The 56,687-nt window shown below is 37.1% G+C and carries 66 protein-coding genes (1 of these 66 running past the window's edge); 29 read left to right on the top strand and 37 right to left on the bottom strand.

The features are described from left to right. Positions 1-232: 232 nt before the first annotated feature. On the bottom strand, positions 233-1,132 hold the full coding sequence (locus ACIP9C_RS17340; RefSeq protein WP_401012580.1) for a DMT family transporter: 900 nt from the start codon (positions 1,130-1,132) through the stop codon (positions 233-235). 132 nt (positions 1,133-1,264) lie between these two features. On the opposite strand from ACIP9C_RS17340, the gene ACIP9C_RS17345 reads away from it, so the two are divergent. Both ACIP9C_RS17345 and ACIP9C_RS17350 read left to right on the top strand, forming a co-directional pair. Then, a complete protein-coding gene (locus ACIP9C_RS17345; protein WP_401012582.1) occupies positions 1,265-1,987 on the top strand; it encodes an MgtC/SapB family protein in 723 nt (240 codons plus the stop codon). 15 nt (positions 1,988-2,002) lie between these two features. Further along, on the top strand, positions 2,003-2,995 hold the full coding sequence (locus ACIP9C_RS17350) for a cation diffusion facilitator family transporter (RefSeq protein WP_401012584.1): 993 nt from the start codon (positions 2,003-2,005) through the stop codon (positions 2,993-2,995). A 51-nt stretch (positions 2,996-3,046) separates the two neighbouring features. Here the strand turns inward: ACIP9C_RS17350 and ACIP9C_RS17355 are convergent, their stop codons facing one another. From ACIP9C_RS17355 to pruA, 4 genes are all read right to left on the bottom strand, one after another. Beyond that, a complete protein-coding gene (locus ACIP9C_RS17355) occupies positions 3,047-4,210 on the bottom strand; it encodes an iron-containing alcohol dehydrogenase (protein WP_401012586.1) in 1,164 nt (387 codons plus the stop codon). A 497-nt stretch (positions 4,211-4,707) separates the two neighbouring features. Further along, positions 4,708-5,952, bottom strand: a complete 1,245-nt coding sequence (locus ACIP9C_RS17360) for a Glu/Leu/Phe/Val family dehydrogenase (protein WP_069509732.1) — start codon at positions 5,950-5,952, stop codon at positions 4,708-4,710. An 83-nt stretch (positions 5,953-6,035) separates the two neighbouring features. Then, on the bottom strand, positions 6,036-7,229 hold the full coding sequence (locus ACIP9C_RS17365; protein WP_401012588.1) for an ornithine--oxo-acid transaminase: 1,194 nt from the start codon (positions 7,227-7,229) through the stop codon (positions 6,036-6,038). 224 nt (positions 7,230-7,453) lie between these two features. After that, positions 7,454-8,998 carry an L-glutamate gamma-semialdehyde dehydrogenase gene (gene pruA, locus ACIP9C_RS17370; RefSeq protein WP_401012590.1) on the bottom strand — a complete coding sequence of 515 codons (1,545 nt, stop codon included), beginning with the start codon at positions 8,996-8,998 and terminating at the stop codon, positions 7,454-7,456. Between the two features lie 148 nt (positions 8,999-9,146). Between pruA and ACIP9C_RS17375 the strand changes: the two genes are divergently transcribed. Next, positions 9,147-10,454 (top strand): AAA-type ATPase lid domain-containing protein, encoded by a 1,308-nt coding sequence (locus tag ACIP9C_RS17375; protein ID WP_401012591.1) that lies wholly within the window; start codon positions 9,147-9,149, stop codon positions 10,452-10,454. Between the two features lie 65 nt (positions 10,455-10,519). On the opposite strand, the gene yugI is transcribed toward ACIP9C_RS17375, so the two are convergent. The 3 genes from yugI to ACIP9C_RS17390 form a co-directional block, all read right to left on the bottom strand. Beyond that, a complete protein-coding gene (yugI, locus tag ACIP9C_RS17380; protein WP_340822872.1) occupies positions 10,520-10,897 on the bottom strand; it encodes a S1 domain-containing post-transcriptional regulator GSP13 in 378 nt (125 codons plus the stop codon). Between the two features lie 88 nt (positions 10,898-10,985). Continuing rightward, entirely contained in the window at positions 10,986-12,635 is a 1,650-nt protein-coding gene (locus ACIP9C_RS17385; protein ID WP_401012594.1) for a hypothetical protein, read from the bottom strand. After that, positions 12,628-13,176, bottom strand: a complete 549-nt coding sequence (locus ACIP9C_RS17390; protein WP_401012595.1) for an RNA polymerase sigma factor — start codon at positions 13,174-13,176, stop codon at positions 12,628-12,630. The genes ACIP9C_RS17385 and ACIP9C_RS17390 overlap by 8 nt, the downstream gene beginning before the upstream one ends. A gap of 486 nt (positions 13,177-13,662) precedes the next feature. Between ACIP9C_RS17390 and ACIP9C_RS17395 the strand changes: the two genes are divergently transcribed. The 3 genes from ACIP9C_RS17395 to ACIP9C_RS17405 are packed head-to-tail and all read left to right on the top strand — an operon-like array spanning position 13,663 to position 14,487. After that, positions 13,663-13,920 (top strand): hypothetical protein, encoded by a 258-nt coding sequence (locus tag ACIP9C_RS17395; protein ID WP_401012596.1) that lies wholly within the window; start codon positions 13,663-13,665, stop codon positions 13,918-13,920. A gap of 7 nt (positions 13,921-13,927) precedes the next feature. After that, positions 13,928-14,248, top strand: coding sequence for a hypothetical protein (locus ACIP9C_RS17400; RefSeq protein ID WP_401012598.1), 321 nt, complete (start codon positions 13,928-13,930; stop codon positions 14,246-14,248). Positions 14,249-14,307: 59 nt separating this feature from the next. Beyond that, positions 14,308-14,487 carry a hypothetical protein gene (locus ACIP9C_RS17405; RefSeq protein ID WP_401012600.1) on the top strand — a complete coding sequence of 60 codons (180 nt, stop codon included), beginning with the start codon at positions 14,308-14,310 and terminating at the stop codon, positions 14,485-14,487. Positions 14,488-14,603: 116 nt separating this feature from the next. Here the strand turns inward: ACIP9C_RS17405 and ACIP9C_RS17410 are convergent, their stop codons facing one another. Further along, positions 14,604-14,864, bottom strand: coding sequence for a DUF1871 family protein (locus ACIP9C_RS17410; RefSeq protein ID WP_401012602.1), 261 nt, complete (start codon positions 14,862-14,864; stop codon positions 14,604-14,606). A 73-nt stretch (positions 14,865-14,937) separates the two neighbouring features. Here ACIP9C_RS17410 and ACIP9C_RS17415 point away from each other — a divergent pair, with 73 nt between their 5' ends. After that, complete coding sequence (locus ACIP9C_RS17415; protein ID WP_401012603.1) at positions 14,938-16,110, top strand: MalY/PatB family protein; 1,173 nt, start codon at positions 14,938-14,940, stop codon at positions 16,108-16,110. 324 nt (positions 16,111-16,434) lie between these two features. Here the strand turns inward: ACIP9C_RS17415 and ACIP9C_RS17420 are convergent, their stop codons facing one another. Further along, a complete protein-coding gene (locus ACIP9C_RS17420) occupies positions 16,435-16,647 on the bottom strand; it encodes a hypothetical protein (protein WP_173479753.1) in 213 nt (70 codons plus the stop codon). A gap of 24 nt (positions 16,648-16,671) precedes the next feature. Continuing rightward, positions 16,672-17,259 carry a peptidylprolyl isomerase gene (locus tag ACIP9C_RS17425; protein WP_340822860.1) on the bottom strand — a complete coding sequence of 196 codons (588 nt, stop codon included), beginning with the start codon at positions 17,257-17,259 and terminating at the stop codon, positions 16,672-16,674. Between the two features lie 347 nt (positions 17,260-17,606). Here ACIP9C_RS17425 and ACIP9C_RS17430 point away from each other — a divergent pair, with 347 nt between their 5' ends. Continuing rightward, positions 17,607-19,457, top strand: a complete 1,851-nt coding sequence (locus ACIP9C_RS17430) for a transglycosylase domain-containing protein (protein ID WP_401012605.1) — start codon at positions 17,607-17,609, stop codon at positions 19,455-19,457. Positions 19,458-19,663: 206 nt separating this feature from the next. Here ACIP9C_RS17430 and ACIP9C_RS17435 read toward each other — a convergent pair whose 3' ends face one another. Beyond that, positions 19,664-20,227 carry a DUF5366 family protein gene (locus tag ACIP9C_RS17435; protein WP_401012607.1) on the bottom strand — a complete coding sequence of 188 codons (564 nt, stop codon included), beginning with the start codon at positions 20,225-20,227 and terminating at the stop codon, positions 19,664-19,666. Positions 20,228-20,381: 154 nt separating this feature from the next. On the opposite strand from ACIP9C_RS17435, the gene ACIP9C_RS17440 reads away from it, so the two are divergent. Genes ACIP9C_RS17440 through mnhG form a run of 7 tightly spaced genes read left to right on the top strand, consistent with a single transcriptional unit; the run spans position 20,382 to position 26,143 of the window. Then, a complete protein-coding gene (locus ACIP9C_RS17440; protein ID WP_401012609.1) occupies positions 20,382-22,799 on the top strand; it encodes a Na+/H+ antiporter subunit A in 2,418 nt (805 codons plus the stop codon). Then, entirely contained in the window at positions 22,786-23,208 is a 423-nt protein-coding gene (locus ACIP9C_RS17445) for a Na(+)/H(+) antiporter subunit B (RefSeq protein WP_340822856.1), read from the top strand. Before ACIP9C_RS17440 ends, ACIP9C_RS17445 begins: the two co-directional genes overlap by 14 nt. After that, positions 23,208-23,549: a Na(+)/H(+) antiporter subunit C gene (locus ACIP9C_RS17450; RefSeq protein ID WP_024364871.1), complete on the top strand. Its 342-nt coding sequence runs from the start codon at positions 23,208-23,210 to the stop codon at positions 23,547-23,549. The genes ACIP9C_RS17445 and ACIP9C_RS17450 overlap by 1 nt, the downstream gene beginning before the upstream one ends. Further along, positions 23,542-25,029 (top strand): Na+/H+ antiporter subunit D, encoded by a 1,488-nt coding sequence (locus tag ACIP9C_RS17455; protein WP_401012612.1) that lies wholly within the window; start codon positions 23,542-23,544, stop codon positions 25,027-25,029. The genes ACIP9C_RS17450 and ACIP9C_RS17455 overlap by 8 nt, the downstream gene beginning before the upstream one ends. A 4-nt stretch (positions 25,030-25,033) precedes the next feature. Further along, positions 25,034-25,513, top strand: coding sequence for a Na+/H+ antiporter subunit E (locus ACIP9C_RS17460; protein ID WP_401012614.1), 480 nt, complete (start codon positions 25,034-25,036; stop codon positions 25,511-25,513). Continuing rightward, entirely contained in the window at positions 25,510-25,791 is a 282-nt protein-coding gene (locus tag ACIP9C_RS17465; protein WP_401012616.1) for a Na(+)/H(+) antiporter subunit F1, read from the top strand. Before ACIP9C_RS17460 ends, ACIP9C_RS17465 begins: the two co-directional genes overlap by 4 nt. Beyond that, positions 25,775-26,143, top strand: a complete 369-nt coding sequence (gene mnhG, locus ACIP9C_RS17470) for a monovalent cation/H(+) antiporter subunit G (protein ID WP_340822851.1) — start codon at positions 25,775-25,777, stop codon at positions 26,141-26,143. The genes ACIP9C_RS17465 and mnhG overlap by 17 nt, the downstream gene beginning before the upstream one ends. A gap of 136 nt (positions 26,144-26,279) precedes the next feature. On the opposite strand, the gene cysC is transcribed toward mnhG, so the two are convergent. From cysC to ACIP9C_RS17490, 4 genes are read right to left on the bottom strand one after another with little or no spacing between them, the layout of a single operon-like run. Continuing rightward, a complete protein-coding gene (gene cysC, locus ACIP9C_RS17475; protein WP_401012618.1) occupies positions 26,280-26,873 on the bottom strand; it encodes an adenylyl-sulfate kinase in 594 nt (197 codons plus the stop codon). Continuing rightward, positions 26,870-28,009, bottom strand: a complete 1,140-nt coding sequence (gene sat, locus ACIP9C_RS17480) for a sulfate adenylyltransferase (RefSeq protein ID WP_401012620.1) — start codon at positions 28,007-28,009, stop codon at positions 26,870-26,872. The genes cysC and sat overlap by 4 nt, the downstream gene beginning before the upstream one ends. 41 nt (positions 28,010-28,050) lie before the next feature. Beyond that, a complete protein-coding gene (locus ACIP9C_RS17485) occupies positions 28,051-29,112 on the bottom strand; it encodes a sulfate permease (RefSeq protein ID WP_401012933.1) in 1,062 nt (353 codons plus the stop codon). A 16-nt stretch (positions 29,113-29,128) separates the two neighbouring features. Further along, positions 29,129-29,830, bottom strand: coding sequence for a phosphoadenylyl-sulfate reductase (locus ACIP9C_RS17490; RefSeq protein ID WP_401012622.1), 702 nt, complete (start codon positions 29,828-29,830; stop codon positions 29,129-29,131). Between the two features lie 527 nt (positions 29,831-30,357). Here ACIP9C_RS17490 and ACIP9C_RS17495 point away from each other — a divergent pair. Genes ACIP9C_RS17495 through ACIP9C_RS17510 form a run of 4 tightly spaced genes read left to right on the top strand, consistent with a single transcriptional unit; the run spans position 30,358 to position 34,226 of the window. Beyond that, positions 30,358-31,410: a sulfate ABC transporter substrate-binding protein gene (locus ACIP9C_RS17495; protein ID WP_401012624.1), complete on the top strand. Its 1,053-nt coding sequence runs from the start codon at positions 30,358-30,360 to the stop codon at positions 31,408-31,410. A gap of 11 nt (positions 31,411-31,421) precedes the next feature. After that, the gene (gene cysT, locus ACIP9C_RS17500) at positions 31,422-32,255 is read left to right on the top strand and encodes a sulfate ABC transporter permease subunit CysT (RefSeq protein ID WP_401012626.1); all 834 of its coding nucleotides are present in this window, start codon (positions 31,422-31,424) and stop codon (positions 32,253-32,255) included. 9 nt (positions 32,256-32,264) lie between these two features. Then, entirely contained in the window at positions 32,265-33,140 is an 876-nt protein-coding gene (cysW, locus tag ACIP9C_RS17505; protein WP_401012628.1) for a sulfate ABC transporter permease subunit CysW, read from the top strand. A gap of 15 nt (positions 33,141-33,155) precedes the next feature. Beyond that, the gene (locus ACIP9C_RS17510; protein WP_401012630.1) at positions 33,156-34,226 is read left to right on the top strand and encodes a sulfate/molybdate ABC transporter ATP-binding protein; all 1,071 of its coding nucleotides are present in this window, start codon (positions 33,156-33,158) and stop codon (positions 34,224-34,226) included. 524 nt (positions 34,227-34,750) lie between these two features. Here the strand turns inward: ACIP9C_RS17510 and cysI are convergent. From cysI to ACIP9C_RS17545, 7 genes are all read right to left on the bottom strand, one after another. Then, positions 34,751-36,469 carry an assimilatory sulfite reductase (NADPH) hemoprotein subunit gene (gene cysI / locus ACIP9C_RS17515; RefSeq protein ID WP_401012632.1) on the bottom strand — a complete coding sequence of 573 codons (1,719 nt, stop codon included), beginning with the start codon at positions 36,467-36,469 and terminating at the stop codon, positions 34,751-34,753. Positions 36,470-36,485: 16 nt separating this feature from the next. Beyond that, a complete protein-coding gene (locus tag ACIP9C_RS17520; protein ID WP_401012634.1) occupies positions 36,486-38,273 on the bottom strand; it encodes an assimilatory sulfite reductase (NADPH) flavoprotein subunit in 1,788 nt (595 codons plus the stop codon). 28 nt (positions 38,274-38,301) lie between these two features. Beyond that, positions 38,302-38,451, bottom strand: coding sequence for a DUF2292 domain-containing protein (locus ACIP9C_RS17525; protein ID WP_401012636.1), 150 nt, complete (start codon positions 38,449-38,451; stop codon positions 38,302-38,304). Continuing rightward, positions 38,451-39,200 (bottom strand): sirohydrochlorin chelatase, encoded by a 750-nt coding sequence (locus ACIP9C_RS17530; protein WP_401012638.1) that lies wholly within the window; start codon positions 39,198-39,200, stop codon positions 38,451-38,453. The genes ACIP9C_RS17525 and ACIP9C_RS17530 overlap by 1 nt, the downstream gene beginning before the upstream one ends. Before the next feature lie 12 nt (positions 39,201-39,212). Next, positions 39,213-39,989 (bottom strand): uroporphyrinogen-III C-methyltransferase, encoded by a 777-nt coding sequence (gene cobA / locus ACIP9C_RS17535; RefSeq protein WP_401012639.1) that lies wholly within the window; start codon positions 39,987-39,989, stop codon positions 39,213-39,215. 317 nt (positions 39,990-40,306) lie between these two features. After that, entirely contained in the window at positions 40,307-40,522 is a 216-nt protein-coding gene (locus tag ACIP9C_RS17540; protein WP_401012641.1) for a uroporphyrin-III methyltransferase, read from the bottom strand. Between the two features lie 65 nt (positions 40,523-40,587). Further along, positions 40,588-42,096 carry a leucyl aminopeptidase gene (locus tag ACIP9C_RS17545; RefSeq protein WP_401012643.1) on the bottom strand — a complete coding sequence of 503 codons (1,509 nt, stop codon included), beginning with the start codon at positions 42,094-42,096 and terminating at the stop codon, positions 40,588-40,590. 84 nt (positions 42,097-42,180) lie between these two features. On the opposite strand from ACIP9C_RS17545, the gene ACIP9C_RS17550 reads away from it, so the two are divergent. Then, entirely contained in the window at positions 42,181-42,702 is a 522-nt protein-coding gene (locus ACIP9C_RS17550) for a divergent PAP2 family protein (protein ID WP_401012645.1), read from the top strand. A gap of 63 nt (positions 42,703-42,765) precedes the next feature. Here ACIP9C_RS17550 and ACIP9C_RS17555 read toward each other — a convergent pair whose 3' ends face one another. The 3 genes from ACIP9C_RS17555 to ACIP9C_RS17565 all read right to left on the bottom strand — a co-directional run bounded on the left by ACIP9C_RS17555 (position 42,766) and on the right by ACIP9C_RS17565 (position 44,751). After that, positions 42,766-43,095, bottom strand: a complete 330-nt coding sequence (locus ACIP9C_RS17555) for a YuiB family protein (RefSeq protein WP_340822828.1) — start codon at positions 43,093-43,095, stop codon at positions 42,766-42,768. A 143-nt stretch (positions 43,096-43,238) separates the two neighbouring features. Beyond that, a complete protein-coding gene (locus ACIP9C_RS17560; RefSeq protein ID WP_340822827.1) occupies positions 43,239-43,736 on the bottom strand; it encodes an NUDIX hydrolase in 498 nt (165 codons plus the stop codon). Between the two features lie 562 nt (positions 43,737-44,298). Continuing rightward, the gene (locus tag ACIP9C_RS17565; protein ID WP_401012935.1) at positions 44,299-44,751 is read right to left on the bottom strand and encodes a MarR family winged helix-turn-helix transcriptional regulator; all 453 of its coding nucleotides are present in this window, start codon (positions 44,749-44,751) and stop codon (positions 44,299-44,301) included. 134 nt (positions 44,752-44,885) lie between these two features. Here ACIP9C_RS17565 and ACIP9C_RS17570 point away from each other — a divergent pair, with 134 nt between their 5' ends. The 5 genes from ACIP9C_RS17570 to ACIP9C_RS17590 all read left to right on the top strand — a co-directional run bounded on the left by ACIP9C_RS17570 (position 44,886) and on the right by ACIP9C_RS17590 (position 47,673). Beyond that, positions 44,886-45,377 (top strand): CarD family transcriptional regulator, encoded by a 492-nt coding sequence (locus ACIP9C_RS17570; protein WP_401012646.1) that lies wholly within the window; start codon positions 44,886-44,888, stop codon positions 45,375-45,377. Positions 45,378-46,031: 654 nt separating this feature from the next. Next, the gene (locus ACIP9C_RS17575; protein WP_401012647.1) at positions 46,032-46,394 is read left to right on the top strand and encodes a histidine phosphatase family protein; all 363 of its coding nucleotides are present in this window, start codon (positions 46,032-46,034) and stop codon (positions 46,392-46,394) included. Beyond that, a complete protein-coding gene (locus tag ACIP9C_RS17580; RefSeq protein ID WP_401012649.1) occupies positions 46,385-46,579 on the top strand; it encodes a hypothetical protein in 195 nt (64 codons plus the stop codon). Before ACIP9C_RS17575 ends, ACIP9C_RS17580 begins: the two co-directional genes overlap by 10 nt. 76 nt (positions 46,580-46,655) lie before the next feature. Then, positions 46,656-47,153 (top strand): GNAT family N-acetyltransferase, encoded by a 498-nt coding sequence (locus ACIP9C_RS17585; protein ID WP_401012651.1) that lies wholly within the window; start codon positions 46,656-46,658, stop codon positions 47,151-47,153. Positions 47,154-47,271: 118 nt separating this feature from the next. After that, a complete protein-coding gene (locus tag ACIP9C_RS17590) occupies positions 47,272-47,673 on the top strand; it encodes an NUDIX hydrolase (RefSeq protein ID WP_401012653.1) in 402 nt (133 codons plus the stop codon). Between the two features lie 360 nt (positions 47,674-48,033). On the opposite strand, the gene ACIP9C_RS17595 is transcribed toward ACIP9C_RS17590, so the two are convergent. Beyond that, complete coding sequence (locus ACIP9C_RS17595) at positions 48,034-48,408, bottom strand: HesB/IscA family protein (RefSeq protein WP_401012655.1); 375 nt, start codon at positions 48,406-48,408, stop codon at positions 48,034-48,036. Between the two features lie 183 nt (positions 48,409-48,591). On the opposite strand from ACIP9C_RS17595, the gene ACIP9C_RS17600 reads away from it, so the two are divergent. Then, the gene (locus ACIP9C_RS17600; protein ID WP_401012656.1) at positions 48,592-49,284 is read left to right on the top strand and encodes a DUF2225 domain-containing protein; all 693 of its coding nucleotides are present in this window, start codon (positions 48,592-48,594) and stop codon (positions 49,282-49,284) included. A 50-nt stretch (positions 49,285-49,334) separates the two neighbouring features. Here ACIP9C_RS17600 and ACIP9C_RS17605 read toward each other — a convergent pair whose 3' ends face one another. Next, entirely contained in the window at positions 49,335-49,571 is a 237-nt protein-coding gene (locus ACIP9C_RS17605; protein ID WP_024364841.1) for a NifU family protein, read from the bottom strand. An 84-nt stretch (positions 49,572-49,655) separates the two neighbouring features. On the opposite strand from ACIP9C_RS17605, the gene ACIP9C_RS17610 reads away from it, so the two are divergent. Then, entirely contained in the window at positions 49,656-49,991 is a 336-nt protein-coding gene (locus ACIP9C_RS17610; protein WP_401012658.1) for a YuzD family protein, read from the top strand. Between the two features lie 87 nt (positions 49,992-50,078). Here ACIP9C_RS17610 and ACIP9C_RS17615 read toward each other — a convergent pair whose 3' ends face one another. Further along, on the bottom strand, positions 50,079-51,146 hold the full coding sequence (locus ACIP9C_RS17615) for an NAD(P)/FAD-dependent oxidoreductase (protein ID WP_401012660.1): 1,068 nt from the start codon (positions 51,144-51,146) through the stop codon (positions 50,079-50,081). Positions 51,147-51,550: 404 nt separating this feature from the next. On the opposite strand from ACIP9C_RS17615, the gene ACIP9C_RS17620 reads away from it, so the two are divergent. Beyond that, complete coding sequence (locus tag ACIP9C_RS17620; protein WP_337980526.1) at positions 51,551-51,787, top strand: YuzB family protein; 237 nt, start codon at positions 51,551-51,553, stop codon at positions 51,785-51,787. A 127-nt stretch (positions 51,788-51,914) separates the two neighbouring features. Here the strand turns inward: ACIP9C_RS17620 and ACIP9C_RS17625 are convergent, their stop codons facing one another. Next, on the bottom strand, positions 51,915-52,667 hold the full coding sequence (locus ACIP9C_RS17625) for a TIGR01457 family HAD-type hydrolase (protein WP_401012662.1): 753 nt from the start codon (positions 52,665-52,667) through the stop codon (positions 51,915-51,917). Further along, complete coding sequence (locus tag ACIP9C_RS17630; RefSeq protein ID WP_401012664.1) at positions 52,664-53,116, bottom strand: DUF86 domain-containing protein; 453 nt, start codon at positions 53,114-53,116, stop codon at positions 52,664-52,666. The genes ACIP9C_RS17625 and ACIP9C_RS17630 overlap by 4 nt, the downstream gene beginning before the upstream one ends. Positions 53,117-53,204: 88 nt before the next feature. Between ACIP9C_RS17630 and ACIP9C_RS17635 the strand changes: the two genes are divergently transcribed. Further along, positions 53,205-53,471, top strand: a complete 267-nt coding sequence (locus tag ACIP9C_RS17635; protein ID WP_401012666.1) for a DUF3055 domain-containing protein — start codon at positions 53,205-53,207, stop codon at positions 53,469-53,471. A 180-nt stretch (positions 53,472-53,651) separates the two neighbouring features. Here ACIP9C_RS17635 and ACIP9C_RS17640 read toward each other — a convergent pair whose 3' ends face one another. From ACIP9C_RS17640 to lipA, 6 genes are all read right to left on the bottom strand, one after another. Then, the gene (locus tag ACIP9C_RS17640; protein WP_401012668.1) at positions 53,652-53,846 is read right to left on the bottom strand and encodes a hypothetical protein; all 195 of its coding nucleotides are present in this window, start codon (positions 53,844-53,846) and stop codon (positions 53,652-53,654) included. Between the two features lie 48 nt (positions 53,847-53,894). After that, positions 53,895-54,422, bottom strand: coding sequence for a D-glycero-alpha-D-manno-heptose-1,7-bisphosphate 7-phosphatase (locus tag ACIP9C_RS17645; RefSeq protein WP_401012937.1), 528 nt, complete (start codon positions 54,420-54,422; stop codon positions 53,895-53,897). A 175-nt stretch (positions 54,423-54,597) separates the two neighbouring features. After that, entirely contained in the window at positions 54,598-54,987 is a 390-nt protein-coding gene (locus ACIP9C_RS17650) for a hypothetical protein (RefSeq protein WP_401012670.1), read from the bottom strand. A 98-nt stretch (positions 54,988-55,085) separates the two neighbouring features. Next, positions 55,086-55,910 (bottom strand): undecaprenyl-diphosphate phosphatase, encoded by an 825-nt coding sequence (locus ACIP9C_RS17655; protein WP_401012672.1) that lies wholly within the window; start codon positions 55,908-55,910, stop codon positions 55,086-55,088. Positions 55,911-56,045: 135 nt separating this feature from the next. Beyond that, on the bottom strand, positions 56,046-56,399 hold the full coding sequence (locus ACIP9C_RS17660; RefSeq protein ID WP_401012674.1) for a YutD family protein: 354 nt from the start codon (positions 56,397-56,399) through the stop codon (positions 56,046-56,048). A gap of 33 nt (positions 56,400-56,432) precedes the next feature. Further along, a protein-coding gene (lipA, locus tag ACIP9C_RS17665) for a lipoyl synthase (RefSeq protein ID WP_401012676.1) crosses the window boundary here: on the bottom strand, positions 56,433-56,687 show its final stretch. It continues 669 nt past the right edge of the window; the window shows 255 of its 924 coding nt (coding positions 670-924); its start codon lies beyond the right edge, outside the window; it ends in the stop codon at positions 56,433-56,435.

Consider the following 56,687-nt stretch of genomic DNA (forward strand, 5'->3'; position numbering starts at 1 on the left):
TTGATGTCCAAAATTTTGTTTCGTTCACTAACGAAGTTAGCTAATAAAAACTATATTGATTACGTTTTGCTTGTTCAGTTTTCAAGGTTCATTTTATTACCGCTTGTTTTCAGCGACTTTATTAGTGTAACTTGTTATCAACAAGAAGTCAACAACTTTTTTGAAATTATTATTTTCAAGCTGTCCTTCTTGTTAAGGACAAGTAATAATATATAATATTGCAATATAAAAATCAAGCCTTTTTCTTAAAAAACTTTAAAATCTTTTTTTCGTCCACGACAAATAATAGAATCCCCACTATTACAACTAATCCACCGATGATTTGTGTTGCGATTAAATACTCTTTAAAAATAATAAGAGCTAAAACAGCCGCTCCAATTGGTTCGAATAGAATAGCAATTGATACAACATTCGTACTAACATATTTTATAGACCAATTAAATAAAGTATGGCCTAGCAAATTTGGAACAATGGCTAATAAAATAAACCATATCCAATCCATTGAAGCGTAGGGACCGAATGATTCTCCTTTAATTAGTACATAGAAAAACAACGTAATCGTGCTCACTACGTAAACTATCATTGTATATGTCACAAGTGAAAGTCGTTTTCGTACATCCTGGCCAAATAAAAGATAAGTTGTAATAAGTGCACAAGCAATTAATGCAAGCATATCTCCATAGAATGCAGATCCACTAAGCTTAAAATCCCCCCAGCTTATTAATACACTTCCAACTATAGCAATTGCTCCAGCAAAAATGGTTTTTAAAGTAATAACCTCTTTAAAAAAAAAGTATGTACCAACAAACGCAAAAAGTGGTTGAAGTGTCACTAGGACAGTTGAACTTGCCACAGATGTGTAATTTAATGATTCAAACCACAAAATAAAGTGAAATGCTAAAAATACCCCCGCAATTGAAGAAAAAAGCCAATCTCTGTTAGATAGATGCTTTAATTCTTTTGTATATTTCATGAAAAATAACGGTGCCATGATTATGACAGAAAACAACATACGATAAAAAGCAATAACACCTGAATCCGCATTTGCTAATTTTACAAAGATGGCTGATAAAGATACTGAAATAACGCCAATAAAAATTGGGATATACGGATGAATCTTTGGTTCATTCATTGAAATCGACCTCCAGAAAAAAAGCTTATACATCATAACTTCCATGATGTACAATACAAAAAAGTAATGTACATATAATAATGACAGCTTGCATATCTCTTAGCAATACGAAATATTAATGGAGGGGTGCGTTTGGAAACATTATTGGAGAATATGATTACATATGAAGTTGGCATAAAATTAGTGATTGCAGCCACATTAAGTTTAGTAATCGGAATTGAAAGGGAATTAAAAAAGAAACCTGTCGGATTAAAGACCAGTTTAGTTATTGCTACATTCAGCTGCTTACTTACAATTATCTCGATTGAGACCGCATACTCAACACCTCCAAGAGCAGATATTAACATAACTATGGATCCTCTTCGTCTGGCAGCCCAAGTAGTAAGCGGCATCGGATTTCTTGGAGCAGGAGTCATTTTAAGACGCGGTAATGATAGCATTTCGGGTTTAACTACTGCCGCTATGATTTGGGGAGCTGCTGGTATTGGGATTGCTGTTGGTGCAGGCTTTTATATGGATGCTACACTGGCTGTTATTATTATTGTTTTCGGCATCGAAGTATTGTCTCCATTTCTTATGAAAATTGGACCAAAGAGAATTCGTATGCGAGAAGTATCGTTAAAAATCCAGATTGATGACGATGGTAATACAGAATCGTTCCTTCTATTTTTAAAAGACAGCAATATTGTGATTGAAAACATTCGTATAAAAGATATTCCTTTAGGCAATAATCAGGTGTTACACGAATTAGATTTCCGTTTATCGTTAATTGTCTCAGATAACTTACTGTCGTTTTATCGTTCATTACGTACCTTACCTTATATTGAAAAAATCGAAATGGAAATTTTAAACTAGCTGGAGGATTCTCTAATGACAGAAATATTGAAACTACTCAAGGAAGGTAATAAGCCTTCATTAATGGCTGCAGTTGTAAATGCATTTTTAGGTATTATAAAAGGCATTGCCTTCTTCTTCACAGGTAATGTCGCAATGTTTGCCGAAATGATGCATTCACTAGGAGATGCAGCAAACCAACTATTTGTATATGTTGGATCAGCGCTATCCAAAAAAGCTCCGACAAAAAAATTCCCCGGAGGCTTTGGTCGAATTGTTAATCTAGTATGCCTGTTTGCCGTTATTATTGTAGCTATCCTTTCTTACGAGACTATAAAAGAAGGCTGGCATCATTTTATGCATCCTTCAGGTGAATCAAAAGGAATGTTAATAGCACTTGGCGTTTTATTGGTCGGGATTGTGTTAGAAGGAACTGTTCTGGCCAAAGCAGCAGTAGAGGTGCTTCACGAAGCAGGGCAAGAAAAAGCTGGTATGATGTCTATTCCAAAAGCATTCGGATTTTTGAATCGTGCAAAACCTGCGACAAAATTAGTCTTTATGGAAGATTTAGTAGCAACAGGTGGTAATGTTTTAGCCTTTGTCGCTATCTTAATTGCACATTTTACAGGTTGGACGAGAATCGAAGGACTTGTATCAATCATTATTGGCTGTATGATGTTTTATGTAGTTGGAAAGGTATTCTTAGATAATGCACGCGGCGTTATTGGTGAAACAGATGAAGAAATGCTCAATCATATTGCTCATCTTGTGATGGATGATCCTAACATTAAAGATATTGTACGCTTAGAGGTTGTAAAAGAAGGCGAATTTTTACACGTTGAATTAGTTGCTGAAGCTGATGCTAATTTATCACTTGCATTTCTAGATGATGTCCGTGATCATTTAACAGAAGTTATTTTAAGTCAAAAAGGCGTCTCCAAAGTAGCCATTTTATTTGATGAAGATGACGGAAAAGCAAACTGGGTACACGTCGGCGAGCGACCATCAACCGCCTATAACAAACAATAATAGAAGAAAAGCCAATTGCCTACGCAGGCAATTGGCTTTTTTATCGTATACCTATAACGCGTTTTGTAAAATTGTACGAACATCATCTTCCTGTAGCTTATTAAAGTTACCAAAAGGTCCATTTTGCATTGCATGTTCAATGATTTGGTCAAATTTCGAATCATCAATATCATAATCAGCTAGACGGCTCGGTGCATCCAAGGAAGTCCAAAATGCAGATAAACGATCAATTCCTTCATAAGCAATTTCTTCTGCTGTTTTTCCTGTCGCATCAACACCGAAAACACGAGTTGCTAAACCGGCAAAACGTTCTGGATTTACTGGCACATTTAGTCGCATCCAATGAGGCTGTAATATTGCTAGGCCACCAGCATGCGGAATATCGTAAATTGCTGATACAGCATGTTCGATATTATGTGATGCCCAATCTCCGCGAGAGCCGATTGATAGGAAACCATTTAAACCAATTGTCCCTGCTAGCAATATTGTTTCACGCAATGAAACATCCTCTAAATCTTTTAGTAATTTAGGTGCTGTCGTCATAACAGTTCGTAAAACACCCTCACACATTTCATCTGTCACTGGCGTATTCGTCGTGTTGTGGAAATATTGCTCGAAAACATGAGACATCATATCGACCATACCGTAAACTGTATGGTTTTTCGGTACTGACACTGTGTAAGCTGGATTTAAAATAGAAAATTTAGGGAACGTAGCAGGACTTCCCCAACCTAACTTTTCTTCAGTTGCCGCATTTGTAATAACAGAGCCTGAATTCATTTCAGAGCCTGTAGCAGCTAATGTTAAAACAGTTCCAAGTGGTAAGGCATCTTGAACTAATACTTTTCGTTTAACAATATCCCATGCGTCGCCATCATATTTAGCACCGGCAACAATTAATTTAGAACAGTCAATGACCGAGCCACCACCAACAGCAAGCACAAGATCAATACCTTCTTTTTTACAAATATCAATGCCAATTCGCGCTGTTTCTACACGTGGATTAGGCTCTACGCCACTCAATTCAAATACCGTTTTATCCGCTTGTTGTAGTTTTTCAATAACAGCATTGTACACGCCGTTACTCTTTATACTTCCACCACCATAAACTACTAGCACCTTGCTACCATATTGCTCTAACTCTTTCGGTAATTTTTCCAGTGCATCTTCACCAAAGTGTAATTTCACTGGGTTATAAAATGTAAATGAATCCATTGAATTCGCCCCTTTCTAGTTGGATTTTCTCATATCTACAATGAAGAAAGCAAAGATTTAAAACCTAAAAATGCAAAACATAGAAGAAATTTTAACCTTAAAAAAATTTATTCCTAAAAGCATGTCTGCAGCATTTAACAAAAAAATAAAACTTCCCTCAACTAATGGCATCAGGCATTTTGCCTTGATGTCTATTATTCAGCTGTTTGGAGCGAAGAGTGTGGACGGGTGCCAGGCACTCAAACAATTCATCAAGCTAATCATGCATTTTATGACTATCCAAGTTAAAATCCACGTAGAATCCTGCGGGAACTGCATAAGTTGTTGCTTACACTGTGCCGAGGAAAGCGTAGAGGATTTTTTATGTTTTTGAAGCCGACTACTTAGTGCCAGGCACTCAAACAATTAAGGTTGCGCCCGGAGCATAAATCAAATGCAATCAATAAAAAAAGACACCCCTAATTAGGAATGTCTTTTTATTAATTATCTATTATTAATTAAACCCAGCCACGGAAGCGAGATGCTTCTGCAGTACGGCGTACACCAACCATATATGCTGCTAAGCGCATATTGATATTACGTGTAGTAGCAGTTGTATATACATTGTCAAATGCTTCAACCATTTTTTTGTAAAGGCGTTCTTCTACTTCTTCTTCTGTCCAGTAATAACCTTGGTTATTTTGTACCCATTCGAAGTAAGAAACTGTAACACCACCAGCAGATGCTAATACGTCTGGTACAAGTAAAATGCCTCGCTCTGTTAAAATTTTAGTCGCTTCTGCCGTTGTTGGACCATTTGCTGCTTCAACAACAATGTTTGCTTTAATATTATGAGCATTGTCTGCAGTGATTTGGTTTTCTATTGCAGCTGGAACTAAAATATCACAATCAAGCTCTAAAAGATCTTTATTTGAAATTGTGTTTTCAAATAATGTTGTTACTGTTCCGAAGCTATCACGACGATCTAATAAGTAGTCGATATCTAAACCTTCAGGATCATGAAGTGCACCATATGCATCGGAAATACCAATTACTTTAGCACCTAAATCATTCATGAATTTAGCTAAGAAACTACCTGCGTTACCAAAACCTTGGATTACAACGCGAGCACCTTTAATGTCGATACCACGTTTTTTCGCAGCTTCTTCGATAACGATTGTTACACCTTGAGCAGTTGCACGGTCACGACCTTGAGAACCACCAAGGACAAGTGGCTTACCTGTGATGAAACCTGGTGAGTTGAATTCGTCCATACGGCTGTATTCATCCATCATCCATGCCATAATTTGTGCATTCGTAAATACGTCTGGAGCAGGAATATCTTTTGTTGGCCCAACGATTTGACTAACAGCGCGAACATAACCACGGCTTAGACGTTCGATTTCGCCCATAGACATTTGACGTGGGTCACAGATGACACCGCCTTTACCTCCGCCGTATGGTAGATCTACAATTCCACATTTCAATGTCATCCACATTGAAAGCGCTTTAACTTCCTCTTCGGAAACAGCTGGATGGAAACGTACTCCACCTTTAGTTGGTCCTACTGCATCATTATGTTGTGCACGGTAACCAGTAAATACTTTTGTAGTTCCATCATCCATTTTAACTGGAATGCGGACTTGCAGCATACGAAGCGGCTCTTTTAGTAGTTCATACATTGCTTCGTCATAGCCTAGTTTATTAAGAGCTTCTTGAATAACATCTTGAGTTGATGTGAACAGATTTAAGTTTTCAGACATTTTAAATCGCCTCTTTGTTTTTTTTAATGATTGTATATCGGCATCATTGTAACACACTTCTGAATTAAAATGTGAACATTTTGTTAAAGTTTAAATACTTTTTCAATTTGAGCAATAGACCAATCTAAATCTTCTTGAGAAATAACTAATGGTGGAGCAAAACGAATTACAGTATCATGTGTTTCTTTACATAACAAACCTAATTCTTTTAGTTTTTCACAATACGGACGTGCAGCTTCTGTTAGTTCCATACCGATGAATAAACCACGACCACGAACGTCTTTAATAACCGGGTTGTTAATTTCACGTAATTTACCTTTGAAATATTCACCAAGTTGTTGTGAGCGCTCTGCTAATTTTTCATCTAATAGTACTTTAATAGATGCGATTGAAACAGCACATGCCAAAGGATTTCCACCGAAAGTTGAACCGTGAGAACCTGGATTGAAGACACCTAAAATTTCACGATTAGCAGCGACACAAGAAATTGGGAATACACCGCCACCTAATGCTTTACCTAAGATGTACATATCAGGCTCTACTTCTTCCCAATCACATGCAAACATTTTACCTGTACGTGCTAAACCAGCTTGAATTTCATCCGCAATGAATAAAACATTATTTTCACGGCATAATTCACGTGCAGCTTTTAAGAAGCCTTCTGGTGGAATAACAATACCAGCTTCACCTTGAATTGGCTCAATTAAAAATGCTGCTGTATTTGGAGTAATTGCAGCTTTTAATGCTTCTAAATTACCGTAATCAACAAGTTTAATATTTGGTAACATCGGTCCGAAACCACGACGGTATTCTTCGTCAGATGATAAAGATACAGCTAGCATCGTACGTCCGTGGAAGTTTCCGTTACAAGCAATAAGCTCTGCTTTACCTTCTTCAACACCTTTTACATCATAAGCCCAACGACGAGCAGCTTTAAATGCAGTTTCTACAGCTTCTGCACCTGTATTCATAGGTAAAACCATTTGTTTGTTTGTTAATTTACCAACTAGCTCATACCATTCACCTAGGTTTTCACTGTAAAATGCACGAGAAGTTAAAGTTACTTTATCAGCTTGTTCTTTTAATGCAGCAATAATTTTCGGATGGCGATGCCCCTGATTCACTGCAGAATATGCTGATAACATATCTAAGTATTTGTTTCCTTCTGGATCTTTAACCCAAGCACCCTCAGCCTCTGCAATAACGATTGGCAGTGGATGATAGTTTGCAGCACCGTAATTTTGTGTTTGTTCAATAACTTGTTGTGATTTTGACATATAGCATTCTCTCCCTACTAACTTAAAATGAAAATCTATAAAGATAGGACGGTTTATAAGATCTGATAAAAGAGCTATTTAATAGAAACAAAAAATTGTTCACCTATTAATTAAGCCGCACACCTCGTAGGTTTTACTATCTACGAGGCTTTGCTAGCTTTTTCTTCTTATTTAAACAGCCCAACTTTGAACATGTGGTTTTGCGCCACACAAATCAGTAAAAATTAAAGCATTTCTGAAGTTGTTTTTGCTTGCATATGAAGTTGTAGGTAGTCAGGGCCACCAGCTTTTGAGTCAGTGCCTGACATGTTGAAGCCACCAAATGGTTGGTAACCAACGATAGCACCTGTACAACCACGGTTGAAGTATAAGTTACCAACATGGAAATCTTCACGAGCTTTTTCTAAGTTCATACGGTTGTTAGTAATAACTGCACCTGTTAAGCCGTACTCTGTGTCGTTTGCAATTTCGATTGCTTCATCGAAATCTTTTGCTTTTGCAATTGCTACAACTGGTCCGAAAATTTCTTCTTTCATGATACGAGCAGAACGATCTACGTCAGCGAATACTGTTGGATTGACGAAGTAACCAACTGAATCATCAGCTGTACCACCTGCTACAAGGCGACCTTCTCCTTTACCAATTTCAATGTATTCAGTAATTTTATTGAATGCTGCTTGGTCAATTACTGTAGCCATGAAGTTGCTGTTGTCAGCTGGGTCACCAACTGTTAACGCATTTGTAAGCTCAGCTACACGGTTAACAACTGTATCATATACATCTTCTACGATAACGGCACGAGAACATGCTGAACATTTTTGACCTGAGAAGCCGAAAGCTGATTTTACGATTGATTGTGCCGCAAGCTCTAAATCTGCTTCTTTATCGACAACGATTGTATCTTTACCGCCCATTTCAGCGATAACACGTTTAATCCAAATTTGACCATCGTTATGTGTTGCTGCACGTTGGTTAATACGTAAGCCTACATCGCGAGAACCTGTGAAGCTGATGAAGCGTGTTTTCGGATGATCCACTAAGTAATCCCCAACTTCTGCACCTGAACCTGGTACATAGTTAACTGCACCTGCAGGTAATCCCGCTTCTTCTAAAACTTCAATAAATTTATAAGCAACAACTGGTGTTGTTGAAGCTGGCTTTAATAATACTGTGTTCCCTGTTACTAAAGCTGCTACAGTAGTACCAGCCATAATAGCGAATGGGAAGTTCCATGGTGAAATTACAATACCAATACCTAATGGAATATAATCATAACGATTGTATTCACCTGGACGGCTTTCTACTGGTTGGCCGTCTTTAATACGTAACATTTGGCGACCATAGTATTCAAGGAAGTCAATTGCTTCTGCTGTATCCGCATCTGCTTCATTCCAAGGTTTACCAGCTTCTTTTGTTAAAAGTGCTGAGAATTCATGTTTACGGCGACGGATAATTGCTGCTGCTTTGAATAACACGTCAGCACGAATCGCTGGGTCTACTTTTTTCCAAGTTTTAAATGTTTCATCTGCTGCTTGCATAGCCTTTTCAGCTAATTCTCTGCTTGCTTTTGAAACGCGTCCAATTACTTCTGTTTTCTTTGCTGGGTTATATGAAACAATTTTATCTTCTGTTGTAATACGTTCTCCGCCAATAATTAGTGGATAGTCTTGACCTAAATAACCTTCAACTTTATTTAATGCCTCTAAATAAGCGTTGTAGTTTGCCTCTTGAGAAAAATCTGTAAATGGTTCGTGTTTGTATGGAATCATACTATATCCTCCTTTTGTGAGCTGTAAATATTTAGTGTGCAAAAAACATTGACGCAAAATATTTTTGCGTATAAAATATTCTTACACTTATTATAATGCAAAATTTCGTTGCATATTTCAAGTAAAAAATTTTTGAGGTGCACATTTTATGAAAAATTCTGAACCCTTATTACCTTTTTATGAGTTTATTGCAACTAATGTATCCGTTGGTATACATGCGATTGACGTAACAGGTAAAACAATTATCTATAATTCAAAAATGAAAGAAATTGAAGGATTTCATTTTGATGAATTAGCAGATCGTTCAATTATTGAGTTGTTTTCCTTCCGTCAACATGAAAGTACATTGATGCGGGTATTACAAACAGGCTTACAAGAAATGAATGTGAAACAAACCTATTGGAATAAAAATGGTCATGAAATTACAACGATTAACGATACATTTCCGCTTTTTAAAAACAATCAACTAATCGGTGCAATTGAATTCGCACGTGATATAACATCTTTAGAAAAATTAGTGTATCAACCTCTCCGTCGATATGGTGAGCCTCTAACATTTGATATGATTACCGCCGTTTCAGAGACGATGCAACAAGTTATCGTTAATGCTAAAAAAGCTGCCGCGGTAAAATTACCTATATTACTCATCGGAGAGTCTGGTACAGGAAAGGATTTGGTTGCAGAAAGTATTCATCATGCTGCTTCATCTGATACTGAAGCTTTTGTTACACTATTTAGTCGACGTTCAGCGAAATCAGTGCTAGATAAAATGCAAGAGCTTTTACAGGATGACAAAGCATATACATTTTTCTTTGAACGCATTGATTTTTTAAGTCTTCATGTTCAGGAGCAATTACTAGAATTATTACAGTCGCTTCCACAATCAAAATATATGCTGATTGGCAGTGTTGGTAGCGATCCGATTACACTTATAGCGGAGAAAAAGCTTTTAAAATCTTTGTATTATTTCTTTGCAACAATGTCCATCACCATTCCAAATTTAACAGACCGAAAAGAAGATATTTTACCGTTTGTTGATGATTATTTCAGTCGCCATCGTGAGCGATTTGCATCAAACGTAACAGAACTAGCACCTGATGTCCAAGCATTATTCTTACAGTATGATTGGCCAGGAAATCTAAAAGAACTCGAACTCTTACTTGATGAAATCGTGTCATTTATGACAACTGAATCGACTGTTACGTTCGATTTACTCCCTGTTCATTTTCGATTTAAGGTGCAGAGCCAAGATACAACTGAACGCGAACCTGAATTTTTTATGTTCCAACAGCAGAATGATGTCATGCCGCTTGATGCTTATTTACGGGAAGCCGAATCCTATTATGTGCAAAATGTCTTAAATCTATATGAGGGTAATATAACAAAAGCTGCTGGTGCGCTTGGTATGAGCCGCCAAAACTTGCAGTATCGTATACGGAAGATGAAAAAGGACTAATCTTAATTCTTAAAATGTTTATAAAAAAAACGAGGATGCCTTCACATGGAAGCATCCTCGTTTTTTTAATGTCCTGACTGTTCGATCCAGTCCTGTAGTTTATCTTTTAGGGAATTAAAGCCGTTTGCATCGGATTCATCTACACGATCCTGTAGAGATTTCCGTGGTGGCGCATCTTTTTTTCTTATTGCTGCTGGGCGCTCTTGTAAGGCTCGGATCGATAAACTAATTTTTTCGGCCGCTTCATCGATTTCAAGTACCTTCACTTCAACCTCTTGCCCTACTGATAAAAACTCACTGACGTCTTTTACAAAGCCGTACGTAATTTCAGAAATATGCACGAGCCCTTGTGTATCGTCATCAAGTGCTACAAATGCACCGTACGGTTGAATACCTGTAACTTTTCCGGTCAATACGTCTCCTAATTCATATTTTTTTGCCATAACCTTTGCCCACTTTCTATATGTTTGCTACGTATATATCACGTTAAATTATAACATACGTCAATATCTGGAGCAAAAATTCGTCCCACTAATCAATGATCTCTGTAATACGATAATAGCCTTCCTCTTGTTTCGAAAATTTTATTAGGAATTGCCTTCCGTACTTATCCTGTTCACTAATTGCAACGCGAGCAGCCACAATTGGATAAATCCCATCGTATTCACCTAGCTGACTAAATATGTCTAGATCTTTCATTGTTTGTAACAACAAACTTATATTCAATTCGGAATCTGGCATTAATAAGGTTTTTTGCAAAGACTCATCGCCAATGGATATGGCATATAAATAAAGCGCAGCGATATTTATTGGGCGAAGTTGGTTTAATATAGCTATATCGTTTTGTTTTTTATATTGCTCATATATTCCTTTAATTTGCTCTATACGAGACTCATCCATATCAACAATATTAAAATCACTATCGTTAATATAACCTGCTGTTTCTTCCCGTGTCTGTAAAAGTATAGTCCATATATCATAGGCAGCAAGTTGCGCTAGTGTTTCAGAATGATTATTTTGCTGTAATTCCTTAAAGATATTAGCAGCTGTCTTTTTCATGACCTCACCATACTTACCCGAGGCTACTTCCTGTAAAAATGTTATATATTTCTTATCAACTTGCCCATCTTCCGCTAGGACAGGATATTTTTTAGTACCTTGCAATATTGCCACCCACGTATTTTTAAAGGTTTCTTGTAATAGTTTGTAATTGGGAGAACCGGCATTGACATCTGCAAGTAACGAACGTTCCATTATTTTAAGTGATTTTGCTGTTTCTTCTCGTGAATAGCGTAAATCGTCGACTAATAATAAATAACCCGTTTTTAAATATTCAAAATACCCAAAAACATCCGGATGTAATTGATTGATATAAGCTGGCGCAAGTTTCCCATCGACTGGATTTGATTTAAAGTAGAAAGTACCTGTTTCATCCTTTTTCAGTTCCATGTATTGATTATTAGCCGCTTCAATAATCACAATTAATTCAGATGTATATTTCTTTACATCACCGTTCTTCAATAGTGATTGATAGGGTTTTAAGAGCTTGCTATAAAAATTTTCCAACTCTTCTGCAGAAATAACGTATTGGTTATAAACCTCATACGATTCATCAAAAGTTAAATTGTTATATGTTTTTATCGTCTCTATAGCCCTTTTAGGAGTCATTAAATAATATAAAACGTATTCTTCTACATTTTGGGCACTATCACTATCAATTGATGACGAATGCAAATTATTTGCTATATAAAAATCTAACATTGTATCTGCTGTTTGAATAAATTCAAATGCTTGCAGTTCATCTTTCGAAACTTTTAATTCTCTTCTAATTTCCTCTTTTCGACGATTATATTTTTTCGTTATATTGTCGACTGCATCGTTCTCTTCAGCCTTTTTTAAAGGTACATTTTGCGGGACTTCCGTTTGGGTATTTTCTTGCTGTTTCATTGTATAGAGCGTCACTAAAAAACCAACTAATAAGACGCTTGCAATACTCGCTAGCCACACTGCTGGCTTTTGCCATTTCGGGGAGGACTTCTTTTGAGTGGTAATTGTTTGCTTTGCGAGTGCTTCTTCTTCTTCAATTTGCTTGAAAACATCTGTTGGATTTAATTTTTGTTCCATTCGGTCGTATGATTTTTTTAATAATGCCATGCGTTTGTCAAATTGTTTGTCATCCATTTTCAACACTCCCATCCTGTGTCAAAGAGACTTTGAGCTTTTCCTTTGCGCGTAAAATTCGCACTTTGACCGCCGACAATGAAATACCAAGTACCTCTGCAATTTCCTCATACTTCAACTCATGAAAGTAAAACAAGACAAGTGGATAGCGATATTTTTCATCCAATGCTTGAATGTTATTGTGCAATAATCGATCTTCTTCAAAATTTAGTACGTGCTTTTCAGCTGAGGGACTATGATGTTGTGGCTGTGCATTGATCAGCTCCTCCTTTGCCTGCTCCCGTTGCTCCTTGCGATAATAATCACGCGTAGCATTGAGCGTGACTTTATAAAGCCATGTAGTAAAACGATCCTGCTTAAATTGATGTAAAAAGCGGTACAGCTTAACAAATACTTCTTGTGCAACATCCGCCAAATCACTACTATGTACGCCACATTGAAAGGCAAATTTTTCTACTGTTCGCTGATGGATGCGAATTAGTTCGATATAGGCTTCTTTATCACCTTGTTGTGCTCGTTCGATTAATTCGGACTCATTCACTCGTTATCCCCCCTTTTATATGTAACGATCTATTTTCCCTAATTGTTACATTTTAACTGATTTGGTTATAGCGCATAATTTTGAGCAGATAAAACCAATAGAATCGGTCTTTTGCGCTGTTAAGATTACGCTGTAACACGAAAGCTTTTCATCCTATTTAGCCGTAGCTAGAAAAAAGTATTTATAATCAATTTTCAGAAATTTGACTTGTGTTATGTCGTTTTTGCGGTAAAATATAACTTTAGTATAAGGAGGCTTTATTTTCGTGCCATCTAGAGATCCATTCGAAGTGCCATTGGATTAGGAGCTATTTAGAAATTCCCATTTATGGCGGGAACGAACGGTGGAAGTGTATATATTATTTGTACATTTTTCATCGGCTTACCGGTGTTCATTGCAGAATTTATGATTGGCAGTCTAGGGCAAAAGATGGGGCGGCATGATTATTGCTGGTTTAATACTGTCCTTCTATAGTGTAGTTGGCGGTTGGATTTTAAGTTATTGAGGGCGTTCATTGACTTTCCATTATCAAGTAATGGTATTGAAGGCAATTACGCTGATTTATTTAGCAAGATCATCTCTAGTCCAATTGAAGCTATTCTTCTACAAGGATTATTTTTACTTTTAACAATTGCCATTGTATCGGGAGGCATTAAAGGTGGGATTGAAAAGGCTAGTACGTGGATGATGCCACTATGTATTCATTTTCTTCATTGTGTTAGTTATCCGTTCCTTAACACTTGATGGAGCAATGGAAGGCGTAATATTTATGTATGTACCTGACTGGTATTACTTAAATGCTGACACATTTTTAAAAGCACTTGGACAAGCATTCTTCTCTCTAAGTGTCGGAATTGCCGTTATGATTATGCACGCTTCATATCTCCCGAAAACAGAAAATATCGGTAATTCAGCCATCAATGTAGCCTCTATGAATATTATTATTTCGCTACTTGCAGGTTTAGTTATTTTCCCCAGCGTGTTCGCACTAGGTTATACATGGATTGGCGGTATTATTATTTCCGTCTTTGGTATTCCGAGTGCCTTATCTTTCGGAATTAACCTGACGTAAAAATATTAGATCGCTCATTTTTAAGATTTTGTAGACTTTATTACACAAATAGTGTCGGCATGCCAATTGGTGCATTACTGATTTCTATTTTTGCAGGCTATTACTATACAAAAGATATTTCCCGAAAAGAGCTTGCTTCCTCAAGTCTTATGTTTAACATTTGGTACTTGTTAATTCGCTACGTATCACCAATTGCGATTGTCCTTATTTTCATTCAAGGGATTTTACCATTGTTTTAATAAGAAAATGAGGTTGTCTAAGTATTGAAAACAACCTCACTTTTATAAGGAAAGAGATTTTGCGCCATACATGCTCGCCCCATACGCTCTTTCCAATAAAAAACATTATATGTCGTTTAAATAATGCATTTTGCTTCAAACTTAATGGCAATTAGTTTGTATGAAATGGCAACACAATCTTCAATTGGAATCCATTGCTCAAACGAGTGCTCGTAAGTTTCTTGAATGACCTTTGCAAGTGCTGATGGGTCATCAATACCTTGTAATGCTGCAACAACATCTGCTGTTTCTGTATCATAATTCTCAGCACCGATGTGGAAAGGATCCCACTCCGCTAGCAGATGTACAGCTGCTCGATTCATTTTTATATTTTCCAAAATACTCACCTATTATCCTTTAATCTTAATAGGTATGATACCATAGTAAAAAAAAAAGAAAAGAGTGATTTGCTTGTCTATTTTCGATCAAACTTTAAAACGTCGTTATACTAACTCAGTAAAATGGGACGCAATGGAGAAAATTTATGGCCTAAACGATACTACAGAAATATTACCAATGTGGATAGCAGACATGGACTTTGCTCCACCATCAGCTGTTTCAAAGGCACTACAAAAACATGCTGAGGGTGCAATCTTCGGTTATGGCTTTGTAAGTGAGGAAGTAAAACAGTCGATCGTAGACTGGCAGTATAAACGCTATAATTGGCACATTGAAAAAGATTCCATTTCGTTTAGTCACGGCGTCGTATCAGCGTTAGCGAATATTCTAACCGCAATGACCAATTTAGGTGATAAGGTTCTTATTTCAACCCCTGTCTATCCGCCATTTTTTAATATCCCAAAAAGTAATGGTCGTGAAGTGATAACTTGTCCGTTAGTAGAACAAGACGGGACATTTGTCTATGATTTTGAGGCATTCGAACAAGCACTTGCTCAAGATATAAAAGCTTACATATTGTGTAACCCTCATAATCCAGGTGGTTATGTATGGGACGAAGCTACACTAAAAGAGATTATTCGTCTTTGTGCAAAGTATGACGTTCTAATTATTTCAGATGAAATCCACGCAGATTTAATGTTAGATGGTGCCAAGCATACACCGCTTGCAAAAATTGCAGGTGATGAAATCGATCGTGTAATTACGTGTATGGCACCGACAAAAACATTTAATCTTGCAGGCATCCAAGTCTCATATATCATTGCTACTGATAAGAAAAAACGCCTTCAATTAGAGGCTGTCAATATGGCGAGTGGTCAAGGCTCATTAAACAGCTTTGCTCCTATTGCACTGCAAGCAGCTTACACTGAAGGCTTACCGTGGTTAGAAGAATTACTTCTTTATATTTCTAATAACATGGATTATGTCATTACAGAGTTAACGCAATTGCCTGGCATACACATTGCTAAGCCCCAAGGCACATACTTACTGTGGATCGATTGTCGTCAATTAGGAATGGATGAAAAGGAGTTAATGAAGCAATTGCTTGAAGTTGGAAAACTTGCATTAGAGCCTGGTTCAAAATATGGCGAAGAAGGCCGTGGCTTCCTACGTATGAACGTAGCCTGCTCATTTGATACTGTAAAAGATGCAGTTGCTCGATTTAAGCTAGCATTGTCACTATAATTACTTTTAGTCTAAAAGGCACTCAAACAATTCTGAATTTTTCACCAAGCAAAAAACCACTTAGACACTTGCGGGAACAGCACATATTGTAAGACGTAACAAACCGTGCGTCAGCGAGGGTTGCATCTTACACTATGCCCGCGGAAGCGAAATGGTTTTTTGCGCTATAGATAGTGAGTATTTCGTATTAGATGCACTAGTGCCAGTTACTCAAGTCGTCACTTTGCATGCAGGGGTGTTTTATGTAATAAAAAAACTATAGACAAACCGAAAATTATTCCAGTTTGCCTATAGTCTGAGGCACGCTTACGCAAGTGCCCTTACTTACACATTTTGTTGATTGTTTGTGCTATTTCGTTCAGCTAAAATACGTGTTTCGATTTCCTTAGATTTTAATTCCTGCTTTTTAGAGATTTTACGGAAAATCATAAACACACCTATACATAAAATAAGCATGATTAAAAATTCAAAAGCTGCTGGAATATAAGCTGTTTTATCTTCAGGGAAATATAAAAATTGATACATTAAATGTTCCATATTTTCTACACGTCCTTACAATTATTATTCAAAAACTGTAATTGACTCAATTTTAACATCTTCAAGCGGTTTATCGCGGTTATCTTTTGCTACATCAGCAATTTTATCAACGATATCCATACCCTCTACAACATGACCGAATACCGAATGTTTATGGTCTAACCATGGTGTTCCACCGTTTTGTGCATATGCTTCAATAATTTCTTCTGGGAAACCAGCACCTTGAAGTTGGCGTAGCATATCACTTGGAAGGTGTTTCATTTGTACGATAAAGAATTGAGAACCGTTTGTGTTTGGACCAGCGTTAGCCATTGAAAGAGCACCACGTAGGTTAAATAATTCATCAGAAAACTCATCTTCAAATGAGTTACCCCAAATTGACTCACCGCCCATACCAGTACCAGTTGGGTCACCGCCTTGAATCATGAAATCTTGAATAACACGGTGGAAAATGATTCCATCGTAATATCCTGATTTTGCATGCCCTAAGAAATTTTCAACTGTTTTTGGTGCTTGTTTTGGAAATAATTTAATTTTAAGCGCACCTAAAGTTGTTTTCATTTCTACTAGTACTTCGCCTTCTTGTACTTCTGTTGTTAATTGTGGAAACATTGGAGTCTCTCCTTTAAAAGTAAAATTTCAGTTTCAATGAAAATGATCATCCTAGATCATTCCTGACCTCATATTAGTCTAACATACTTCCTAGCCGTTTTCTCCACCTAAGTATTGACGAATTTTGTAATTTTACAATCGTTCAGCCAATTATATTTTTGAAAACGAAGAAACTTCTGGTTGATACCTATGGTAGTATAACCCAAAATGATGCTGGAAGAAACGGGCTATCTTTGCTATTTCTTTTTATAGTTTCTTATCGTGTAAATAGGTCTCAACGAGTATTTGGAATACATCCAAAATATGCTATTCTGTTGAAAGACTTATTTTCAAAGTTGGAGGCATTTATGAAAAAAGTTTTTGGTTTTATTATTATTACTCTATGTTTACCTACCATTTGGTGGATTGGTACGAATATACGAGCAGAGTTAAATACAGCCCAAGCCCATGAACAACAAATTGAGGAAACGATTGATATACCTGAAGTACAGGTTCAGCTTCCCGTCACATTAATAGATCAAGATGGTCAAACCTTTAGCGAAGAATATGTCGAATGGAGACAGCCTTTAACACTGCAAGAAATTCCACAAATTGCCCAGGAAATTTTTATTGCTAGTGAGGATGCCGACTTTTATGATCATATCGGCTTCGATCTTAGTGCTATTATTCGTGCTGTTGTCGCTAACTCTAATGCCAATGCTACTTCGCAAGGAGGCAGTACCATTACCCAACAGCTTGTTCGAATGCGCTATTTGTCTGACGAAAAAACGTACGAACGAAAATTGACGGAATTATTTTATGCCTACGAGCTTGAAAAAAAATACGATAAAGAAGCTATTTTAACGATGTATTTAAATGAATCTTATTTTAGCAATCAAGTATATGGTATAGGAAGTGCAGCGACCTATTATTTTCAAAAACCTATTCAAGATTTATCAATTGCTGAAATAGCTTTTATTTCTGCGATTCCAAACAATCCATCGCTTTATAATCCATTAAAAAATTTTGATGAAACAAAGGCAAGGCAGGAACGGCTACTCGATACACTAGCTGTAAGTGGTGCTATTACAAAAGAAGATGCAGCTTCTTATAAAGCAACACCAGTAATATTAAATGTGAAAAATAAGATGCAAAGCTATCCGATGTATAGCACTTACGTTCTGCAAGAGCTACGCTGGCTTGTAGCCGAGAAAGAAGGCTACAGAGATCGACTTCAAAATACCCAAAGTGAAGAAGAAAAAAAATCGATTCAAGCACAACTAGACAATCGTCTCAATACTTTGTTCCAGAATGGTTTAACTATTTATACGGCGCTTGATCCAACTAAACAGGATCATGATGAAGAGCAAATGACAGCTATATTAGGGACTGGACAATTGCAAGCTGCAGGAGCTGTAATTAATAACGCCTCACGTGAAATCATCAGTCTATATGCTGGAAAAAATTACGAGAAATTTGATTATCATCGAGCTTTTCAAGGACCAAGACAGCCAGGTTCAGCATTTAAGCCACTTGCTGTCTATGCACCTTTTTTTGAAACGACAACAAACACGCCCGATTCCATTGTGAACGGTGGTAGTTATTGTGTCGGTTCTTTTTGCCCTCAAAACTATGGGGGGTATAAATACGGGGATGTAACTATTCGAACAGCATTCCGTAATAGTTATAATACATCTGCTCTTCGCCTTTTTAATGCTGTTGGAGTCGAAACTGCATTTAGTTACCTTGATCGCTTTCATTTCCGCTCCATCGTTGCAAAGGATCATACGTATGCCGCTTCATTGGGTGGATTAACATATGGTGTCACAGCTCTTGAGTTAGCGGATGCCTACACAAGCTTTATTGACGGCTCATATGTCCTTGCCCATAGTATTCGTAAGGTGACAGCAAATGACGGCACTGTACTATATAGCTGGGATACCGAACGTGATCAAATATGGTCACCCAAAACGGTAAAATATATGCGAGAGTTACTAACAGAAGTTGTAACAAATGGTACAGGGCAAGGTGTTTATAATAATAGTAACTATGTTGGTGCTAAAACAGGTACGACAAATGATTACCGCGATTATTGGCTAGCTGGTTTAAATGATCAGTATACAGCTGCCGTCTGGCTTGGCTATGATAAACCTCAACCAATGGAAAAACTAGAAGCCTATAAAATTCATCACAAGCTATTTAATGTTTTACTAGAGTAAAGTTTCTTAGCAAATAACGACCCCTTATAGCGTAAAAACCCACTTCGCTTTTAACGGGCACTTTGTAAGCCGCAACCATCGCTTTCGCGCGATTTGTTGTGGCTTACTTTGTATGTGTTCCCGTAAGAGGCTATGTGGGTTTTTACTTGGCTATTAAAAAATAGTACTGGTAGAATTCAGAATTGTTTGAGTGACTGGCACTTACTTTATTTCGCAAAAGGTAGACTTGCCAGTACACCGTTATACAATTTTAAAATCACATAAACTAATAACGAAAATAATATTGTCCACATGAAAAGTTCAAATATTAGTAATCCAATCGTGCCACCCATGGACATGAAAAGGCTCATTTTATAAATAAGATAAATGAAATAGACAAAAATCGTTAATACGAATATACCTGCTAATGCATAAATGGATTGAATAGCAAAGACAGAACACATAGCTCCAATAAATAGAATGACATAGCCTCCACGTGCTTGGCTTACTGCTGCCCCTTCATTATCTTTTGAAAAAAATAACATACCTAGTTCATGAATTGTTTCACCAACTAATTTAAGCGCAGAAATTGCCATGAAAAAAATAACAGCAAATACAACAAGCAATAATAGACGTAATTCAAAATCCGATAAAAATTCACGCATTCCTGAATAAACACCGATTGCTTGAAATAATTGTAATGCTTTGCCAACTGCATACATACCGAACGTTAAACTAAACAATAAAATTGTAATTAATGGTAAATAACCATATATGTAAGGGTTCCTCATAAAAAATTTTTTCCTCTGTTTTTTTTTGATAACTTCCTATTTATAATATAGCTAAAATTCTCCTGCTATCCAAGTTAAATCCTGTTAGTCGATATGCATTCCCTACGAAAGTACGTTATAATTATTACACTTACCTGCATAAAGGAGGATTTTTTTGTTACAAGTACTCTATATTTTCATCCCGATGCTTGCTGCAATATTTGTGCCTTTTATATATAAAAGCGTTAAAAATATTCACACAGGCTGGTTTGTTCTTGCAGTACCTGCAACACTCGCCATTATTTATGCTACTTATATAGCGAGAGTTGCCCAAGGAGAAGTGTTTTATGATGGAATACCTTGGATTCCATCGCTCGATATTTCTGTCGTATCATATTTGGATGGACTTAGCTTACTATTTTCGTTACTCATTACAGGAATTGGCTCGCTCGTTGTGCTTTACTCCATTTTTTACTTAGATAAACATAAAGAAAAACTACATAATTTTTATGTTTACTTATTATTATTTATGACCGCAATGCTCGGTGTTGTACAATCTGACCATTTAATTACTTTGTACTTCTTCTGGGAGTTAACGTCGATTTCATCATTCCTACTTATTGGTTATTGGTACACACGTGATGCTTCTCGCTTCGGTGCACTAAAATCCATGATGATTACAGTCTTCGGCGGCTTAATGATGTTAGGAGGATTTATCCTTCTTTATTTAATGGGTGGAACATATTCAATTCGTGAACTTGTTGCAATGGCACCAAATTTAGTGCAAAATCCATTGTTCACATGGGCACTCGTTTTACTACTCCTTGGCGCATTTACAAAATCTGCACAATTTCCATTCTACATTTGGTTACCTGATGCAATGGAAGCACCGACACCAGTCAGCGCATATTTACACTCTGCAACAATGGTAAAAGCAGGGATTTACTTAGTTGCTCGCTTTACACCAATTTTTGCAGCTTCTGAGTTATGGGTCTGGCTTGTTACAGGAGTAGGTCTGTTAACGCTATTCTGGGGTTCGTTTTTTGCATTAAAGCAAACCGATTTAAAAGGAATTCTAGCGTTTTCTACCGTCAGTCAGCTTGGATTAATTATGTCTTTACTAGGCGCTGGGGCAGTTGCATTTCATGTAAACGGTGCAGCTGATTCAGTGTTTAAATATGCGGCCTTTGCAGCCGTTTTCCACCTTATTAACCATGCAACATTTAAAGGTAGCTTATTCATGATTGCAGGGATTATCGATCATGAAACAGGTACTCGGGATATCCGTAAACTTGGGGGATTAATGAGCGTTATGCCTCTTAGCTTTACAGTGGCGGCAATTGGTAGCTTCTCGATGGCTGGATTACCTCCATTTAATGGTTTCCTAAGTAAGGAAATGTTCTTAACTGCTATGTTAGCACTTCAAAATTTTGAATTTTTTGGTTTTGATACATGGGGCGTTCTTTTCCCTATCGTTGCTTGGGTAGCGAGTATTTTTACGTTTATTTATAGTTTCTACTTTGTATTTAGAACGTTTACAGGAAAATATAAACCAGAGCTTTACGCTCATAAACCACATGAGGCTCCAATTGGTATGCTAATATCACCGATGATTTTAGCATCATTGGTAGTCATTATTTTCTTCATCCCTAATATAATTGGGGATACGTTTGTAAAGCCTGCAGTACAAGCCATTCAGCCGTTTTTATATGATGTCCCTAAAGATATCAATATTCATGTGGCTGCCTGGCATGGGGGTCTAACACCAGAATTAATCATGACTATTGGTATTGTCATTATAGGCGTCTTACTATTTGTAGCCTTACCTAAATGGCAAGGCATCTATAACCTATTTCCACGTGCTTTTACGCTTAATAATGCATATGACAAAACAATGCTTGGTTTAGATGTCGGATTAAATCGTGTATCACGTCTTTATATGACTGGTTCTATGCGCCACTATCTACTGTACATGTTTAGTGCTATTGCTGTTATTTCAATTGGGACCTTATTTGTCAAGGATGCCTTTTCATTATCCTTTGAAGGTGCGGCCCCAATTCGATCTTACCAATTAATTTTAATTGTCGTGTTAATTATTGGCACAACGATTACTATTTTTGCGAAGTCACGTCTTACAGCAATCATTGGACTTGGCTCTGTCGGATACACTGTTGCATTATTTTTCGTTATTTTTAATGCACCTGATTTAGCATTAACACAGTTAGTTATTGAAACGATTTCTGTTGCATTATTTTTATTGGCGTTTTATCATCTTCCGAAGCTCGGAAAACGTGAGGAACGCATGCGCTTTCAGTTAAATCGCGCGGTTATTTCAATCGCAGTTGGTGTGATGGTGACGCTTATAGCCTTATCGGCACATTCTCAAAAGCTTGTCCCGACTATCTCAAAATATTACGAAGAAACCGTCTATTCATTAGCGGGTGGCGGGAATATTGTAAATGTTATTTTAGTAGACTATCGTGGCTTCGATACATTATTTGAAATTACAGTGTTAGGTATTGCTGGAATGGCAATTTTAGCAATGATTAAGCTGCGTATGAATAGAAAGGAGAAATCGCATGAAAACAAATGATGTGATAATACAATTTACAGCTAAAATTGTATTCTTCATTATTTTCTTCTTCTCCATTCATATTTTTTTAGCTGGTCATTATACACCAGGTGGAGGCTTTGTTGGAGGACTTTTAACATCCAGTGCTATCGTGCTCTTAGTACTTGCCTTTGATTTAAACACTGTACGCAATGTTTTACCGATCAACTATACGTATTTAACTGCAACGGGCTTATTATTGGCACTTGCAACAGCGGCATTCCCTATGTTTTTGGGGAAACCATTTTTCACACATTTCTTTGATTATTTCGAACTACCGCTTCTAGGTAAGCAATCCTTACACACTGCAATGCTTTTTGATAGCGGTGTTTACTTGGTTGTTGTTGGCGTTACGATGACCATTATTCAAACGATTGGAGAGGATGAATAATGGAAATAATTATGGCGTTTGTCATTGGCTTTTTGTTTATGGCAGCGGTTTATTTAATATTATCGAAAAGCTTATTACGCATTATTATCGGTACTGGGCTTCTAAGCCACGGTGCACATTTACTCATTTTAACAATGGGTGGACTTACAGGGGAGGCTCCACCTGTTTTAAAAGAAGGCGCCAAAACGTTTGCTGATCCTTTACCACAAGCTTTAATTTTAACGGCTATTGTTATTAGCTTTGGGGTAACGGCATTCTTCCTAGTACTTGCATATCGTTCATATCAGGAGCTAGAGACAGATGATATTAGCTTAATGAGAGGAAGTGATGAGGATGAATAACTTCCTTTTACTACCAATCATCATTCCGTTTTTCTTCGGCATGATTTTAATGTTTGGGCAAAAAAATTTAAAATATCAACGTTCGTTTGCTTTACTAGGCATTCTACTTGCTTTCATATCAGCCGTTTCTCTTTTATTGAAAGTAAAAAATGATGGTCTGCAGAAAGTTACATTCGGAGATTGGCCTGTACCATATGGTATAACAATGGTTTCTGATATGATGTCTGCACTGTTAGTAACAACGACATTACTCATTGCATTCTTCGTTGTTTGGTATGGCTTTGGTTCTATTACAGAGGAGCGTGAACGCTTTTTCTATTACCCTGGTATTATGTTTATTTTAACAGGAGTGAATGGCGCATTTACGACAGGGGATATTTTTAACTTATTCGTATTCTTTGAAGTATTATTAATGGCGTCATATTTACTCATTGTACTAGGTGGAGAAAAAGGACAACTTAAAGGCTCCATTAAATATATTTTAATTAATGTCATATCTTCGGCATTGTTTGTTATTACAGTAGCTTTCCTTTACTCAGTTGTAGGCACATTAAATATGGCCGACATTGCAGTGAAAATTAGCGAGATTAATCAGCCAGGTATCATAACCGTTATTGCTGTATTGTTTTTAATGGTATTTGGATTAAAAGCAGCGATATTCCCGCTTTATTTCTGGCTTCCAACTTCTTATGCAGCTGCACCGATTCCTGTGTTAACACTTTTTGGTGCACTTCTAACAAAAGTTGGCGTTTACGCGATTACACGCACATACACACTATTTTTCGTACATGATTTATCGTATACACATCATTTGCTGATGATACTAGCGATTGGAACGATTATTGCAGGCTGTATCGGGGCACTTGCCTATTTCGATGTCAAACTCATTATTATCTATAATATTGTTATTGCAGTAGGTGTCATTTTATTTGGTGTATCTCAAATGAATGAAGTGGCGTTAAAGGGTGCGATGTTCTACTTAATCCATGACATGCTTATAAAGGCAGCCCTCTTTATGTTGATTGGTATTGTAATCTACATTACAGGCACATCCGATTTACGGAAAATGGGCGGTCTTATGAAAAAGTACCCTGTGCTAGGCTGGTTTTATTTAATAGCTGCCTTCGGTTTAGCAGGGATTCCCCCACTTAGTGGTTTTGTTGGAAAGCTGTTAATAGTTCAAGGGGGCTTTGAGGCTGGTAGCATATGGAGTAGTATCTTTATTTTAGCCTCATCTTTACTTGTGCTACTTTCTGTTATTCGTATTTTCCTTTATGCCTTCTGGGGAGAGGAAAAAACGACAACGGGTACTGTCGATAAAAAAGTATATACTACCCTTTTTGTGCCAACTGTCGTATTGGTGCTTATTACAGTAGCATACGGTGTTGGTTCAGAGTGGATTACACCGTTTATGGATGATGCTGCGAAACTATTAAATGACCCATCTATTTATATAGATGCTGTAATGAAGGAGGATTAGAGCTATGGCATTTCAAATTATTTTAAACTTTGCTCTTGCCTTCGTTTGGATGTTTCTTTCATCTAACTATACAGCAACAGGCTTTATAGTAGGCTTCATTCTCGGTATCATATTGCTCGTGATTATGAGAAGATTCTTTTTTAAACGGCTCTATGTTTTCCGTATATGGGCAATTATTAAACTTACTGTCCTCTTCTTTAAGGAATTAATATTAGCAAATATTCAAGTACTGAAAGTTGTATTAAAGCCTAAGCTAGATATGCAACCTGCCTTCTTTGCTTACCCTACTGTCCTGAAAGAAGATTGGGAAATTACATTATTATCGAGTCTCATTACTTTAACACCAGGAACCGTTGTCGTTCATGTATCGGATGATGCAAAAACTTTGTATGTCCATGCAATTGATATTAGCGATGTAGACGATGCCATTGCATCCATTCGTGATTCTTTTGAAAAAGCCATTTTGGAGGTGAGTAAATCATGATGACGTTTATTATTGCATCGATCGTAGTGATTTGCTTATCAATGATAGCAGTGATTTTCCGTATGGTAAAAGGCCCATCCGCGTCAGATCGCGTTGTAGCACTAGATTCCTTAGGGGTGTCACTAATTTCATTAATCGCTTTATTTTCAATTTTAGTGGAAACGAGCTTCTTTTTAGAAATTGTATTATTGTTAGCGATTTTATCGTTCATCGGTACAGTTGCTTTCTCTAAATTCATAGAGAAAGGAGATATCATTAAACGTGACAATTCTCGCTAATACTATAGTTATTCTGTTCATTTCTATCGGAGTACTATTTATCGTCGTAACAGCTATAGGGCTAATTCGATTACCTGATTTGTATACACGTGCACATGCCGCTTCTAAAAGTGCAACACTCGGTGTTATGTGTGTATTGATTGGCGTATTCTTTCACTTTTGGCTTATCGAGGATCATTTTAACCCTCGTATTTTACTCGGTATATTGTTTCTCTTTATTACAGGCCCTGTCGGTGGACATATCATGACCCGTTCGTCCTATATAGCAGGTGTTAAACCTTGGAAGGGAACAGTACGTGACGAGCTAGGTCCTGAAATTGATAAAATGAAAAAAGAACAAGGTATCAAATAAGAGGCTGAGACAAAAATAAAAAGTGTTAGATTGACTGCAATCAATCTAACACTTTTTTGTTATGCCGTTGATGTTCACTACAGCGGTTATTTTACGCAGGTTTTACCGGCGATTCAGGGGACTTTTCTGGCTAGTTTTAAATATAGCCTTTATCCGTTAAAAACGTCGTTAACTGCTCTACACATTCCTCAATAGAGTAGCGCTCCGTATCCAAAATATATTCTGGATGTTCAGGTTCTTCGTATGGTGCACTAATACCTGTAAAATTAGCAATTTCCGCATTGCGCGCTTTTTTATAAAGACCTTTTGGATCGCGCTGTTCACATGTTTCTACGGAGCATCTCACATACACTTCTAAAAATTCTCCTTCTTCCACTAGCTTACGAACTACTTGGCGATCTTCTCTATACGGAGAAATAAATGCCGTGAGGACAATTTGACCGCCTTCCACAAAAAGCTTGGAAACTTCCCCGATACGCCTTATATTTTCCTTACGGCTTACTTCGTCAAAGCCTAAATCATTATTTAAACCATGTCTTACATTATCACCATCCAGTACGAATGCCTGGTTCCCTCGTTCAAACAGGGCACGGGCAAGGGCATTTGCTACTGATGATTTCCCAGAAGCGGATAGCCCTGTAAACCATAAAATAAAGCTTTGGTGTTTGTTTTGAGTGCGACGTTCTTCTTTTGTAATGGATGACTCATGCCAGACGATATTGGAACTCATTTTAACACCTCCTCACGCATTCCTTTAATAAGTACATCGACAACCTCTTTACGACTAAATGTACTTGGAGGAACTTCCCCATTTCGTAGCATTTCCCGCACTTTCGTACCAGATAAAATAACATGTGATGCACTATCATGCGGGCATGTTTTTGTAGTAGCCATACCTTCACATTTAGTGCAATAGAAGCTATGTTCAAACTTTAAAGGAACAATACCAAGTTCATCTTCTGTAAATTGTTCAAAGATTTTTTGTGCATCGTATGTTCCATAATAATCACCTACCCCTGCGTGATCACGTCCTACAATAAAATGGGTGCAGCCGTAATTTTTTCGCACAAGTGCATGAAAGATAGCTTCCTTTGGCCCTGCATAACGCATAGCTGCTGGAAAGACCCCTAATTGCACACGATTTTGAGGATAGTAATTTTCTAAAAGAACCTCATAGCTCTCCATACGTATAGCTGCTGATACATCATCCGACTTCGTTTCACCTACTAACGGATTTAAAAATAAGCCATCGATTGTTTCTAATGCCGCCTTTTGGATATATTCATGTGCACGATGAACAGGATTACGTGTTTGGAAGCCCACAATTGTTTGCCATCCCTTTTCCTTAAACAGCTGACGTGTTTCCTTTGGATCAAATGAGTAAGTAGGGAATTTTTGCTCAAGACGCTTTATTAATGTAATTTTCCCTCCAACATATATTGCCTGCCGCTCATGGAGCTTTTTCACACCAGGATGTGCTAAATCCTGTGTACCGTAAACGAGTAGTGCCTCTTTTTGTTTATCTGGCTCATATATATCAGTGATATCAATGACACCATAGATTTCGTTGCCATATACTAATTTTGCTTCATCCCCTGGCTGTAATGTTGCTGCGACTTCGTTGTTAACAGGTAGTGTAATAGGAATACTCCACACAATTCCAGAGGCTAACCTTGTATGTTCAACGACAGCTTCATAATCACTTTTAGTTAAAAAACCATCGATTGGACTATATCCACCGATTGCAATTAACTCTACATCGCTTAACGCGATTACATCCAATTCAATCTCCTTTTTAATATGTACTACCGATTTCTGTGGATTATAGGCTTGCACTAAAGAACCGCCATGTGGTTGTAGCGTCATTTTTATTCCTCCTAAATTAATTCGAATAGTATGTTTTATAGTTAAATACCTTCACCTGCATCGTAAATTGATCGTTCCTCTTCACGCATTGTTCTCATTAAACTAATCGCACCAAGCGTTCCGATTATGACGCTTCCCATTATTACGATGGCATATAAATCTTTCTTCATAAATAACTGAATTAGACTATAAGAAATCGCTAATGAAAAAATAGGTGAAACAATCCAAATACACATAATTTTTTTGACGATATGTTTATGAAAAATTTGTTTTCCGCTTTTCGCCATTCCTATACCTATGATAGAGGAGGACGTTACTTGCGTTAACGGTACGGGTAATCCAAACAGCGAACTGATGCCGACAAGCAATGCACCTGTACTTGAAATTAGAATGCCCTCAGCTTTCTCGAAGCGTACAATCTTTTTCCCATTCGTTTCGAGTACGCGTTTTCCTAATAGCATCGCTCCTAGTGCAACAAATGCACCCCCAAGCCAAATGCCATTTGTGACAGTTATCATCCCAGCACCAACAAGTGGGCCAACTGCATTAGCAACATTGTTCATACCTGCTGAGAAGGCTTCAAAAAACCCTGCAAGCACGAGTAGCACTGTTAACAACGGATGGTTTGCCAAAAATCCCTTTCCTTGAAATTTATTTAGTACTTTACCAAATACGAGGGCAACGACAAATGCGATAAGTGGAACGAGTACCCAAAAGGACATAATGACAAGCAATGATTTGACATAGAGCACGCGATAGGCAATTCCTACACCGACTACTGCCCCTACGGTTACTTCACTTGTTGATAATGGAATGCCTAATAGATTGGCAAGAAACAATGAGCTTGTGGCAGAAATTAATATAATCATGACGATTTTCACAGTAATATACTCTTGTGGCATAATTCCTGAGCTTATAGTCTTTACGACTTCCCCACCACCTAGAATAGCGCCTGCAAAAACCCCTACTGCACAAATTAGTAATGCATGCCAAGCTTTTTTAATAGCCCCCGCTCCGTAGGCTACACCCATTGAAGCGGCTGCTCCACTTGCACCAATATTCATTGCAAAAAATAAACTAATGGCTATCGCAATATATTCCAACATAATTTAAACGCCCCTATTCATGTAGCCCACATTCAGTTTTAGCAGATCCTTGCCATCTGCCTGCGCGTAGGTCATCCATTGTAAAGGCTGGTTGTGTACAATGTTCACAGCCAATGCTCGGATAGCCTTGATCGTGTAACGGATTGTAAGTTAAATCATGCTTTGAAACATAACGCCATACATCTTTCCACGACCAGTGAATGAGCGGACAAATTTTAATCGACTTAAATTTATCATCACGATTGATAAAATTCGTCTGCTGTCGTGTCGGCGATTGTTCCCTGCGCAAACCTGAAATCCAAGCTGTAGCCCCTGATAATGCTTCATGTAATGGCTTAATTTTTCGAATATCGCAGCACTTATTAGGGTTGGACTTCCATAATTCATCTCCATATTGAGCCTTTTGTTCATCAAGTGTAAGCTTGGGTTTTTGCAAGATTATATTGAGCTGTGGATATTTTTGCTTTACACGTTCAATTGTTTCATATGTTTCTTTAAAATGAACATCTGTGTCTAAAAAAACGATAGTAGCGTTTGGCTTAACCTTTGAGATGAGATCGATTAATACGATTCCCTCTATACCAAAGCTACAGGCATAAACGATGTCATCGCCATATTGTGCATAGCTCCATTGTAAAACCTCAAGTGCACCTTTAAAGGATTCATCCACTCCAAAATTAACCGTTGGCTCCTGCCAAGTTGCATATGTTAACATGTAATCCCCCTCGAAACATTTTCGGATATAGAAAAAGGCGTTTTAACAACCGACACAACAATTGCATTGTGCCTTCGTTAAAACGCCTCTAGTTTGACTAGCCAGCCTTTATGGATGATTGTAAACTAGTAATCTTGTACCTCATTTAGCAATCACACTTCTTATTACCAAATATATACTGAATTACACCTAGTAGTCAACTAGGTTTTCTAAAAAAACTAAACTTATTTCAGCAGTATCAATTTATCTTCCATTTGAATGTCACGCTCAGCATTTACAAATAATTCTATTCAAATAATTTGTCTTTTGCTACTCATGTCTGCACAATAGCTAATTATCTGAAAAAAAGAATTTTTTTTATAATTCCTTGTTGACTAATAGGAAATATATGTTTAATGTGGTACTAAGCTAATTAAAAACAAAAATGCTGATCAGAGGATCTGAAGGCCATCTACTCAAAATGCGTTTGTACACGTTTTTTGAGAGATGGTCTTTTGTGTTCTTTTGAGAAAAAGGGGAGATTTTTGATGAAAAAAAGAAAGCATATTTTTCAATCATTTGTACTCATATCTGGCTTAACTTTAATGTTAACAGGATGTAATAGCACATCCACAGACAACGATACAAGTACGGAAGACTCAAAAAAGTCAGTTGAGCTACTAAATGTTTCATATGATCCAACGCGTGAGCTTTATGATGAATTTAATAAAGACTTTATCGAAAAGTGGAAAAACGAAACAGGTCAAGATGTGAAGATACATCAATCGCATGGTGGCTCGGGTAAACAAGGGCGAGCGGTTATTGATGGTCAAGAAGCCGATGTTGTGACACTTGCACTAGCCTACGATATTGATGAAATCGCACAAGCTCGCGATCTGCTAAATAAAGACTGGCAAACAGAATTTGAAAATAATTCTACTCCCTACACTTCTACAATTGTTTTTTTAGTACGAAAAGGCAATCCCAAAGCAATAGAAGACTGGAAAGATTTAATAAAAGATGATGTATCAGTCATCACACCAAACCCAAAAACTTCAGGCGGTGCAAGATGGAATTACTTAGCTGCCTGGGGTTATGCTGCAAAGTTGTATAACAATGATGAGAAGCAAATAAAGGATTTCATGAAGGCATTGTATAGCAATGTAGAGGTACTTGATTCTGGGGCTCGCGGCGCAACGACGACGTTTGTTGAACGGAAAATAGGTGATGTGTTAATTGCTTGGGAAAATGAAGCTTATTTATCACGCAATGAATTAGGGGAAGATGAATTTGAAATCGTTACACCTTCATTGAGTATTTTAGCAGAGCCTCCTGTTGCAATTGTTGACAAAATTGTAGATAAAAAAGGGACGCGCAAAGTGGCAGAAGCATACTTACAACATTTATATAGCGATCTTGGCCAAGAAATTGCTGCAAAAAACTACTATCGACCACGCAACGAAGAAATATTAGCAAAATACCAAGATCAATTTCCAAAGCTTGAGCTCATTTCAATTGAAGACTTTGGCGGTTGGGCAGAAGCACAGTCGAAGCATTTTAAAGACGGTGGCACCTTTGATGAAATTTACGTTCCACAATAAGGAGGCATAAGATGAGTAGCCTAACATTAAAAAAGAAGCCGGCACGTGTTATTCCCGGCTTCCATCTTTCTCTTGGTTATACGATGCTATACGTTAGTTTGCTTGTGCTATTGCCTTTAGCAATGATTTTTATTCAGACGATGTCCTTGAGTTGGGCTGAATTTGTGACAATTATAACCGATCCTCGTGCAGTTGCCTCCTATAAGCTCAGTTTCGGCACAGCACTAGCCGCTGGTTTACTTAATGTTGTCTTTGGCACCATTATCGCTTGGGTACTCGTGCGCTACCATTTTCCGTTTAAGCGCATCATCGACGGTCTTGTAGATTTACCATTTGCTTTACCTACAGCAGTAGCAGGAATTGCTTTAACATCTCTTTATGCCCCAAATGGTTGGATAGGTCAATTTTTCGATTTTAAAATCGCCTTTACACCACTTGGTATCATAATTGCACTAACCTTTATTGGACTTCCATTTGTAGTGCGCACCGTGCAACCTGTTTTACAAAACATTAGTACGGAAGTCGAAGAGGCATCAGCAAGTCTTGGAGCAACAAGGCTCCAAACAGTCATGAAAATTATTTTCCCCGAACTAGCACCTGCCATTTTAACAGGCTTTTCGTTAGCTTTTGCACGTGCCCTAGGGGAATATGGATCAGTTGTCTTTATTGCTGGGAATATGCCGATGAAGACGGAAATCACACCGTTAATCATTATGACAAAGCTTGAACAATATGACTACGCAGGCGCAACGTCTATTGCTGCCGTCATGCTGATTACATCATTTGTCTTATTGTTCACCATTAACTTAATACAGTGGCTGGCAAATCGTCGCTTTGTACATTAGGAGGTATTTATGGATCAGTCTACGGTAATCGAACCTATTGCTCCTGAATCACACATTGCAACGGCAAAGCCCGCTGCCCTACAGGAGCCGCGCATTGTTCGTTATGTATTAACATTTATTGCGCTTGCTTTTTTAGCCTGTTTTATCGTTCTTCCACTCGTATCAATTTTTATAACAGCCTTTCAAAAAGGAGCAGATGTCTATTTTGAGGCAATTACTCATCCAGATGCATTAGCTGCTATAAAACTAACCTTAACAGTAGTGGCAATCGCAGTTCCTTTAAATGCAATCTTCGGCATTATGGCAGCTTGGACACTGACGAAATTTAACTACAAGGGGAAAAATCTATTACTTACAGTGATTGACCTACCTTTTGCTGTGTCACCAGTTATTGCAGGTTTAGTGTTTATATTGCTATTCGGTGCACAAGGACTGTTTGGGAACTGGCTATTTGCCAATGATATTAAAATCGTTTTTGCTTTGCCGGGCATTGTGCTTGCTACCATTTTTGTCACATTGCCCTTTGTAGCAAGAGAGCTCGTGCCATTAATGCAGGCACAAGGGACATCGGAAGAAGAAGCCTCTATTTCTCTCGGTGCTAATGGCTTTAAAACCTTTTGGTTTGTTACATTACCCAATATTAAATGGGGATTATTTTATGGTTTGATATTATGTAATGCTCGTGCAATTGGCGAATTCGGAGCTGTTTCTGTTGTATCGGGTCATATTCGGGGCATGACGAATACAATGCCGCTTCATATCGAAATTTTATACAATGAGTATCAATTTTCAGCAGCCTTTGCTGTTGCGTCATTGATGAGTGTGCTAGCCATTATTACGCTTATTATAAAAGATATTGTTGCTTGGAAATCAAAATCAGTTTAAAGGGGGTATACTTGCTTGAGTATACAAATACAAAATGTATCAAAGAAATTCGGTTCCTTTCAAGCACTACAAGATGTATCCATCGATATCCAATCTGGTGAATTGGTAGCACTGCTCGGTCCTTCTGGCTCTGGTAAAACGTCACTACTTCGTGTGATTGCAGGACTTGAGGCCTCCGATATTGGCGAAATTTTATTTGACGGCCAAACGATTACTAATCGTCATCCAAAGGAACGCAACGTAGGCTTTGTTTTCCAACACTATGCGCTTTTTCGCCATATGACTGTTTTTGATAATGTTGCCTATGGGCTGAAAGTACGGCCACGTAAAACAAGACCATCCAAAGCAGAAATAACTGATAAAGTAATGACATTACTGCGACTTGTTAAACTAGACAATTTCTCGGATCGTTTTCCAACTCAGCTATCTGGTGGGCAACGTCAACGTGTTGCACTCGCTCGCGCACTCGCTGTCGAACCTAAAGTACTTTTATTAGATGAACCATTCGGTGCACTTGATGCTAAAGTGCGTAAGGAATTAAGGCGTTGGTTGCGAAAGCTACATGATGATTTTCAAATAACGAGTATTTTTGTGACGCATGACCAAGAGGAAGCGCTTGATGTTGCTGATCGAATTGTCGTGATGAACAACGGTAAAATTGAGCAAATTGGCAGTCCAGATGAAGTTTACACCCACCCTAAAAGTCCATTTGTCTATGATTTCTTAGGTAATGTCAACCTCTTCAAAGGGCGTTTACATAACGGAAAGCTGACACATGGAGAATTTGCCATTGATGTGCCAGACACGCATGCTCATACGCAGGATGATGCTGTAGGCTACGTTCGACCACACGATATACAAATTGAAAAAACAGCGGTGTCAGGCACTGTTCCTGCTCACATAAGCCATATACATTTGTTAGGACCAATTGTACAAATCGAACTGCGCCGTCTTGATATTGATGAATTTTTAGAGGCAGAGCTGACAAAAGATCAATTTACAAATCTTCAACTAAAAGTAGGCGATCATGTATTTGTACGACCAAAGCAATTAAAAGTATTTATCCCAGATGATTTTTCTATTTAAAAAACAAGACTCGGTCAAATTTTATGAAAAGATACAAATATATTCGCTACTTATCGCTATTTAATTATGTTAAAACTTAGCAATTCTTTCTTTTGCAAGAATAATAAATTAGCAGCGAGTACTAGTTGTTGGTTGCGAAGGCGGTGACTCCTGCGGGAACGCACGCAACGTAAGACGCAACATGCCGCGCGTTAGCGAGGGTTGCGGCTTACGTGTGTGCCCGCGGAAAGCACCGCCGTAGCAGACAACAACGGCATAGCTAAATAGTGGTAAATTGTCTTGGATCAGCAATTCTTTCTTTTGCAAGAATAATAATTTAGCAGAGAGTACTAGTTGTTGGTTGCGAAGGCGGTGACTCCTGCGGGAACGCACGCAACGTAAGACGCAACAAACCGCGCGTAGCGAGGGTTGCGGCTTACGTGTGTGCCCGCGGAAAGCACCGCCGTAGCAGACAACAACGGCATAGCATAAAAAGTGTTAGATTGATGGCGTCAATCTAACACTTTTTCTACTTTATATATATTTTAGTTATGAAATTCACGTCCATCAAAGACTGCTGTTACATAGCCCGCACGAATAACAAAGTCTCCGAAATGCTCACCCTCTATACGGTCCTTTGCAAAATGCAAAAGAATTGGACGTAACTCCGCTAAAATTTCTTCTTCCCCTATATTTTCACGATAAATTTTATTCAAACGATTACCTGTAAAGCTAGCGCCAAGATACATATTGTACTTTCCTGGACCTTTGCCGATAAAGCCTATTTCCCCCATTGCTGCACGTGAGCAGCCATTTGGACAACCAGACATACGAATAACAATTTCTGTTTCATGTAAACCAGCTTCATCTATAATCGTGTCAATTTTCGTAATAAGTGAAGGTAAATAACGCTCTGCCTCTGCCATTGCTAAACCACAAGTAGGTAACGATACACAAGCAATTGAATTGCGGCGCAGTGCTGAGTAATGTGCGCCATCTGTAAGCTTATACTGCTCAATAAGCGTAGCTATTTGCTTCTTCTTCTGTTGCGATACATTACTAATCATTAAGTTTTGATTTGGTGTTAAACGAAAATCTCCAGTATGCACTTTAGCAATTTCTCGTAAACCAGTTAACAGCTCGTAATCCTCAAAATCTTTAATACGCCCATTTTGAATAAATAATGTGTAATGCCATTTGCCATCAGCACCTTTAATCCATCCAAATTCATCACCAGTACGTTCAAATGTAAATGGACGTTCCTCTTGCAGTTCCCATCCTAAACGACGATGTAATTCTGCTATAAACCAGTCGAGTCCTCGCGCATCAATTGTATATTTAAAACGTGCATTTTTACGAACTGAACGATTACCATAATCACGCTGAATCGTAATAATTTTCTCCGCCGTTTCAAGCAATTTGTCAGGTGTAATAAAGCCAATAATACGAGCAAGCTGCGGATATGTTTCATGGTCACCATGTGACATCCCCATACCTCCTCCAACAGCTACGTTAAAGCCTACTAGCAGGTCTTCTTCAATGATTGCGATAAAACCAATATCTTGGGAATAAACATCGACATCATTGCTTGGTGGAATCGCCATCCCAATTTTAAATTTACGCGGTAAATATTGTGCACCGTAAATAGGCTCGATTTCTTCCTCTTGGCTATCTACTACTTTTTCGCCATCAAGCCATAGCTCGTGATAGGCACGTGTTCTTGGCAATAAATGCTCACTTAACTTTGCTGACCAATTGTAAATTTCCTCGTGTAATGCCGATTGGTTCGGATTGACATTACACATCACATTTCGATTCACATCTCCACATGCTGCGAGTGAATCTAACAGTACGTCATTAATTTCTTGCATATATTTTTTAACATTCCATTTCAATATGCCATGTACTTGAAATGCCTGACGTGTCGTTAATTTTAATGAACCATTGCCGTATTTTCTAGCCATCTCATCCATCACAAGCCACTGTGCAGGTGTTGCAGCCCCACCAGGTGTTCGTACCCTCACCATAAACTGATACGCTGGTTCTAGTTTTTGACGCTGCCGTTCATTTCGCAAATCTCTGTCATCCTGTAAGTAACTTCCGTGGAATTTCATTAATCTATTGTCATCCTCAGGAATTCCTGAGCTTAATGGATCGTTCATAGTCCGTTCAAGTGTCCCACGTAAGTAATTACTATCGCTTTTAATCCGCTCTACATCACTAGGTGTCCCAGGTTGTGGAGGTAAAATAATTTTTCCAGTCATCTTTTTCGCTCCTTTACTAATAAATGTCACGTTGGTAGCGCTTTTGCTGTTTCAAATCATTGATATAAGCTTTCGCTTCCTCAGGTGTTTTGTTTCCTTGCTGCTCAATAATTTGACGGATTGTTTGATCAACATCAGCTGCCATTGATTTTTCATCGCCACATACGTAGATAATAGCCCCTTGCTCAAGCCATTCATAAAATGCTTGTGCCTTTTCCTTGATTTTATGTTGGACATATATTTTTTTATCTGTATCACGAGAAAAGGCTATATCCATTTGAGCTAATGTTCCTGAAGCAAGCCAACGCTGCCAATCTGTTTGATAAAGGAAATCAGTCACAAAATGCTGATCGCCAAAAATTAACCAAGATTTTCCTGATATACCTAATTCCTCTCGCTCCTCTAAAAATGCACGATACGGCGCAACTCCTGTACCAGCGCCAATCATAATAATCGGTGTGTCCGCTTGTTCGGGCAATCTAAAGTTAGGATTTTTATGAACATAAATCGGCAATGTATCACCAATCTTGACGTGCCCTGCAACACTACCAGAGCACACCCCAAAACGCACTCGGCCATTCGTTTCATAGCTTACTTTTCCTATTGTTAAATGGACCTCATCACTATTTGCCAATTGGCTACTCGCGATGGAGTAAAGTCTAGCTGGTATTTTGCGAAGAACGTCAACAAACTGTTGTGCATTCCAAGTAAATGGAGCAAAATCTTCAGCGATATCTAGTAAATCTCTTCCTCTTGCATAGTCCTTCCAAGCTGTAGAACTTTCACATAGCGTTGCAAATTCCTTATGCACCGTATATGCGCTTATTTTTTGTAGAAGAGGCTTTGATAAAACCGTAATTTCTAACTTTTTCTGAAGCGCATCTTTTAATTGCATTGCTTCATCAAATACTGTTACTTGTGCCTGGGGATTAAACTGTAAGGCTGTTATTAACGCATGCACTAATGTTTCATTATTTTCCGGAAGAATACCAATGCTATCTCCAGGCTGAAAATGAAAATTCGCTCCTTCAATCGATAACTCGATATGACGCGTTTCTTTATTAGAACCACGACCATTTAAATTGATGTTTTCCAATACTTCAGCATCATACGGATTTTTACGGGAATATGTAGCATCTCCTTCTAATATTTGCGTTTGCTCCGTTTTAATCGCTGTATCTGTATGCTGTAATAATGCCTGTTGAACATCCGTAAACCATTTGGCAGCAGGTTCATCGAAATCAACATCACAGTCTGTTCGTGGAACGATACGAGTTGCGCCTAACTTTTCAAATTGCGCGTCAAAATCCTGACCTGTTTTACAGAAAAATTCATATGAGCTATCTCCTAATGCCAATACGGAAAAGTGCAGATGCTCTAGTTTGGGTGCACGTTTACTGTGTAAAAATTCATAAAATTGAATTGCTTGATCGGGTGGTTCCCCTTCACCATGCGTACTTACTACGAGCAATAGATTCGTTATTTTCTTTAAATTATTCGGCTTAAACTTCGCTAAAGATGTGACTGTCACCTCAACATCGTTGGCTTTTAATGCAGCTGCATATTTTTCTGCTAAGCCTTGGCTATTTCCTGTTTGTGAACCATATAATAGTGTTACTGTTTTCGTTGTTGGGACAACCGACAATTTTGCTTCTTCTACTACGCTTGTATCAATGGTTGCTAGTGGCGCACTTAAGTATCCATTTAACCAAATTTTTTGTTCGCCTGTTAAATTAGGTAGAAGCTCATTTAAAAGTTTCACCTGCTCCTCATTAAAAGGACTGTTAATTACTTGCAGTTTCAAACTATGCCACCTCACGTATAATTTAAAATTATCTAAGTCGTATTTTTTCTTTCTTTTCAATTTGTACAACGTAAAAATTTTGTACAATTAAAGTAATCGAACCATGGCTAACTGTATTTAAAATTTGTCGGACATTATCTAATGCTAGATTAATATTTTCGTTTCTCTTATCTACCATTACGAAAAACACCCTTCCTCCAAATAATTTAGTTGTACTAATTGAACGATACGTTCCACTAATACTTTCCTTACATTGTCGTCATAGCCCAAGCTATTACATAAAATCATGTTGTTTTCCTCATACCCTTGCAATTGCTGGGCAATACTTTGACGTAAAATGCCAGTAAACAATAAATACGGCACGATAAATACACGATGATTGAATTGTTGCCTTTGCTTTATCCACCCTTCCAAACTAGGACCCGCTCCGTATAAAAAGCACGTATCGACTGCTACATAACCATATTTTTCACGTAATCTTAACGCAATTTTTGCTAGATCCTCTCTAACTGCTGGATCACTACTGCCACGACCAATGAGTAATACGCTTGCATTGCTAGCATACAGCTCTGTTTCTAAAATTCGCGTTTGTAGTGTGTCAATTAATAGCTCATGTACTCCAAGTGGCTCTCCGTATGTAAAGCGTACTGTTGAGTATCGTTTTTTTGCCTTTTCAATCTCCTGAGGGATATCCTGCTTTGCATGCTGAGCAGCTAACAAAAGAATTGGCATAATTGCAATGGCTGTAGCCCCTTGGCGTACGCAATTTTCTATACCTTGTGCAATCGTTGGCTGGGCTAGCTCTAAAAAACAAATTTCCTGAATCGGTAAATCAATGTCCTGTTGCACACGTTGTAAAAATGCAACTGCTTGCTCCACACCAGCCTTTACACGACTACCATGTGCCACATATAAAATAGCCTGCATCAAAACACTTCCCTATACTGAAATTTCTTTTAAAGGCATTTCAGGACAAGTCTCCTCAAACCATTGGATTTTTTCCCGTAATGTCACCACTTCACCAATTACAATCATGCTTGGATTTTGAATATTTTCTTGCTGTGCCACATTCACAATATTCCCTAATGTTCCAATGACAGTTTTTTGTTGCTGACATGTTCCCCAATGAATAAGTGCGACAGGCGTTTGCTCATCACGTCCGTATTTCATTAACTGCTGTTGGATATACGGTAAATTTCCAACCCCCATATAAATCGCAAGCGTATCTATTCCTTTAGCAAGACTTTCCCATTGAATAGCATCATCTTTTCCCTCTCGCATATGTCCAGTGACCATTGCGAAGCTTGAACTTAAATCCCGATGTGTAACAGGAATACCCGCATAAGCTGGCGCGGCTATACCAGAGGTAATTCCAGGTACGATTTCAAATGGTATATGATGTTGTGCAAGCACTTCTGCCTCCTCAGCACCTCTACCAAAAACGAATGGGTCACCTCCTTTTAACCTTGTGACAATAAAGCCTTGCTGTGCATAGCTTACGAGGGAATGATTAATATGATCCTGAATCATGGCATGTCGATTTGGTAACTTTCCACAAAATATCAACTTAGCACTTTTTTTCGCATACGCTAATAAGTCCTTATTAATCAGTCTGTCGTATAGGATGACATCAGCCTGTTCAATGCAGCGTAATCCTCTTAGTGTAATCAAATCAATATCCCCCGGACCTGCTCCAACAATGTACACCTTCCCCATGTCATGTCACTCCTTTCTATAGATAAAAAAAGAGACTCATACTATTCATAGGCAAAGCAATGCCTGTGAATAATAAGAGCCTCTAGTTTGCTAGTCAGCTTCCATTTTCAATTCTTAGTAATATAATAAGGATAATAAACAATTTAGTATATTCTGTCAACAGTTGTTTTATTCATTTTAAAAATGCTAGACGTTAAAACAGAGCAATAAAAGTGAACAATGCAAAAAAAAATATGCGAGGAGCGTGTACTCCTAGCATACTTTTTATTTTTGGGTCAAGCCACAAGCTGAGCTTTTGCTCAATCATAGAAATCAAATTAGTATGGTCTATACCGTGGATATGGTCGTCTACGTGGTCCGTAATATGGACCTGGTGGATATGGACGATAGTTAGGATAATTCGGGTAGTATGGATATTGGTTAAATTGTGACCCAAGAAAACCCCCTAATAACCCTCCAAAAAATGGTGCACCTATTGGCCAAAAGAAGCCACCGCCACCAAAGCCTCCTGGATAACCTCCGAAATTCCGCATAGGCTCCCTCCCTTCTTCTCTATCGTATGAAGGGAGATACATACCCCGCGAGTCCTTTGCCTACTCTATTTTTCTTCACCTAAACGTTGCACAAAGTTTGCTAATGTACGCACCATGACACCCGTACCACCTTTTGGTCCTAAATCATGTGCGGCTACTGTATCCGATGTACCTGCAATATCTAAATGAATCCAAGGTAAATTACCAACAAATTCGCCTACGAAGCCACCACCGAAAATCATATGACCATCGCGACCAGGAGAGTTATTCAAATCGGCAACATCTGATTTACGAATCCGTTTTTTATCACTTTCTGTTAATGGCATACGCCATACAAACTCATCTGTCTCTTGTGCTGCTTCCATGAAACTAGCATAGAATTCATCATCATTAGAAAGTGCACCCGTTTTATCTAGGCCAAGCGCTGTAATAACACCACCAGTTAAAGTAGCAACATCAATTAGTGCTGTTGCTCCTTGTTGTTTAGCATATGTAGTAGCATCTGCCAAAACTAAACGTCCTTCAGCATCAGTATTTAAAATCTCAACCGTTTTACCACTATACGTTGTAATTACATCATCAGGTTTAAAGGCTGTATCAGAAACCATATTATCAGTAGAGCCAATAACTGCAACTACGTTTTTATTAGGGCGTAATTCACCGATAATTTTCATAGCACCAAGCACTGCTGCTGCACCGCCCATATCGCCCTTCATACCAACCATAGAATCTTTAGGTTTTAATGAATAACCACCCGTATCATACGTAACGCCTTTACCAACAAGACCAATTGGATCAGCGAAGTCTTCTGTAGCTTTATATTTTAATGTGATTAAACGAGGTTCCTCATATGAGCCTTGATTGACACTTAAAATACCGCCCATACCAAGTTCCTCTAGTTGTGCTTTATCTAAAATTTCCACTTCAAAATCATAGTCAATTGCAAGGGACTGTGCATAATTTGCTAAGTCTGTTGCAGTTAATAGATTTGGTGGTAGATTAATTAAGCTACGTGCTTCGTTAACCGCATCTGCATAAATGATACCGACTTCAAAGCTAGCCACAACTTCATCTAAATCCTCAGCAGTAGTCACTAAATTTACTGCTTCAATACGTTTATCTACTTCATTTGAAGTTGTTTTATAATGAGGAATAGAATAATAGCCTAGCGTTGTTCCTTCACCCGCTAAAAATGCAACATCATCTACAGTTATTGCTTCTGTTGTAAATGATTCAAGCCAAATTGAATAGTCTTTTACTTTTAAAGCCTTAAGCTCTTTTCCGACTAACCCAAACGCAGCACGTAAGTCACCTTCTGTTAAGTTTTTACGCTCATCTAAGCCAACAAATAAAATACGTTTTAAATTGTCATGTTCCTTCACGAATGGCAATTTAGTAATGGATTTTAATTCAGTCGAAACATCACCTGCACTAAGCCAGACATTTAGTGATTCTCCATAAAATGCTGAAAAACTTGCCCAGTCTTGCATTTGTTCACGATGTTTTGTAACCCCTACAACTAATACTTCAGTAGAAATCGATTCAAATGTTTTTGCTTCTTTAACAATATGCATAATTATTCCTCCATTCAATATTTCTATTATACCTAACTTTCAAAAAAGCGCGTAATATTTAGCTATTCCTTCTTTTAGAAAATAATGAATGTTATAATAAAAGCAATTATAAGTGAAGGTTGTGATGATTTGGCGATACTTCAAAATACCCCTCTACTCGTCGCCCTCTTTTCTGTTCTCTTTGCACAGTTTGTAAAAATTCCTATACATTTTTTAATGACGAGACAAATAAAATGGGGCCTATTTACATCCACAGGAGGAATGCCTAGTTCTCACTCTGCTTCTGTTACGGGATTAACAACATCGATAGCGTATGAAACAGGTTTGGATTCACCTGTTTTTGCGATAGCCGCAATGTTTTCATTTATTGTTATGTATGATGCAAGTGGTGTTCGTTTCCAAGCAGGGCAACACGCAGTTGTATTAAATCAACTTCGCAAAGATTTTCAGACGTTGCTACGTGATATTAAAGATTGGCCACAGATGGATGGGCAGGAAAAAATGGAAGAGTTGAAAACTTTACTTGGTCATAAGCGTAGTGAGGTGTTCTTCGGAGCATTAACAGGCATCTTTATCGCTATCATAACCTATCAATTCATTCAATAAAAAAAGAGTTGGTTCATATCCTCGAACCAGCTCCTTTTATATATCCATTTTGTCTTTCTAAAGTTAAAACATCCGATATCCACTTTTTCTTAAATAAATCATAACAATTCCTGCTACAATTGCTCCTGCAAAGCCACCGGATAAAATCGAAATATCTACTACTTGTAGTGCTTGCAATTTATCTAACAGCGCTGGAAAGGCTGAACCAGGTTTAAAAATATAATCTAAAAAGCTTACATCATCAACAATAAAGACAACTACAATTGGATATACAACTGCCATTAACCAAGTCATCCGCAGTAACATATTCAATAGAAATCCGATACCAAAAAACATGACGAAAAATAACACAATTGAAATGATTAACTGCACGATTGAAACTGAACCACCCATGTATGTATAACCTCCGTTTTCCTCTCATTAGTTTACATGATTATGAGAGTGCTTTCAATGAACATATCCTTCATTTCGCATGTTCGTCATATTTTAGTAAAAAATCAACTTCTAGTAAAAGCGTCCCACTATTATTCACCATATTATTTTTTAAAAAATAGTCGATAGGAGGAGTAACCAAACACGTCACCTGGATTGATACCATCAATTGCATCTAATTGATGCTGTTCAAATTGATTAGACACCATTTCCTTTAACATTACAGATGTCATTTCATCCTGTGCCAGCTCACTGGGATACAGCCATTTGGCCTCTAATATTTCATTTTCTTGAATAAAGAGCTGTTGTTGTTCATCCTTCATCTTGCAATAAAAAATAGCCATATTGTCACTAATTTCTCCGCGAATAACACCTGTACGAAAGCCGATTAAGCCCGAAACATAACAATCAATGCCCGTTTCTTCTTTCAATTCTCGAACAACTGCCTCATCAACTGTTTCTCCTGCATTAACAAAACCAGCTGGTAATGACCATCGTCCTTTTAAACCACTATAGGCTTTTTTTACAACGAGCCATTGGCCTATCTCATTGACAGTGCAACCCGCAACGCCTAACCAAACTTTGCCACGATCTTTTTTCATATCCAATCACCTCTATGTCCATATTATAGCTTTTTCATTTCTATACTTAGAAGCAATAATTTATAAAAAAAGGGGTACATAGATAGGAAAAGATGAATTCAAATAACTGTAGATGACTACTATTACAGTTGATTTCCACTTTGGACGGACGCTTTCCGCGGGCACATCGTAAGCCGCAACCCTCGCTAGCACGGGAGGTTCCTGCGACTTACGCATTGTGCTTTCCCGCAGGAGTCGCCACCCTCCGCTCCAATCAACTAGTATCGCATTCTAATTGTTTGAGTGCCTGACACCTAGTAATCACACTTAGTAATCGGCTGGCTCTATATCGCTAAAATTCACTACGCTTTCAACCGGCACGTCGTAAGGCACTGCTTGCTGTTGCGCGGTTTGTTGCGTATTACGTTCTGTACGTTCCCGCATGAAGTCTCCGCCCTCCGCTCCAATCAACTGGATAGGCAATAAAAAAGACAAAAGGAATCAAGAATAAACTTCTTGATTCCTTTTGTCGACAATTTGAAGAATTAAGTACTAGTAGGTGTTCATTTAAAACTACCCGCTCTTACGCCTCTAACTGCTCAATACTCCAATTAAGTTGTAATATATTTTTTAATTTCGTTACTGATTCTTCTCCAATTGTACGAACCAATTGCTGTTCAATTTCCGCTTTGTTACGTTCGTTTTGTTCATAGCAAACTTCACCGAAATTCGTCATTCGGATCACTTTGTGTTTTTTACTATGCTCAGCATTGCTCACCTCTACCAAGCCTTTTGCTTCTAAACTTTTAATAAATTTGTGAGTAGCCTGACGGGAAAAATCGACAACTTTCGTTACCTCTGAAATAGTAGGTTGGTTTTTATATATTTTACTTAAAATATGCCATTCTGAGTTAGATATATGGATTGTATTATATTTATTCCATTTCTCTTCAGCAAGTCGTCGAAGTATTTCATGACGTTCGCTCAACAAATCAATGACATCTCGATTTTGCAATTCGTCCTTCAACTCGTTCACCTTCATTCCATAATTTCGTAATTACTATACAAAAAAACGACCCAGTCGTCAACTAAGTTGACAAAAGTTCTTTTATTGTTTACAATTAATTTAGTCAACTTAGTTGACAATGATGTTTGATGGAGGGATTATACATGTACAATGTTGGCGATGTAGTCATTTATTCATCACATGGACTTTGTTCAGTTGAAGATATTTGTGAACAAACCTTTAGCGACATTACTAAAACTTACTACGTTTTACAACCACTAAACGATTCAAAATTAACAATTCGTACTCCTATCGATAATGCAAAAAAACAGCTTAGAGATATTATTAAAAAAGATGATGCCATTAGAATTTTAAGTTCATTTACGTCTCCCGGTATTGAATGGATTGAACAAAACACACATCGGATGAGATTTCACGTAGAAATTATTAAAACAGGTGATCGACAAAAACAGGCGAACCTTTTAAATACATTGCTACGCAAAAAGTTTGAATATGAAGCAAACGAAAAAAAATTCCCAAATCAAGAAGAAAAATTATTGCACTCTTTACAAGAAACTATATTTTCCGAATTCTCTATTGCACTCGATAAACCTTCAGAAGAAATTTATGAAGATGTATTAGCTAAACTTAGCTAAACATTCCTTAAAGGTACATAAAGAAGCCCACAATTAAGAAGATAATCGAGGCTTCTTTTTTTTCGTACTAATTGTACCTACCTTTTTACCTCAATTAAAAACTTTCTCCTTTTTCGTTAATCTATCTTCAAGTATACCAATTAAACCACCTTCACTTTAATTTCAATAAATTATGTATAGAACAATAAGTTGAACAATTAATAACTGCTATTAAACTATTTATTAATTTTACACTAAATTGTAAAATTAAGTTTATTGATACAAAAACAAGAGATTAAAAACAAAAACGGTATGTTATATCAACAAGCATATTGGAACATCCTTCTTCTTATAGAAATTATAGTGCGAAAGCATATTAATAGATGAAGGTGGTGCAACTGCAAGAACAGCTAATAGAGGAAAAACCCAAGACAAGAATGAGATCAAAAAAAATTTATTGGAATTATAGTGAAAGCACTGTATTATTCTCTTACTTGATAATGAAACAATTGAAATAAATGAACACCAATTAACTATTTCAATGTATACATACAATTAGAAAATGATAATGAATGGGAAAATAACAGAGGAAATTATTGATAGTTTAATCGAATACTCATGTATGAGCTTTTTGCTACAAATTTTTAAACATCTAAAACAAGGAGATTCCCTATAATGACTATCGTTTATTTTGTAAGACATGCGCATTCTGTCTATACAAATGATGAATATAATAGACCTTTATCTGAAAAAGGTTTTCTAGATGCTCAGAAGATCACACAACAATTTAAACAACTAGACGTTCATACTATTTACTCAAGCCCTTATAAAAGAGCGATTCAAACAATTGAAGGTATTGCGAACTTTAAGGGCTTACCCATTAAAATAATTGATGCATTAAAAGAGCGTACTTTAGGAATTACACTAGCTTATGATTTTCTACAAGCAATGGAACAAGTGTGGAAAATGATAATTATTCATTTGAAGGAGGAGAATCCAATATTGTTGCACAACAAAGAGCAATCGAAGTGTTCTTAACATTACTTGACCGTCATAAGGAAGAACAAATTGTCATCGGCACCCATGGAAATATTATGACGCTTCTATTGAATTACTTTGATAACAACATAGGATTCGCATTTTGGCAAGACCTACAAATGCCTGCAATTATTAGATGTGATTTTCAAAATAAAAAAATGATTGAAATTAAAATACTTCAATAGTTAAACGGCAATCATCCCCTTTATATAATTACAAACCATACCTAAAGGAAAAATAAAAAGGAAAAGAGGAGTATTCATGGTTGAAGTAAGAAAAGCCTTATCCAGTGAGGGTGACAAAATAGTAAGTGTAATGACAAATGCAGAAGAATCTGGTTTTATGTTATTTTCTCCGCAAGAAAGAGTAGTGAATACTGAAAAGTTCGCTAAATTCATTGATGTAACTCATAGTAATGAGAAATCAGGAGTTTTTGTTGCATGTGTAGAAGAAAGAATTATAGGTTATTTAATTGTCCAAAATGAAAAGCCTCAGCGTATAGCACATCGCGCAAATATAGTAATTGGCGTTCATAGTGAAAGCCGTGGCCAAGGTGTAGGAAAAGCTCTTTTTACGCATGTAATGGCATGGGCACAACAAGTGGGATTGCACCGACTAGATTTAACCGTTATAGCATCAAATGAAGTTGCCGTCCATTTATACACAAAAATGGGATTTGAAATTGAAGGAGTTAAAAGACACTCTTTATATATTAACGATCAATATGTAGATGAGTATTATATGTCTCTATTATTATAAACGGAGCGACTTCCCATTCTTTAAAGACGAATCGTTTATGCATACAACTAAAAAAGGCGGTTAATATATGGAGTATTTTAAATATCTTAGACATTATGTAGGTCATTAACCAATAATATTGCCAGGTTCGATTGTCATTATATTAAATGATAAAAATGAGTTATTGCTCCAAAAAAGAAATGATGGTACATGGGGCTTACCAGGAGGCTTAATGGATTTAGGAGAAAGCTTTGAAGAAGTAGCCAAAAGAGAAGTTTTCGAAGAAACCGGATTATTAGTCCACAACCTAAAATTACTGAATGTTTTCTCAGGATCAGAATACTATTTAAAAGTATCAAATGGTGATGAATTATATTCTGTAACAGCTGTTTATTACACAAAGGAATTTAGTGGCGAAATGCAGATCGACTACAACGAATCAGAAAGTCTTCAATTTTTTGCTTATACTAATTTACCTATAGACTTAACACAAATATATAGAAGTTTTATTGATTCATATATAGATATTATATTTACATAATTCGCTAATTAACTGATACTCAAAATGACTGATTACTTGCTTTCACTTGAAATCATCAAAAACCTAGATTATTTTGTCAAAAATCTCCCTTCTATTTACTAAAATACATAAAGAAAAGAGAGCCATTTTATTTAATATTATTGTGGAAGAAATCGACCACTAATTTTACAAATTCGGGCATCCTCAGAAAATACAGCGCTAGATCATTGCTCTTTCCACCTGGTCCTTTTAAAGTACGTCACTCCTTTTCAAAATCCATACAAAAAAGCCTCCCCAATTTGTGATGTTGTTGCAACATACAAATTAAAAAGGCTTAGTATCTACATTCCTTTTTTAACAATGCTACTTCAAAAGGTTTAATTAATCACAAACTTCAGGCGTACCTTCACGCTTTGCCGCTTTAAAGCTTGTGCCACAGCCGCAAGATGCGATTGCATTTGGGTTATCGATGGTGAAGCCACCGCCCATAAGCGATTGTTTATAGTCAATTTTTGTTCCCATTAAAATAGGCGCATCTTCGCGGGAAACAAGAATCGTTAAACCATATTGTACATCTTCAAAATCGTCTTCTTTTTTCTCTTTATCAAAATGCATTCCATACGATAGACCACTACATCCGCCACCATTAACAGCTACGCGTAAAAAAGAACCTTGCTCCTCATTATGCTCCATCATTTCATTAATATGAAAAACGGCTGCCTCAGTCACTTCTATTACTTGTTTTAAACTTGTCATCCCAATCACCTTCCTTCTTACTTATCATATCAATTTTGACTATTGTATGACAAACATTCAGCTTCAAGTAGATTATTAGCAAAAATTCCCGATTTATTCACTTAATTAGTATTTTTTATTCATGTACAAAACACATGAATTGGTATAATAGTTTTAATTACATCTATGAAAGAGGTATCAATTATGGAGATTTCACCATATTACGAAAAGAAAGTACAATGTCTTAATTGTAAAAAAGAATTTCCAACATTAAAAGTACGCTCTAAATTCATAAAAGTAGATCATACCGAAACTGATTTTCATCCGATTTATGCGGACGATGTTAATGCTCTTTACTACAACGTATTCGTTTGCGAGCATTGTGGCTTCTCCTTTACTGAAGACTTTTCAAAATATTTTGCGCCTGGCGTACAGGATGTTATTCAGACGCAAATTACAGAAAAATGGGTACATCATGATTTCAAAGGCGAGCGTACTATATTCCAAGCGATTCAAGCTTATAAATTAGCGTTTTTATGTGGCACTATTAAAAAGGAAAAATTCGTTGCTACAGCTGGCCTTACTTTACGTCTTGCATGGTTATATCGTGCATTAAAAAATGAAGGGCAAGAGCAACGATTTATGAAAATGTCACGTGATCTTTATATGGAATCTTATTCAAATGAGGATTATAGCTCAACTCAAATGTCAGATGTTCGCATTATGTATATGATTGCCGAATTATCTCGTCGTATCGGTGATGTTGAAAATGCGACACGCTTCTTTTCTAAAGTTATTGAGAAACAAAGCAATGGTGGCGAAGTAAAAATTATCGATATGGCAAAGGAGCAATGGACTCTTATTCGCGAAGAAAAAGAAAAAGCTCGACATGTGTAAAAAAAAGTTCTAGCCTGAATTATTCAGCTAGAACTTTTTATACGAAATGATTAGAAAACTTGCTCTACTTCAATGATACCTGGTACTTCTTCTAACAAAGCACGTTCGATACCTGCTTTTAGTGTAATCGTAGAACTAGGGCAACTACCGCATGCACCTAATAAACGTAATTTTACAACACCATCTTCTACGTCTACTAATTCACAGTCTCCACCGTCACGTAGTAAGAATGGGCGCAATTTATCTAATACTTCTTGAACTTGGTCGTTAATCGTTGCTTCTGCCATTTGTCTCGACTCCTTTCCTTATAATGATTATAATGTTAGCAACAGAAAAAATCCAATATAGAATCACGGGGGAGAATAAATACTATGGGTCAATCAAAACCAATTATTGAAATTTACGGAACAGCTGTGATTTGTGCTAGCTGTGTCAATGCACCTTCTTCAAAAGATACATATGAATGGTTACAAGCTGCCATTGATCGAAAATATCCAGACCAAGCCTATGATATTCGCTATGTCGATATTGAAGGTCCAATTGAGAATGATCGTGACCAGGACTATGCTACACGTATTCAAGAAGATGAATTTTTCTATCCACTTGTCCTAATCAATGATGAAGTAGTAGGAGAAGGCTATGTCCAATTAAAACCTGTCTTCACTGCACTTGAAAACCTTGGCTTTACACCAGACGAAACCGTTTAAAAAAAATAGGAAAGGGATTGTTCATAAGTTCTTTGAGCAATCCCTTTTTTATTATATATTAATGCTCTACGTCAAAAGAGCAACTTATTAATCGTTTTGATATTTATACATCCACAGTAATCCAGATTTCATTAAACGTGCAATACGGCCTGTAACAGTTGTATCAGCTAGGTATGCGAAGCCTTGTTTTTTACCTAATGAACCCATGAAACCTTTTAATTTAATATCTGGCATTTTTTCTGGTAAATGCTCACCTCTCCAACGCATGCGCAATACTTTGACGATATGCTCTGCCTGTTCTTCCGCTAATTGTGCACTTGGAGAAAAGTCTGAAGAAGCACAATCACCTACAACATATACATGCTCATCATCCAAAACATTAAAGTATTGTGTAACAATTGGACGACCTTGGCGATCCTTTTCAACATCCATATCGCGGACGATTTTAACAGGCTGTACCCCTGCAGTCCAAACTATGGCATCTAACGGAATTTCTTCTTCATGATTAAATATTTTACCAGGTTCTACTTTAGTAATATTAGAGTTTGCTATTACATCTACATTATGTTTAGTAAACCATGCTTTCACATATTTACTAAGCTTCTCAGGGAAGTCTTTTAAAATACGTGAACCTCGGTCAAATAATTTTACTTTTAAATCAGCACGACTTTCACGTAGTTCACTCGCTAACTCAATACCACTTAAACCAGCACCCACAATACCGACAGTAGAGCCTGCAGGTAAACCACATAACGCTTGGAATGTTGCACGTGATTTTGCCATCGTCTGAATGCTGTATGTGTACTCTTCTGCACCTGGTACACCATGATATTTATCTTCACAGCCTAGACCAATTACTAAATCATCATATTCAATACGTTGCCCATCTTCTAGAATGACTACTTTTTCTGCACGGTTAATGTCAACGGCCTCACCATATACAGCCGTTAAACGCTCGTGCTCTGGGAAGCTTACACGAATTTCTTTATCTGTCGATGTCCCTGCTGCTAATGCATAAAATTCTGTTTTTAAACTATGGAAAGGTGCTCTATCTACTAAAACGATTTCCGTGTCTAACGGTAAGTTGTTTGGTAAAAGTCGAAGCATGACACGCATATTGCCGTAGCCGCCACCTAAAAGTACTAATTTCCCCATAATAGTCTCCTTTAATGTATCTAATAATAATTGTTCACAAAGTATCCACAATTGAGTATAACCGATTGTGAGAAGTTTCACAATATCATAATGCATTTTTTGTGAAAGATTTCACAATATCGATTACTTCTTTGCGTTTTTTAACAACAATTCATACAAGAACGATTACAGCTCGAGCTTATTATCTCTAGTTTTTTGGATAGCATGCTCAAAAAGTACCTCTTTAATTTTGTGACATTCTTTGTAACTCTTAACATGATTCATTTTGATTATGAACGGCTACGGAATGAAGTCCATAGTTTAGCATTTTCCCCACTTGAAAAAGTGTTGGCTTTTGTTGAATCAAGTTAAAACATTGACGAACGTTTCAAAAGCTAGTAGCATAACAATGGTGAGGTGAACATATGAATCCAATGGTTGAATTTTGTGTAAGTAATTTAGCAAATGGCTCACAGAAAACTTATGAAATACTCGAACGCGATCCAAATATCGACGTTTTGGAATATGGCTGCCTCAGCTACTGTACGAAGTGTTCTGAATCCTTTTATGCGATTGTAAATGGTGATTTAGTTGAAGCCGCTTCTCCTGATGAGCTCACAAAAGCTATATATCAATTTATCGAAGAAAATCCATTATGGTAATATAATTGTTTATATAACATAAATGTCGAGTCCTATAAAATAAAGTTACACATATGAAAAGGATGTTATACCATTAATCGGTATAACATCCTTTGTTTTTTCATAAAGTCCATCACAGTTAGTGTTTTTAAACGAGCGTTTCTACTAAGTAAGTAGGTTGCAGTTCTTTTTCAAGCACGACACTTGTTGGCGTTACGCCTGTGTTGACGTGAATTGTATCACAGCCGAAACGAATACCACACATAATGTCTGTATCGTAGTTATCACCAATCATCACCATCTCATCTTTTGTAACACGATGCTCTCTTGCAATGATGTCGAGCATTGCAGGCGATGGCTTACCGATGTATATCGGCTCGACACCTGCAACATCCCCTACTAAACGCGCAAATGAACCATTCCCAGGTAAAAATCCATATTCTGTTGGAAACTTAATATCTTGATTTGTTGCGATAAATGTCGCACCATTTTGCACTGCAATCGTTGCCTTTGCTAATGCCATATAATCCAAAGTTCGATCTATTCCCATAACAAATACATCCGGCTCGTTGTCTACAGGTTCAATTCCTTCATTTTTTAACGCCAATCTAATACCATCTGAGCCCATCATCGCTACTTTCTTGCCTGAAAAATTCAAAGCTACATACTTTGCCGTAACTAAAGCACTTGAATAAATATGATGAAGTGGTGCTTCTACTCCAATAGCTCTTAAAGATTCTTGTAATTGCTCTCGCGTTTTAGAAGAATTGTTTGTCACGTAAAAGGGTTCAACCCCCTGTTGCTGTAATCTCTGTATAAATGCAACCGCGGAAGAAATACCTTCCTTGCCGCGGTAGACAGTGCCATCTAAATCAAAGCAATAAGCCTTATATGTTTTCATTGATGATCCTCAGGTAAAAATGCTGATACGGGACCTAACTCATTTGTTAAGTAGCTATTCACAGCTGGTGCAAACTGCTTTAAAGCAGGTAAGCTTGCCGTTAAAACATTCACAACTTCAGTAATATCTACAGATACAAATTCACGAACAAGCATTTTACGTAATCCTACAACAGCCTTTAACGATGCTTCAATGTCAGTTGATACAACTTTTTCATCGATTAAAATATCAATTATGTCCTCATAGCTACCTGGATCACGCATAATAAAGCCGTCAATCATCAAGTTACCTACATCCATCATTGATTCCATCACGTTATGACCGATACGCTCGATTGCTAATTTCGTAATATCACTTTGAAGCCAGTTATCCTCTGCCTCAAAAATAGCTAATAGTTTATCTAAGTACTGTAAGTTTGTTGTGATTTTATTTCGATCTACAAAATACACAAGGAAAGCCCCCATTCAAATCATTTAAAGTTGATACTCTTTTCTCTTCTATAGTACCATATCTATAGGACTGGAAGGAGATTAAAAGATGGAACGTTTTTTCTTATATGATGATGTAGAAGATACAAAAACACGCTTTGTAAGTTTCGCAGGGCAAAAACTTCGTTACGATTTAGCCATTTTACAATCTGGACGCTTTTTCGGCAAAGTACTTGTAATGGATATTCAATTTGGCCGCTTCGCTATTATAGGGCCAGACGATGTAGAAGAACCCGGCTACCTTGAGCACGTATACAATCGTTCTGAAGAAGATACGGTAGAACTACGTGAATACTTACGCGAATTACTTAATTGACAACCGTATGAAGATTTAAATACAAAAAAAATTCCGCTGATTATTTCCTTGGGGCAATCCGAAGTCGTACAAACTGACATTAACTGCCCCGCTGGAATAGAGCGGAATTTTTTTTGTCAAAATCTCATCGACTAACGGATTTCGCTAATTGAATTACCATCAGGGACAATCCATACATCATTATTTATTTAAGGTTGATGGGTTGTCTTTATTATGTGGTTTGTCTTTATTTTCGTTATCATTTTGTTTTTTCGCTTGTTTGTTTTGCCCAATAACAGCTAAATCATCCACACTAATATCAAATCCGTATCCGTATTCTTCACGGTCTAATTGTTTTTTCTTTTGTTTATCGTTCGCCAAAATTTTCACCTCCAATTTATAAATTATCCTTTTTTAAGTGATTTATACTTAATACATTAAGAGCTAAAATTTTGCATCTTCTATTATCCAGTCTACTGCACTTATTAAGTCGGGGAATATTGCATCTGCAAGCGGATCACATTTACCTAGAAAAACGCCCTTTGTGCCGGCTCTTTTCCCTGCAATTATGTCTGTATCTGTATCTCCCACCATATAGGATTTGGATAAATCGACATTATATTTTTCTGCGAGATCCACAATTAACTTACTTTTGGGCTTTCGACAGTTACAACCCGCTTTTGGTTTATGAGGACAATACACTACTTCATGAATTGTAGCCCCTTGTTTCTTCAATTCATTCGCCATATGAACGTGAATTTTTTTAAGTTGGCCTTCCTTCATAAACCCTAATCCAACACCTCCTTGATTTGTTACAACAAAAACATAATCAAAACACGCGTTCAATTTTTTTATCGCTTCCGGTACGCCGTGTAAGAAAAACAATTGCTGCGGCTTATTCACAAATTTAACTCTTTTCGTCAACACTTCATTAATAACCCCATCACGATCCAAAAATACTGCTGTTTTTATCGTTATCACATCTTTCTTTCATACAAATCTTTTATATCGTTCCCCATTTTTGTTCAACTTATAAATGTATAATGAATACGTTTCATTTTGGTTTTATAGTAAAAACAGCATTGTGGAACAGATAAAAAGACTTTTCTAATTTACATAGAAAAGTCTTTAGAATATTATAGTCAAATTACTCACACCATACTTGAATATTATTTGTTCTACTACCACCATTAAACACAAGACGATATGACCAATCTACTTTTGAGTCCACTTTTATATATCGCGTTCCTGCTAGAACAACAGAATAAGAGCCTACTGTTCTCCAACTACCATTAGGGGATTTATGTTCAAGTTTATAGTTTCCAAAACTATTTTCAGCATTAAACCCTAATGTCATATTAGTTTTTATAGCTTTACAATAATCAGTAGTTCTAGTTTGTCCAGAACTAATACTAAAATTCCCCAGCAACACTGTTGCATTATTAGATTGAATAGCTGCATAGACGACATTACTAGAGCCGATTGCAAAAATACTAACAAATAAGAAAGAAAATAAAGCTTTAACCATCTTTTTCATGGAAAAATCTCCTTTCGTATTTTTTTGCAATTCAATAATATCAAAGACGAACAATTTTTACAATTCAAAATATTTAATTTATATTACAGAAATGAAAATTACTTATAAACCATAAAGGCTAACACTATAGCTAATATAATTCGATAAACTGCAAACGGCGTAAGTTTAATCCGAGAAATTAACTTTAAAAAGAATCGAATAGAAATAAGTGAAAATGCGAATGAACTAATAAAACCAGCAATATAAAATCCTAAATAATCAAAAGATAAGTCATTCCAACTTTTAATAATAGACACACCACTTGCTCCTATCATAATTGGTACTGCCATGATAAAGGTAAAATCAGATGCAACTCTATAACTCATACCAAGTAATACACCACCAGAAATCGTTGCTCCTGATCGTGAAAAACCAGGCCAAAGGGATAAACATTGCATAATTCCGACTACTAATGCCTGTTTGTATGTAATTTGATCCAACGATATAACTTTCGGTTTTTTAGGCCCAAATTTATCAGTTACAATCATCAGCGTGGCACCGATAATAAGCGCTACTATAACCGCTTTTATGTTAAATAACTCATCTATCAAATCTTTAAAAATCAGACCTAAAATCGTTGCTGGCAATAAACCGATAACAAGATGTAATAAATTGAAGTGAGCCGTTGCATTGTGATTTTTTATGTTATAAAACCCTAATAGACTAACGAAACGTTTCCAAAAAACAAGACAAACAGCTAAAATTGAACCTAATTGAATCACAATTTTAAATGTAATGGCAGCTTTATCTCCTAATAGATTTTTTGTTTGTAGCCACATGTCATCTACAATAATCAAGTGACCCGTTGATGAAACAGGTGCAAACTCAGTCATTCCTTCAATAAAACCTAAGATCATCGCTTTAATTAGATTAAAAAATTCCATAGTTGTTCCTCTCCTTCTTCAAAAATTAATTCGATGGTTATTATTTCATTATATATTATATTATTTGCACTCTAAATTAGTTGAACGCTCTAAAATAAAAAAACCCGATGCAAACATTAGCATCAGGTCTTGATTTTATTCAGCTATTTGTTCATTGTCATTTGGTTCTGTCACTTCGCTTGCTTCATTTACTACAACGTCGGGTTGCAAAATTACTTTACCGCATTTGCGTAATACAAAATAGGCACAGCCAAAATTACAATACTCGTATAGGTAATCTTGAAGCGTGCTAATTTTTGTGTCGAAAGTAGATTTTTGATTTTTATCATCAAAAAAACCTTTTAAACGTAGCTGATTATAGCCCCAGTCGCCTACAATATAATCATATTTGACTAAAATATCTGAGTACCGCTCCTTAAATGCTTCTTCCTGAAAAGCTTCACGGTAATCTTCAACAATTTCATATTCATATCCTTCTATAATTATCAAAGTGACACCACCTTTCTCGTCAATCATTTCACATTAAACTTCAGCTTGTAGTTGTCGTTCCTTCGTTGCAGCATTCACTTGCTCATCGGCATGATAACTACTGCGTACGAGTGGTCCTGCTTCACAATGCTTGAAGCCTTTTTCCATTGCAATTTTGCGAAGTTTGCCAAATTCAATAGGTGAATAATATTTTTTTACAGGTAAATGTTTTTTTGTTGGTTGCAGATATTGACCAATTGTCATAATATCCACATCATTTGCACGTAAATCGTCCATTACCTCTAAAAT

Source organism: Lysinibacillus sp. NPDC093210, assembly GCF_044753985.1.
GTDB lineage: Bacteria > Bacillota > Bacilli > Bacillales_A > Planococcaceae > Lysinibacillus.

Bases quoted from the DNA above. Each gene is read 5' to 3' on its own strand.
- ACIP9C_RS17340 (WP_401012580.1), bottom strand. From the start codon at position 1,132: ATGAATGAACCAAAGATTCATCCGTATATCCCAATTTTTATTGGCGTT.
- ACIP9C_RS17350 (WP_401012584.1), top strand. From the start codon at position 2,003: ATGACAGAAATATTGAAACTACTCAAGGAAGGTAATAAGCCTTCATTA.
- ACIP9C_RS17355 (WP_401012586.1), bottom strand. From the start codon at position 4,210: ATGGATTCATTTACATTTTATAACCCAGTGAAATTACACTTTGGTGAA.
- ACIP9C_RS17360 (WP_069509732.1), bottom strand. From the start codon at position 5,952: ATGTCTGAAAACTTAAATCTGTTCACATCAACTCAAGATGTTATTCAA.
- ACIP9C_RS17365 (WP_401012588.1), bottom strand. From the start codon at position 7,229: ATGTCAAAATCACAACAAGTTATTGAACAAACACAAAATTACGGTGCT.
- pruA (WP_401012590.1), bottom strand. From the start codon at position 8,998: ATGATTCCATACAAACACGAACCATTTACAGATTTTTCTCAAGAGGCA.
- ACIP9C_RS17375 (WP_401012591.1), top strand. From the start codon at position 9,147: ATGAAAAATTCTGAACCCTTATTACCTTTTTATGAGTTTATTGCAACT.
- yugI (WP_340822872.1), bottom strand. From the start codon at position 10,897: ATGGCAAAAAAATATGAATTAGGAGACGTATTGACCGGAAAAGTTACA.
- ACIP9C_RS17385 (WP_401012594.1), bottom strand. From the start codon at position 12,635: ATGGATGACAAACAATTTGACAAACGCATGGCATTATTAAAAAAATCA.
- ACIP9C_RS17400 (WP_401012598.1), top strand. From the start codon at position 13,928: ATGGAAGGCGTAATATTTATGTATGTACCTGACTGGTATTACTTAAAT.
- ACIP9C_RS17405 (WP_401012600.1), top strand. From the start codon at position 14,308: ATGCCAATTGGTGCATTACTGATTTCTATTTTTGCAGGCTATTACTAT.
- ACIP9C_RS17420 (WP_173479753.1), bottom strand. From the start codon at position 16,647: ATGGAACATTTAATGTATCAATTTTTATATTTCCCTGAAGATAAAACA.
- ACIP9C_RS17425 (WP_340822860.1), bottom strand. From the start codon at position 17,259: ATGTTTCCACAATTAACAACAGAAGTACAAGAAGGCGAAGTACTAGTA.
- ACIP9C_RS17430 (WP_401012605.1), top strand. From the start codon at position 17,607: ATGAAAAAAGTTTTTGGTTTTATTATTATTACTCTATGTTTACCTACC.
- ACIP9C_RS17435 (WP_401012607.1), bottom strand. From the start codon at position 20,227: ATGAGGAACCCTTACATATATGGTTATTTACCATTAATTACAATTTTA.
- ACIP9C_RS17445 (WP_340822856.1), top strand. From the start codon at position 22,786: ATGAAAACAAATGATGTGATAATACAATTTACAGCTAAAATTGTATTC.
- ACIP9C_RS17450 (WP_024364871.1), top strand. From the start codon at position 23,208: ATGGAAATAATTATGGCGTTTGTCATTGGCTTTTTGTTTATGGCAGCG.
- ACIP9C_RS17455 (WP_401012612.1), top strand. From the start codon at position 23,542: ATGAATAACTTCCTTTTACTACCAATCATCATTCCGTTTTTCTTCGGC.
- ACIP9C_RS17460 (WP_401012614.1), top strand. From the start codon at position 25,034: ATGGCATTTCAAATTATTTTAAACTTTGCTCTTGCCTTCGTTTGGATG.
- ACIP9C_RS17465 (WP_401012616.1), top strand. From the start codon at position 25,510: ATGATGACGTTTATTATTGCATCGATCGTAGTGATTTGCTTATCAATG.
- cysC (WP_401012618.1), bottom strand. From the start codon at position 26,873: ATGAGTTCCAATATCGTCTGGCATGAGTCATCCATTACAAAAGAAGAA.
- sat (WP_401012620.1), bottom strand. From the start codon at position 28,009: ATGACGCTACAACCACATGGCGGTTCTTTAGTGCAAGCCTATAATCCA.
- ACIP9C_RS17490 (WP_401012622.1), bottom strand. From the start codon at position 29,830: ATGTTAACATATGCAACTTGGCAGGAGCCAACGGTTAATTTTGGAGTG.
- ACIP9C_RS17495 (WP_401012624.1), top strand. From the start codon at position 30,358: ATGAAAAAAAGAAAGCATATTTTTCAATCATTTGTACTCATATCTGGC.
- cysT (WP_401012626.1), top strand. From the start codon at position 31,422: ATGAGTAGCCTAACATTAAAAAAGAAGCCGGCACGTGTTATTCCCGGC.
- cysW (WP_401012628.1), top strand. From the start codon at position 32,265: ATGGATCAGTCTACGGTAATCGAACCTATTGCTCCTGAATCACACATT.
- cysI (WP_401012632.1), bottom strand. From the start codon at position 36,469: ATGACTGGAAAAATTATTTTACCTCCACAACCTGGGACACCTAGTGAT.
- ACIP9C_RS17525 (WP_401012636.1), bottom strand. From the start codon at position 38,451: ATGGTAGATAAGAGAAACGAAAATATTAATCTAGCATTAGATAATGTC.
- ACIP9C_RS17530 (WP_401012638.1), bottom strand. From the start codon at position 39,200: ATGCAGGCTATTTTATATGTGGCACATGGTAGTCGTGTAAAGGCTGGT.
- cobA (WP_401012639.1), bottom strand. From the start codon at position 39,989: ATGGGGAAGGTGTACATTGTTGGAGCAGGTCCGGGGGATATTGATTTG.
- ACIP9C_RS17540 (WP_401012641.1), bottom strand. From the start codon at position 40,522: ATGCGGAATTTCGGAGGTTATCCAGGAGGCTTTGGTGGCGGTGGCTTC.
- ACIP9C_RS17545 (WP_401012643.1), bottom strand. From the start codon at position 42,096: ATGCATATTGTTAAAGAAGCAAAAACATTTGAATCGATTTCTACTGAA.
- ACIP9C_RS17550 (WP_401012645.1), top strand. From the start codon at position 42,181: ATGAATGTTATAATAAAAGCAATTATAAGTGAAGGTTGTGATGATTTG.
- ACIP9C_RS17555 (WP_340822828.1), bottom strand. From the start codon at position 43,095: ATGGGTGGTTCAGTTTCAATCGTGCAGTTAATCATTTCAATTGTGTTA.
- ACIP9C_RS17560 (WP_340822827.1), bottom strand. From the start codon at position 43,736: ATGAAAAAAGATCGTGGCAAAGTTTGGTTAGGCGTTGCGGGTTGCACT.
- ACIP9C_RS17570 (WP_401012646.1), top strand. From the start codon at position 44,886: ATGTACAATGTTGGCGATGTAGTCATTTATTCATCACATGGACTTTGT.
- ACIP9C_RS17575 (WP_401012647.1), top strand. From the start codon at position 46,032: ATGACTATCGTTTATTTTGTAAGACATGCGCATTCTGTCTATACAAAT.
- ACIP9C_RS17585 (WP_401012651.1), top strand. From the start codon at position 46,656: ATGGTTGAAGTAAGAAAAGCCTTATCCAGTGAGGGTGACAAAATAGTA.
- ACIP9C_RS17595 (WP_401012655.1), bottom strand. From the start codon at position 48,408: ATGACAAGTTTAAAACAAGTAATAGAAGTGACTGAGGCAGCCGTTTTT.
- ACIP9C_RS17600 (WP_401012656.1), top strand. From the start codon at position 48,592: ATGGAGATTTCACCATATTACGAAAAGAAAGTACAATGTCTTAATTGT.
- ACIP9C_RS17605 (WP_024364841.1), bottom strand. From the start codon at position 49,571: ATGGCAGAAGCAACGATTAACGACCAAGTTCAAGAAGTATTAGATAAA.
- ACIP9C_RS17610 (WP_401012658.1), top strand. From the start codon at position 49,656: ATGGGTCAATCAAAACCAATTATTGAAATTTACGGAACAGCTGTGATT.
- ACIP9C_RS17615 (WP_401012660.1), bottom strand. From the start codon at position 51,146: ATGGGGAAATTAGTACTTTTAGGTGGCGGCTACGGCAATATGCGTGTC.
- ACIP9C_RS17620 (WP_337980526.1), top strand. From the start codon at position 51,551: ATGAATCCAATGGTTGAATTTTGTGTAAGTAATTTAGCAAATGGCTCA.
- ACIP9C_RS17625 (WP_401012662.1), bottom strand. From the start codon at position 52,667: ATGAAAACATATAAGGCTTATTGCTTTGATTTAGATGGCACTGTCTAC.
- ACIP9C_RS17635 (WP_401012666.1), top strand. From the start codon at position 53,205: ATGGAACGTTTTTTCTTATATGATGATGTAGAAGATACAAAAACACGC.
- ACIP9C_RS17650 (WP_401012670.1), bottom strand. From the start codon at position 54,987: ATGAAAAAGATGGTTAAAGCTTTATTTTCTTTCTTATTTGTTAGTATT.
- ACIP9C_RS17655 (WP_401012672.1), bottom strand. From the start codon at position 55,910: ATGGAATTTTTTAATCTAATTAAAGCGATGATCTTAGGTTTTATTGAA.